At 48.1% G+C, this 57,671-nt stretch carries 50 protein-coding genes and 1 tRNA gene (2 of these 51 cut by a window edge); 17 read left to right on the top strand and 34 right to left on the bottom strand.

From position 1 onward, the window contains the following. Window positions 1-1,178: the 5' portion of a signal recognition particle-docking protein FtsY gene (gene ftsY / locus QCB45_RS06265; RefSeq protein ID WP_279419991.1), read on the bottom strand. Its footprint begins 19 nt before the window's first position; only the first 1,178 of its 1,197 coding nucleotides appear in the window; it begins with the start codon at window positions 1,176-1,178; the stop codon falls past the left edge of the window. Between the two features lie 194 nt (window positions 1,179-1,372). Between ftsY and QCB45_RS06260 the strand changes: the two genes are divergently transcribed. Continuing rightward, a complete protein-coding gene (locus tag QCB45_RS06260) occupies window positions 1,373-2,731 on the top strand; it encodes a pitrilysin family protein (protein WP_279419990.1) in 1,359 nt (452 codons plus the stop codon). Next, the gene (locus QCB45_RS06255; RefSeq protein ID WP_279419989.1) at window positions 2,732-4,039 is read left to right on the top strand and encodes a pitrilysin family protein; all 1,308 of its coding nucleotides are present in this window, start codon (window positions 2,732-2,734) and stop codon (window positions 4,037-4,039) included. A 30-nt stretch (window positions 4,040-4,069) separates the two neighbouring features. On the opposite strand, the gene QCB45_RS06250 is transcribed toward QCB45_RS06255, so the two are convergent. The 5 genes from QCB45_RS06250 to QCB45_RS06230 all read right to left on the bottom strand — a co-directional run bounded on the left by QCB45_RS06250 (window position 4,070) and on the right by QCB45_RS06230 (window position 9,003). Continuing rightward, complete coding sequence (locus tag QCB45_RS06250; protein ID WP_279419988.1) at window positions 4,070-5,113, bottom strand: glycosyltransferase family 1 protein; 1,044 nt, start codon at window positions 5,111-5,113, stop codon at window positions 4,070-4,072. A 118-nt stretch (window positions 5,114-5,231) separates the two neighbouring features. Continuing rightward, window positions 5,232-6,626 (bottom strand): sodium/proline symporter, encoded by a 1,395-nt coding sequence (locus QCB45_RS06245; RefSeq protein ID WP_279419987.1) that lies wholly within the window; start codon window positions 6,624-6,626, stop codon window positions 5,232-5,234. A gap of 155 nt (window positions 6,627-6,781) precedes the next feature. Then, a complete protein-coding gene (locus tag QCB45_RS06240) occupies window positions 6,782-7,402 on the bottom strand; it encodes a LysE family translocator (protein ID WP_279419986.1) in 621 nt (206 codons plus the stop codon). A 24-nt stretch (window positions 7,403-7,426) separates the two neighbouring features. Further along, window positions 7,427-8,377: a M23 family metallopeptidase gene (locus QCB45_RS06235; RefSeq protein WP_279419985.1), complete on the bottom strand. Its 951-nt coding sequence runs from the start codon at window positions 8,375-8,377 to the stop codon at window positions 7,427-7,429. Window positions 8,378-8,583: 206 nt separating this feature from the next. After that, entirely contained in the window at window positions 8,584-9,003 is a 420-nt protein-coding gene (locus tag QCB45_RS06230) for a DUF4260 domain-containing protein (RefSeq protein ID WP_279419984.1), read from the bottom strand. A gap of 259 nt (window positions 9,004-9,262) precedes the next feature. Here QCB45_RS06230 and QCB45_RS06225 point away from each other — a divergent pair, with 259 nt between their 5' ends. Beyond that, entirely contained in the window at window positions 9,263-10,012 is a 750-nt protein-coding gene (locus QCB45_RS06225) for a DUF4395 domain-containing protein (protein WP_279419983.1), read from the top strand. Window positions 10,013-10,245: 233 nt separating this feature from the next. Here the strand turns inward: QCB45_RS06225 and QCB45_RS06220 are convergent. Continuing rightward, window positions 10,246-10,320 (bottom strand) — tRNA-Arg (locus tag QCB45_RS06220). Window positions 10,321-10,567: 247 nt separating this feature from the next. After that, a complete protein-coding gene (locus QCB45_RS06215; RefSeq protein WP_279419982.1) occupies window positions 10,568-12,820 on the bottom strand; it encodes a methyl-accepting chemotaxis protein in 2,253 nt (750 codons plus the stop codon). 400 nt (window positions 12,821-13,220) lie between these two features. Here QCB45_RS06215 and QCB45_RS06210 point away from each other — a divergent pair, with 400 nt between their 5' ends. Next, entirely contained in the window at window positions 13,221-14,264 is a 1,044-nt protein-coding gene (locus tag QCB45_RS06210) for an NADP(H)-dependent aldo-keto reductase (RefSeq protein WP_279419981.1), read from the top strand. A gap of 47 nt (window positions 14,265-14,311) precedes the next feature. On the opposite strand, the gene QCB45_RS06205 is transcribed toward QCB45_RS06210, so the two are convergent. From QCB45_RS06205 to QCB45_RS06180, 6 genes are all read right to left on the bottom strand, one after another. Beyond that, window positions 14,312-14,875: a hypothetical protein gene (locus QCB45_RS06205; protein WP_279419980.1), complete on the bottom strand. Its 564-nt coding sequence runs from the start codon at window positions 14,873-14,875 to the stop codon at window positions 14,312-14,314. Between the two features lie 105 nt (window positions 14,876-14,980). After that, a complete protein-coding gene (locus tag QCB45_RS06200; protein ID WP_279419979.1) occupies window positions 14,981-15,976 on the bottom strand; it encodes a sensor domain-containing diguanylate cyclase in 996 nt (331 codons plus the stop codon). A 149-nt stretch (window positions 15,977-16,125) separates the two neighbouring features. Next, the gene (gene mnmH, locus QCB45_RS06195; protein WP_279419978.1) at window positions 16,126-17,238 is read right to left on the bottom strand and encodes a tRNA 2-selenouridine(34) synthase MnmH; all 1,113 of its coding nucleotides are present in this window, start codon (window positions 17,236-17,238) and stop codon (window positions 16,126-16,128) included. Then, window positions 17,238-18,299, bottom strand: coding sequence for a selenide, water dikinase SelD (gene selD, locus QCB45_RS06190; protein WP_279419977.1), 1,062 nt, complete (start codon window positions 18,297-18,299; stop codon window positions 17,238-17,240). Before selD ends, mnmH begins: the two co-directional genes overlap by 1 nt. A 55-nt stretch (window positions 18,300-18,354) precedes the next feature. Further along, window positions 18,355-19,272, bottom strand: coding sequence for a 23S rRNA pseudouridine(2604) synthase RluF (rluF, locus tag QCB45_RS06185; RefSeq protein ID WP_279419976.1), 918 nt, complete (start codon window positions 19,270-19,272; stop codon window positions 18,355-18,357). Between the two features lie 111 nt (window positions 19,273-19,383). Further along, the gene (locus QCB45_RS06180; RefSeq protein ID WP_279419975.1) at window positions 19,384-20,712 is read right to left on the bottom strand and encodes a leucine-rich repeat-containing protein kinase family protein; all 1,329 of its coding nucleotides are present in this window, start codon (window positions 20,710-20,712) and stop codon (window positions 19,384-19,386) included. A gap of 270 nt (window positions 20,713-20,982) precedes the next feature. Between QCB45_RS06180 and QCB45_RS06175 the strand changes: the two genes are divergently transcribed. Beyond that, a complete protein-coding gene (locus QCB45_RS06175; RefSeq protein WP_279419974.1) occupies window positions 20,983-21,819 on the top strand; it encodes a S1-like domain-containing RNA-binding protein in 837 nt (278 codons plus the stop codon). Window positions 21,820-21,843: 24 nt separating this feature from the next. Next, window positions 21,844-22,491, top strand: coding sequence for a 16S rRNA (guanine(966)-N(2))-methyltransferase RsmD (gene rsmD / locus QCB45_RS06170; protein ID WP_279419973.1), 648 nt, complete (start codon window positions 21,844-21,846; stop codon window positions 22,489-22,491). On the opposite strand, the gene QCB45_RS06165 is transcribed toward rsmD, so the two are convergent. Beyond that, window positions 22,488-22,721 (bottom strand): DUF2789 domain-containing protein, encoded by a 234-nt coding sequence (locus tag QCB45_RS06165; RefSeq protein ID WP_279419972.1) that lies wholly within the window; start codon window positions 22,719-22,721, stop codon window positions 22,488-22,490. The two genes, rsmD and QCB45_RS06165, sit on opposite strands and share 4 nt — an antisense overlap. Window positions 22,722-22,909: 188 nt before the next feature. Between QCB45_RS06165 and coaD the strand changes: the two genes are divergently transcribed. Continuing rightward, window positions 22,910-23,386 carry a pantetheine-phosphate adenylyltransferase gene (gene coaD, locus QCB45_RS06160; protein ID WP_279419971.1) on the top strand — a complete coding sequence of 159 codons (477 nt, stop codon included), beginning with the start codon at window positions 22,910-22,912 and terminating at the stop codon, window positions 23,384-23,386. Window positions 23,387-23,469: 83 nt separating this feature from the next. Here coaD and QCB45_RS06155 read toward each other — a convergent pair whose 3' ends face one another. Together QCB45_RS06155 and QCB45_RS06150 are read right to left on the bottom strand one after the other, a co-directional pair. Then, window positions 23,470-23,928 carry a hypothetical protein gene (locus tag QCB45_RS06155; protein ID WP_279419970.1) on the bottom strand — a complete coding sequence of 153 codons (459 nt, stop codon included), beginning with the start codon at window positions 23,926-23,928 and terminating at the stop codon, window positions 23,470-23,472. Between the two features lie 76 nt (window positions 23,929-24,004). Continuing rightward, a complete protein-coding gene (locus QCB45_RS06150) occupies window positions 24,005-24,988 on the bottom strand; it encodes an HPP family protein (protein ID WP_279419969.1) in 984 nt (327 codons plus the stop codon). Between the two features lie 169 nt (window positions 24,989-25,157). On the opposite strand from QCB45_RS06150, the gene QCB45_RS06145 reads away from it, so the two are divergent. From QCB45_RS06145 to modC, 4 genes are all read left to right on the top strand, one after another. Continuing rightward, a complete protein-coding gene (locus tag QCB45_RS06145; protein ID WP_279419968.1) occupies window positions 25,158-25,940 on the top strand; it encodes a TOBE domain-containing protein in 783 nt (260 codons plus the stop codon). An 82-nt stretch (window positions 25,941-26,022) separates the two neighbouring features. Beyond that, a complete protein-coding gene (modA, locus tag QCB45_RS06140; RefSeq protein WP_279419967.1) occupies window positions 26,023-26,784 on the top strand; it encodes a molybdate ABC transporter substrate-binding protein in 762 nt (253 codons plus the stop codon). Window positions 26,785-26,843: 59 nt separating this feature from the next. Continuing rightward, a complete protein-coding gene (gene modB, locus QCB45_RS06135; protein WP_279419966.1) occupies window positions 26,844-27,539 on the top strand; it encodes a molybdate ABC transporter permease subunit in 696 nt (231 codons plus the stop codon). 1 nt (window position 27,540) lies between these two features. Continuing rightward, complete coding sequence (gene modC / locus QCB45_RS06130; RefSeq protein ID WP_279419965.1) at window positions 27,541-28,629, top strand: molybdenum ABC transporter ATP-binding protein; 1,089 nt, start codon at window positions 27,541-27,543, stop codon at window positions 28,627-28,629. A gap of 53 nt (window positions 28,630-28,682) precedes the next feature. Here the strand turns inward: modC and mutM are convergent, their stop codons facing one another. Further along, window positions 28,683-29,534 (bottom strand): bifunctional DNA-formamidopyrimidine glycosylase/DNA-(apurinic or apyrimidinic site) lyase, encoded by an 852-nt coding sequence (gene mutM / locus QCB45_RS06125; RefSeq protein WP_279419964.1) that lies wholly within the window; start codon window positions 29,532-29,534, stop codon window positions 28,683-28,685. Window positions 29,535-29,676: 142 nt separating this feature from the next. On the opposite strand from mutM, the gene QCB45_RS06120 reads away from it, so the two are divergent. Beyond that, window positions 29,677-29,877 carry a hypothetical protein gene (locus QCB45_RS06120; protein WP_279419963.1) on the top strand — a complete coding sequence of 67 codons (201 nt, stop codon included), beginning with the start codon at window positions 29,677-29,679 and terminating at the stop codon, window positions 29,875-29,877. A gap of 145 nt (window positions 29,878-30,022) precedes the next feature. Further along, window positions 30,023-32,704 (top strand): diguanylate cyclase, encoded by a 2,682-nt coding sequence (locus QCB45_RS06115; RefSeq protein WP_279419962.1) that lies wholly within the window; start codon window positions 30,023-30,025, stop codon window positions 32,702-32,704. A gap of 95 nt (window positions 32,705-32,799) precedes the next feature. On the opposite strand, the gene QCB45_RS06110 is transcribed toward QCB45_RS06115, so the two are convergent. The 14 genes from QCB45_RS06110 to radC all read right to left on the bottom strand — a co-directional run bounded on the left by QCB45_RS06110 (window position 32,800) and on the right by radC (window position 49,294). Then, the gene (locus QCB45_RS06110; protein WP_279419961.1) at window positions 32,800-34,335 is read right to left on the bottom strand and encodes a dynamin family protein; all 1,536 of its coding nucleotides are present in this window, start codon (window positions 34,333-34,335) and stop codon (window positions 32,800-32,802) included. After that, a complete protein-coding gene (locus tag QCB45_RS06105) occupies window positions 34,332-34,976 on the bottom strand; it encodes a hypothetical protein (protein WP_279419960.1) in 645 nt (214 codons plus the stop codon). The genes QCB45_RS06110 and QCB45_RS06105 overlap by 4 nt, the downstream gene beginning before the upstream one ends. 17 nt (window positions 34,977-34,993) lie before the next feature. Further along, window positions 34,994-35,866, bottom strand: coding sequence for a hypothetical protein (locus QCB45_RS06100; RefSeq protein WP_279419959.1), 873 nt, complete (start codon window positions 35,864-35,866; stop codon window positions 34,994-34,996). 2 nt (window positions 35,867-35,868) lie between these two features. Then, on the bottom strand, window positions 35,869-36,528 hold the full coding sequence (locus QCB45_RS06095; protein WP_279419958.1) for an AAA family ATPase: 660 nt from the start codon (window positions 36,526-36,528) through the stop codon (window positions 35,869-35,871). 127 nt (window positions 36,529-36,655) lie between these two features. Continuing rightward, window positions 36,656-37,222 carry a hypothetical protein gene (locus tag QCB45_RS06090; protein WP_279419957.1) on the bottom strand — a complete coding sequence of 189 codons (567 nt, stop codon included), beginning with the start codon at window positions 37,220-37,222 and terminating at the stop codon, window positions 36,656-36,658. A 212-nt stretch (window positions 37,223-37,434) separates the two neighbouring features. Beyond that, window positions 37,435-37,980, bottom strand: coding sequence for a hypothetical protein (locus QCB45_RS06085; RefSeq protein WP_279419956.1), 546 nt, complete (start codon window positions 37,978-37,980; stop codon window positions 37,435-37,437). Beyond that, complete coding sequence (locus QCB45_RS06080) at window positions 37,973-41,449, bottom strand: efflux RND transporter permease subunit (protein ID WP_279419955.1); 3,477 nt, start codon at window positions 41,447-41,449, stop codon at window positions 37,973-37,975. Before QCB45_RS06080 ends, QCB45_RS06085 begins: the two co-directional genes overlap by 8 nt. Window positions 41,450-41,462: 13 nt before the next feature. After that, window positions 41,463-42,647 carry an efflux RND transporter periplasmic adaptor subunit gene (locus QCB45_RS06075; protein WP_279419954.1) on the bottom strand — a complete coding sequence of 395 codons (1,185 nt, stop codon included), beginning with the start codon at window positions 42,645-42,647 and terminating at the stop codon, window positions 41,463-41,465. Between the two features lie 455 nt (window positions 42,648-43,102). Then, on the bottom strand, window positions 43,103-43,255 hold the full coding sequence (gene rpmG, locus QCB45_RS06070; protein WP_279419953.1) for a 50S ribosomal protein L33: 153 nt from the start codon (window positions 43,253-43,255) through the stop codon (window positions 43,103-43,105). Between the two features lie 10 nt (window positions 43,256-43,265). Beyond that, on the bottom strand, window positions 43,266-43,502 hold the full coding sequence (rpmB, locus tag QCB45_RS06065) for a 50S ribosomal protein L28 (RefSeq protein ID WP_279419952.1): 237 nt from the start codon (window positions 43,500-43,502) through the stop codon (window positions 43,266-43,268). A 211-nt stretch (window positions 43,503-43,713) separates the two neighbouring features. Continuing rightward, window positions 43,714-45,414 (bottom strand): hypothetical protein, encoded by a 1,701-nt coding sequence (locus tag QCB45_RS06060; RefSeq protein ID WP_279419951.1) that lies wholly within the window; start codon window positions 45,412-45,414, stop codon window positions 43,714-43,716. A gap of 181 nt (window positions 45,415-45,595) precedes the next feature. After that, window positions 45,596-47,446: an alkaline phosphatase PhoX gene (locus QCB45_RS06055; RefSeq protein WP_279419950.1), complete on the bottom strand. Its 1,851-nt coding sequence runs from the start codon at window positions 47,444-47,446 to the stop codon at window positions 45,596-45,598. 376 nt (window positions 47,447-47,822) lie between these two features. Next, on the bottom strand, window positions 47,823-48,599 hold the full coding sequence (locus tag QCB45_RS06050) for a DUF1461 domain-containing protein (protein ID WP_279419949.1): 777 nt from the start codon (window positions 48,597-48,599) through the stop codon (window positions 47,823-47,825). Between the two features lie 2 nt (window positions 48,600-48,601). Then, complete coding sequence (radC, locus tag QCB45_RS06045; RefSeq protein WP_279419948.1) at window positions 48,602-49,294, bottom strand: DNA repair protein RadC; 693 nt, start codon at window positions 49,292-49,294, stop codon at window positions 48,602-48,604. Between the two features lie 62 nt (window positions 49,295-49,356). On the opposite strand from radC, the gene QCB45_RS06040 reads away from it, so the two are divergent. Next, window positions 49,357-49,740, top strand: a complete 384-nt coding sequence (locus tag QCB45_RS06040) for an acyl-CoA thioesterase (protein ID WP_279419947.1) — start codon at window positions 49,357-49,359, stop codon at window positions 49,738-49,740. On the opposite strand, the gene QCB45_RS06035 is transcribed toward QCB45_RS06040, so the two are convergent. After that, complete coding sequence (locus QCB45_RS06035; RefSeq protein WP_279419946.1) at window positions 49,737-53,198, bottom strand: mechanosensitive ion channel domain-containing protein; 3,462 nt, start codon at window positions 53,196-53,198, stop codon at window positions 49,737-49,739. The two genes, QCB45_RS06040 and QCB45_RS06035, sit on opposite strands and share 4 nt — an antisense overlap. Before the next feature lie 308 nt (window positions 53,199-53,506). On the opposite strand from QCB45_RS06035, the gene QCB45_RS06030 reads away from it, so the two are divergent. Together QCB45_RS06030 and QCB45_RS06025 are read left to right on the top strand one after the other, a co-directional pair. After that, a complete protein-coding gene (locus QCB45_RS06030) occupies window positions 53,507-54,574 on the top strand; it encodes a c-type cytochrome (RefSeq protein ID WP_279419945.1) in 1,068 nt (355 codons plus the stop codon). Window positions 54,575-54,577: 3 nt separating this feature from the next. Then, the gene (locus tag QCB45_RS06025; RefSeq protein ID WP_279419944.1) at window positions 54,578-55,840 is read left to right on the top strand and encodes an FAD-dependent oxidoreductase; all 1,263 of its coding nucleotides are present in this window, start codon (window positions 54,578-54,580) and stop codon (window positions 55,838-55,840) included. Between the two features lie 20 nt (window positions 55,841-55,860). Here QCB45_RS06025 and QCB45_RS06020 read toward each other — a convergent pair whose 3' ends face one another. Then, complete coding sequence (locus QCB45_RS06020) at window positions 55,861-56,361, bottom strand: LuxR C-terminal-related transcriptional regulator (protein WP_279419943.1); 501 nt, start codon at window positions 56,359-56,361, stop codon at window positions 55,861-55,863. A 125-nt stretch (window positions 56,362-56,486) separates the two neighbouring features. Between QCB45_RS06020 and coaBC the strand changes: the two genes are divergently transcribed. Continuing rightward, window positions 56,487-57,671 carry the 5' portion of a bifunctional phosphopantothenoylcysteine decarboxylase/phosphopantothenate--cysteine ligase CoaBC gene (gene coaBC / locus QCB45_RS06015; RefSeq protein WP_279419942.1) on the top strand. 30 nt of this gene lie beyond the right edge of the window, so only the first 1,185 of its 1,215 coding nucleotides appear in the window; it begins with the start codon at window positions 56,487-56,489; the stop codon falls past the right edge of the window.

The following is a 57,671-nucleotide window of genomic DNA, read 5'->3' as shown; positions in this document are numbered from 1 at the left end:
AACAAGGCTTCGGTGAATTCCTTGGCTTCAAACGGTCTCAGGTCATCAATTGATTCGCCGACTCCGATAAAGCGTACCGGGATGTTCGTCTGTTCCGCCAGAGCGAAGACGATTCCACCTTTGGCTGTCCCGTCCAGTTTGGTGACGGTGATACCGGAAACATCAACAGCCTGTTGGAATTGTTGAGCCTGGCTGAGGGCATTTTGTCCCGTCCCTGCATCGATGACCAGCATCACTTCATGAGGAGCGGATTCATCGACTTTACCGATGACGCGTTTCACTTTTTTAAGCTCCTCCATCAGGTTGGACTGTGTGTGAAGGCGTCCGGCAGTATCGGCAATCAAAACATCGATCTTTTTCGCTTTGGCTGACTGGATTGCGTCGAAAATAACGGCGGCGGAATCCGCTCCGGTTTTCTGTGCAATGACGGGTACTTGGTTTCGTTCTCCCCAGGTTTGCAGTTGCTCGACCGCAGCGGCACGGAAGGTATCGCCCGCTGCCAGCATGACCGATTTGCCTTCGTTCTGGAATTTCTTCGCCAACTTACCAATAGTTGTGGTTTTACCGACACCGTTGATACCGACCATCAGGATAACGTAAGGTCCTTCCTGTTTTGCCAGATGATTGTCTACATCTAGAGGCTGACTGATCGGTTCGATAATCTGCTGAAGTTGTGTCTTAAGCGCCGTGAACAGGGCTTCGGCATCGTTCAATTCTTTACGCGATACTTGATCCGTCAGGTTGCGAATGATGCGGTCGGTCGCATCCACGCCGACATCGGCTGTTAGAAGAATCATTTCCAGCTCGTCGAGCAAGTCTTCGTCGATTTCTTTGCGCCCAAGTAGAAGGCTGGCGATGTTGTCGGTGAAGCTACGGCGGGTTTTGCTCAAGCCGGATTTCAAGCGAGTGAAAAAGCCCGGTTTTTTGGCTGGTGCTGGTTCCGGTTTGGTTTCTGAAACTTCAGTCTCGGTGTTGCTTTCTTCTGCTGGAGTGTCTTCGTCTACACTGACGTCTAAGGACGCCTCATCCGGGGTAGCTTCCTCCGCTTTACTTTGGTCAACCGGCTTTTCGTTTTCCGGTAAAGCCGTTTCTTCCGGTGATTCAATTTGCTGTTCGACCGTACTTTCTTCTACTTCTGTTTCGGCCTGATCTTTTTTACGTCGCAAAAAGCTAAACATGCTGTTTTCCTATTAGGACAACCTGTCGCGATCCGTTTCTATCGGGTTGAAATACCGCATTGGAATAGTAGGTTGTTTTAAGAGTTTATTAATACTTGAATTGAGATATTGGGCTATTATAAATCAATCTCATGAGGGTTGTCGGCACATCCCGACTTTAAAAAGCAGATAGATAAAACATGACGGCGATAAAGATGAAAATGATCAAAAGATTGGGCTTGGCAGCGTTGCTGATTACGGTTTCGGCGCCCACTTGGGCCAAGCTTTCGGAATTTCAATTGGATAACGGTATGAAGGTGCTGGTCAAAGAAGACCATCGTGCCCCAGTCGTAGTTCAGCAGGTCTGGTATCGGGTCGGTTCCACCTATGAACAGGTGGGGAAAACCGGCTTGTCGCATATGTTGGAACACATGATGTTCAAAGGGACGAAAACCCTGAAGCCGGGAGAGTTTTCCAAAATTGTCTCTCAGTTAGGTGGACAAGAGAACGCTTTCACCACCGCAAACTATACCGCTTATTATCAAGTAGTCGGCAAACAAAATCTGGAAAAGGTAATGCAGATCGAGTCCGATCGCATGCGAAATCTGGTGATCGATGATGCCGAATTCAATAAAGAACGCGATGTCGTGACCGAGGAGCGCCGTTGGCGTTTGGAAGACAATCCTCGTTCCAAACTGAACGAGCAGTTCAACGCCACGGCGTTTTTGAACAGCCCGGCGCGCAATCCGGTCATTGGCTGGATGACGGATATCCGCAGTTATAAATCACAGGATTTGAGAGATTGGTATAAGAAATGGTATGCACCCAATAATGCGACCTTGGTGATTGTCGGCGATGTCCAGCCTCAGAAAGTACTTGAATTGGCGAAGAAATACTATGGTGGTTATCAACCTGAGGCCATGCCGGTTCTGAAGCCACAGACCGAAATCACCCAGGAAGGTGTGCGCCGTATTGAGTTAAAAGGAAACACTCAAGTGCCGTCCCTACAGATGGGATTCCATGTACCGAGCCTGGTGACGGCGAAAGACAAACGTGAAGTTTATGCTTTATCGGTTTTGAGCAGTATTCTGGATGGCGGTGAGAGTAGCCGTTTGCCGCAGTCACTGGTCCGAGATCAGCAGATCGCGGCAGGCGTCAGTGCCGGTTACAATGCTACAGACCGTTTGGAAACCCTGTTTGAGTTGAGCGGAACCCCTGTGAACGGTCAAGACATCAAAGAGGTCGAGAAAGCTTTGCTTACAGAAGTTGAAAAGCTCAAGAAGAAGCCGGTGAGTCGACAGGAACTAGACCGTGTGTTGGCGATGGATGAAGCGGATCATGTCTATTACCGCGATTCGATTCAGGCACAAGCTTCCATTCTGGGCTCTTTGGTCAGTGTCGGTTTGCCGCCGGATACTTTGGACAACTGGATTGAAAATATCCGTTCGGTCACGCCGGAAGAGATTCAAGCGGTCGCCAAGAAGTATTTGACCAACGATAATCTGACCGTTGCCGTTCTTTATCCGGACGGTAAAGACCATTCCAAGATCAAAGCCTACACAGGGAGACTGTAAATGAAGCGTTTCACGGTATTGCTGATCGTCTGTTTCGGCACTTTGTTACTTTCGGTTCAGGCTTCCGCTTCGGTGGAGATTAAGACTTGGCATACCTCCCAAGGCTCTAAAGTGATGTATGTTCACTCTCCCGAGCTACCGATGTTAGACATTGAGGTGGCGTTTGATGCGGGAAGTGCGCGGGATGGCGAAAAATGGGGACTGGCTTCGATGACCTCCGCATTGATTGGTACCCAGACCCCGAATCTGAGTGAAAAACAGATTTCTCGCAAGACCAATGAACTCGGTGCAAAAATCAATGGTGGAGTAGATCGCGATATGGCGAATTTTTCGTTGCGTACCCTGACGCGTGAATCCATTTTCAAACCGGCTTTGGAACTGTTTCGAGAATCGTTGACGCAATCGGTATTCAACCCGGAAATTTTCAATCGTGAACGCCAGCGTCTTTTGGTCGCCTTGAAACAGCAGCAGATGGATCCAAGTGAGATTGCGCGCAATGAATTTTGGAAGCAACTGTACGGCAACCACCCTTATGCCCATCCCGTTTCCGGCTCCATCGAAACGGTCAAGGCGTTGAAGCTGGAAGATTTGCAGGACTTCTATAAGCGCTACATCGTGGCGGCCAATGCGACGATTTCGATTGTCGGCGATGTCAGCCTTAAAGAGGCGAAAGAGATTTCCGAAAATCTGATGAAGTCGCTTCCGAAGGGGCAAAAGCCTGCAGCTCTACCAGAGCCGGAAAATTTGAAAACCGCACAGCGAAGTGTAATCAAATTTGATTCTTCACAAACCTATTTCCGTCAGGGACAGATCGGTGTTGAACGTGGCGATCCCGATTATTATGCACTGTTCTTAGGCAACCATCTTTTGGGTGGCAGCGGTTTCGGTTCGCTGTTGATGGAAGAGGTTCGTGAGAAGCGAGGTCTGGTTTATAGTGTTGGTAGCGGATTCGCCCCGATGCGGGTGGCCGGGCCTTGGCTGAGTTATTTGTCGACGAAAAACCAGAGTGCGAATGAAGCAGAAAAAGTGGTGGTAGATACATTGAAGGCTTTCATGAAATCGATTGACGACAAGCACTTTCAAGCCATCAAAGATAACCTGATCGGTGGCTTCCCGTTGCGTATAGACAGTAACGCCAAGATCGTCGGTTATATCTCCATGATCGGCTTTTACGATTTGCCGCTGGATTACCTTGACCAGTTTCCGAAAATCATCGAATCCTTAAGTAAGGAAGATGTATTAAAAGCCTGGAAAAAGCATATCCATCCGGACAAGATGGTGACCGTTATGGTGGGTAATCCCGCCTAAATCATCCATAAAGGTTTTCAACAGGCCTGTTCAGTTTGCCGGTTCTTTCCCCATGGTTGTTTCGGTGGCGGTAACGGGCGGTCTAATCGGAGCCAGGGCCTTTAAAAAGGTTTGTGCGCAAGCTTGCCAGCTAAAGTCTTGGGCATAAGCCCGGCACTGGTTCCGATCCAATTTCAATGCCGCTTCAATCGCGGTTTTCAAATCTTGATCCATAACTCCACACTGAGGAGTCAGTACGTCAACCGGTCCGGTCGTCGGGTAGGCCGCCACCGGCGTTCCCGCCGCTAAAGCTTCGAGCATGACGAGGCCGTAGGTGTCGGTTAGGGATGGAAAGACAAAAACATCGCCGCTGGCAAACAGTTCGGCCAGATCTTCTCCAGTGTGTTTGCCCAGAAAATGTACGTCCGGATAGTTTTGTTTGAAGGTTTCCAGTGCAGGTCCTCCGCCGACGACCACTTTGGAACCTTCCAACTCCAAATCCAGAAACGCAGGCAGGTTTTTCTCGACCGAGACTCGACCGACATACAAGTTAACCGGTTTCGGTAACTCAAGATCGCGTCGTCTTTTAGGGTGGAATAGCTCGACATCGACTCCCCGGTTCCACTTGAACAAATGTTTGAATCCCTTGTCTGTTAATTCATCAATAAGAGACTGAGTACTGACTAAAGTTCGTGTGGCGGGCGTATGGAAGAAACGAAGAAAACGGTATCCCCAACTGACCGGAATGATTGGAAACCGTTTGTTCACATATTCTGCAAACTTGGTATGGAATGAGGTGGTAAAAGGCCAGCCACGTTTTAGGCAGAACGACCTTGCCCGTAATCCAAGTGGACCCTCGGTGACAATATGGACCGCGTCCGGCGCAAAGTCTTCGATCTGCTGGCGGAAGCCATTAGCGTAAACCACCAGACGGATTTCCGCATAGCGGGGCATCGGAACAGTGGTGTACAAGCCGGGATGCAGAACCAGAACTTCATGACCGGCTTGTTCAAGCTCCCGGATGACTTGGGTCATGGTGGTAACTACGCCGTTGATTTGGGGTTTCCATGCATCGGTAACTATCAGTATTCTCATCTGTTACTCCATAAGTTTTTCTCTATTATGCCTGTAAGCACAACGACTTATGTTTCACTATTTTGACAGTTTCATTGAACTGAAAGTTGGCCGTGCGTTCACGCCCGTATCAAAAGAATTAGCTTTGACTGAATCGTGAGCCGATTGTCGCTACAACCAAACCGCTCAAAATTCCGAAGGTGATGGTGTAGACGTCCGGAAAGAGTTGGAAGTGCGAAAACAGGACAAAACCGAGCAATCCACCCAAAATGGTGGCGATCGACCAGGCCTGGTCAATTTTCTGTTTGAAAGCCAACCAGAGAATCAATGGACCGAAAGCCGATCCCAAAAGTCCCCAGGCATCCAGTACCAAACTGAAAACTGTCTGGTTGTTGGAAAGAGCAATCAGAACCGCAATCAATAGCACACTGAAAGTCGAGAGTTTGGTCAGGAAGAGGCTTTGGCTTGGGTTAGTCGTCAGATCACGCGTCAGGGAAGCGGAGCAAGATAGAATCAGGGAGTCGACAGTCGACATGGTGGCTGCGAACAGAGCCGCTAGAACCAGTCCGGTGAAGATTTCCGGCATGAGTTGTGTCGCCAGCGTCGGCAACGCCATTTCGGCATCGAAGTTTTCCGTTGAAGGAATCAACAGACGGCTGATCAGGCCAACGGTAATCGTTAAACCGTAGAACACGATGAACCAGGCGTAATAGTAGCGCTGCATTTGGCCGGCCGTGTATTTCGGGTTCAAGGTCATGAAGCGGATGACGATATGCGGTTGGCCTATGACGCCCATTCCGCCGAATATCCAGCCGAAGACGAACAGCGCTGCGGATAAACCGGTCATTCCTTCGGGGAACCAGTTCATGTAGTGATCGGAAACCTGGTTAAGTTGCTGGTCGAATGAGTCGAGTCCGCCGATGGCGGATAGACCGAAAACAGTCATGATGATCATACCGCTCAGCATGACGATGGATTGCGCCATGTCGGTCCAGATTGATGCTCGGATCCCCCCCACCAGACTGTAGACGAAAATGATGAAGGCCGCCAGCAGGATACCGGTTTCTTCCGGCCAGTCCAGTAAAGCCTGAGTTGCTTTGGTACCAGCCTTGAGTTGTGCCGCCGCGTAGACGATCAGGAAAACGATGGTCAGCAGGCCGATCAGTTGTCTTAAGCGGTGGGCAGAAGGCGCGGCAATCCAGTGCGAAATTAAACCACCAAAAGAGTGAACTTCGGGAATCTGGGCACTTTTTTGGATAGCGCTGACCGAACTGCGCTGGGCGAACCAGTCTCCGGCGATCCAGCCGATCATGAGCCAGATAGAAGACAGTCCCATCGCATAGGTTGCTCCGATCATGCCAATGAACATGAAGCCGCTGTTGTTGGTCGCGACTGCGGAAAGCCCGACCAGTGCAGGGTGTACGCTTTTACCTGCCACCAGATAGTCTGCGGTGGTTTTTTTAGAGAAGAAATAGCTTGTAATGCCAATGAGAAAGAACAGTGCGAGAAAAAAAAGAAAGGTGGTTAAAATCATGAAAACACGAGTCCATTTGTTTTTTTGTTAGTGTCAACGCCTCTTATAAATAAAACGCCAATCGAAGTAGTGAAGTAGTTATTGAGAACCACTTAAACAAATCGAGCGGCGAAATTCAAATCTATACCAGTATTGTGGGAATTAAGTTTTTTGCCTTAGGTGTGAATGAGATTGGCTGCGAGGGCGACAAAAACCAGCCCTGTGATTTGATGGAGTGTCTTCTGAATTTTGGGTGACTGTACGAGTTTGGCTCTCAGTTTGTCTGCTATTAGGGCGATTGAGGCAAACAGGATGAAAGTGACGAACATCGTGATTAAACCGAGAATGAAGACCTGTAGGCCTACGGAGCCGTGTTCAGGCAAGGTGAACTGAGGTAAAAAAGCCAGAAAGAAGATCGAAACTTTGGGGTTGGAGAGATTCATCAGGATACCTCGCCGGTAGAGTTGGTAAGGTGTGAGTGTTTTGGGTGGCGGGTTCTCCAAAGATGTGTTTGATGCACGAAACGCCATCCAGGCAAGATAGAGTAGATAGGCTGCCCCGAGTATTTTCAATACGTTGAAAGCGACAATGGAGGTTTTCAGGATTGCGGCTACACCTAAAGCGACCAAACTGGTGTGTACGATCAACCCGCTGCATAAGCCGGCCGTCAGATAAATTCCCGCTTTTCGTCCGTGAAAGGCTGATTGTGCCAGCACATACAGGTTGTCCGGTCCGGGTGACAGGCCGATCAGGACGGTGGCAACGATAAACGTGGAAAGCAGTTCGAATGGAATCATTGTGAGGGATTGAGGTCAAAGCCGTCAGGGGGTGATGCGATCGTTACGAACCAGATAATCGCCGTCGAATCGGATTTCCAGAGGTTGGCCTCCAAACATCGGCTGTTCCGGCATACGTTTTTGAGCGCTGATCAACAGGCAGGGCTCAATCGTTTTTCCGGAGTTTCCGACTCGACCCAAAGGCGCACCTTCTTCCACTTTATTGCCGGGGGCGACCATGACACTGTCGTATTGCAGGTGGGCAAGCAGGATTTCAGTCCCGTCGCAGTTCAATAAAACATGGTTTCCAAGCGGTTCGTTCTTATCCGCTTCCTCTGTCAGAACCTTGTGGTCGGGCTGGTTGTTTTCAGTGTGAACAACCGTGCCGCTGCAAGGAGCAAAGACCTGATCCCCATAAATGTTATAGAGTTGCGGTTCGTCCGGTTGCGTGCCTCGAGCCCGGAATCCGAAAGAGTTGATTTTCACAATGTCGACGCCGTAACTCATGCCTTGCCAGGCTGCAAGAGAGGGAATCGGTTTCAGGTTTCTCAAATTCGGATTCAGAACCGAATTGCTTCCCGCGTTCACGGCGTAGTAATTACCCTGAGATAGGGGAAAGGACACATCGGCAAATTCCTGGGCTTTGGAATAGCGCCCGGATAGTAAGTAGCTGTTTGCAGCGATGATGATCATTATGACGGACAGTTGCCCCAGAAGTGATAGGGTTGAGGGTAGTGTCCAGGGAGTAAACCAGGTTCTGCCTTCCGTATGGGCAAGAGAGCGGGCAGAGAGAATGACGGCTATCACGAGAAGTACATAACTCAAATACCAGGGTACGATGACCCATGTCATGCCGATGTGGATTGTCAGCAGGTAGCCGATGACCACAATTGTCTTGAACAACCATTTAAAGCGGGTTCGGTTATGGGACAAAGCCAGCCATAAAAGAAGCGTCAGAGGCAGAAGCACCTGGAACAGCAGCACTTGAGTCAGCATCAAGGACACTCCTTTGGTTGTCAGGAACTATTAATCCGGTAGAGGGGGAATCGTTCGTTTTCCGGAAAGTTCCAAGCCGTTATGAATAGGTTGAACTCAATCATATCGCATTTTAGAAGTGAGAGAAATATCCTGCAAGGATATCGTAAAGCCAGTCACGTTTTTGCATGAGGCCAGCTTAGACACGTTATTAAGTGAGATGGATTTTAGCCGGATTCGCGATCTGAGTTTTCTGCGGAGAGCGCTTGACCTTCTTTGCCGATCAAACCAAGATGAGTGTGAGAGAAGCCGGTCGCGTATTTGAGTCCATATCCCAACATTCTGTCAAAACCGATGTGGGCGCTCCAAATCAAACCGCCGGCGATCAGTTCCGGGAATTGCATCAACAGGCCCGAAACCAGGCAAGCAAAGGCTGCAATGTAAGTGTGCGTAATGTTATAAACGATAGCGCCTGTGACCGGACCTGCCAGGTACCCCAAAAATGCAATGTCAGGTAAGAAAAAGAGAATTAAAAACAGCGTCCAGTCATATTGAAAATACTCGTATGCGAGAAGGCAGGTGATGAGAACGGCCAAGCCTTCGATTTTGATAAGCGTTCGGACTTGGCCTGTTACGAATCCGTTCATATGTGATCCCTTTTTGAAATGGCCAGGTTAGCCAATGATCGTGATGTGGGGGGCTTATATAGATTAACCATCCTAGAAAATGCTTAGAGGTACGTCAACCGGGTTTTAAGAATGAGGTTGAGGAGGGTTTGATATTCAGTGATATGCCCATTAAAAAATGTGATTAAATTAGCACTTCCTAATATACTGTAATCTTTGCTACACTTTGTGACCGTGTTAATAAGTTTTTGATGTAAAACGCTAAAAGCAAGGTTGCCTTATGTTAGATGTAATCAAAAATCTATGGTTTCGAGATCCCAAAGAAGAAACCGTCTATATCAACGATGTCGCTGTGCGTATCCGTGCAGGAATCCTGTTAGCTATTCCGATTTTCATGAGTTTTACTTTGTACGATGCGATCTTCGTTTCCAACTGGATCGTCGACGGTAATACCGCTGTGGACAGTGGTGATATGGACTGGGATTACCACATTATCTACCATGTCGATGCGATTCGACGCACCTTCGACTACTCCTTTCAAACTTGGGTGTTATTGTATGGTTTGTTTGAATTGCTGTCGGGGCTGTTCGTGACGACTTCAAGACTTTCTCCAATCATCCTGATTTCAAGCTTTTTGGCGAGAAATCAGAAGCCGGTATGGAAGCCTCTTGTACCGAAGCGTTTTGCTTGGGTATTGGGGTCGACCTTTATCGCAGTTTGTCTGGTTTTCTTTAATCCGGAAATCTTTGCAAACTGGGTGAATACAGTGGCAGGTTCACAGGTTCTGCCGACTACCGAAAACTACATGTCTCCGTACATTCCATTGGTTTTAGTATGGATCTGTTTGGGCTTTATGTGGTTGGAAGCGGTTCTAGGTTTCTGCGTCGGCTGTAAGATTCACTCTCTGTTGGTCTGGATGGGCATTTTGAAAGAAGAGTGCGAAGCCTGTAATAATATTGACTGGGAAGAGATTGCCAGAAAGAACAAAGAACGTCTGGCGCAGAAAGAGGCAGAAGAAAAGACCTCTTAACACCCTTTAAAATTGTTTCATTGGATTTGAACAGGCCTGGTCAGAATTATTGGTTTTGACCGGGCCTGTTTGTTTCCGGGTTTTGGAAAGTGTGTGCAGTCAGTCCTTTTGATAAGGATCGGTTCGGGCAAGGTCTGAAGGAATTCAGGTTAACGGTATCTCGTTATCGTTCTGGGTGCTGTAATGAATTGTCGGGAGCTGGGGTTTATAAAATCGACAGGCCTGTTGGAAAATGGCGCAGCCACCAGGACTCGAACCTGGAACGGCCCCTTAGGAGGGGGCTGTTATATCCCTTTAACTATAGCCGCGTGGCGGATATTTTAGCAACTTTGATAACGTTTTTTTAGAACTCTATGTGAAATGCACGGCTTTTTAAAAAGAGGTGAAATCGCTTTTGGGATATTAGAAATCTCGTCAAGTTTTTAATGTCTTGAGAATCAGAGGTGCTATGTGCTTTGAGAGATTGGATGATTATCCGGCAGGAAGGAAACCCCGTGAAGCAGATTGTGTTGTTCACGGGGGGGAGGGTTCAGATTAGGTGATCTGGTTTAAAAACTAGAACTCACTCCAATCGTCGCCATCGTTTTCCTTTCTAGTTTCGACCGGCTGCGGCTTGATGGCGTGCACTGTCGCCGCTTGTTGCGTTCCCTGTTTGGGGGCGGCTTTCGGTGCAGTCGAAGCACTTGTGTTGTGAGCAAGCACCGGAGCCGGTTTCGGTGCTGCAGCTGGTGCCGCTAATCTACGAGAGTTGGAAACCTTGAAGAATGCCATCTCCTTCGAAAGTTCCTGAGCCTGTTCGGCCATGCTTTCGCTCGCCGCCGATGTCTGTTCGACCAAAGCTGCGTTTTGTTGAGTCGCACCGTCGATGTCGTTGATTGCCATATGAACCTGGTTAACACCGTTCGCTTGCTCTGTAGACGACTGGGCAATCTGTCCGATCATCTCGTTAACTTGAACGATGGCTTCTTTGATTTCTCCCAGTACCTCGCCGGATTGCACGGCCAGTTCCGAACCTTGGCTAACACGTTCGTTACTTTCGTTAATCAGCTGTTTGATGTCTTTAGCGGCATCGGCTGATTTTTGTGCGAGTCCTCGGACTTCTCCGGCAACCACGGCAAAGCCTCTGCCGTGCTCGCCCGCTCTCGCTGCTTCAACCGCTGCGTTAAGGGCCAACAAGTTGGTCTGGAACGCGATGCTGTCGATCAAAGTCACGATGTCGTTGATTCTCTGGCTTGAGCGTTCAATGGATTGCATGGCTTCGATGGTTTTTTCCATAACGGAAGTACCCATTTCGGTTTTATCCTGCATCTGTTTAGAAAGGATCGCCGCTTCGCTTGAGTTCTGAGTGTTGTTCTGAACGGTTGAATTCATCTCTTCCATGGTTGCGGAAGTTTCTTCAACGGCTGCCGCTTGTTCCTGAACACGCTGGCTAAGATCCAAGGCACCTTTTGAAACTTCTTCCGATGCCGTCAGTACTATATTCGCGGCATTTGAGGCTTGTGTAACGATGCGCTCCAGATTGTTGATCGAATCGTTCAGGCTGGTCTGAATCGTTTGCAGCTCGCCCGAATAGTGGCCGTTCATATTTGTGGTCAGATCGCCACTGCGCAGTGCGGATAGAACCGTTTTAATCTCTTCCATCGCATCACTCAGCGCGGTGACCGAGTTGTTGATGCTTTGCTTGAGGACGTCGAAGCTTCCGTTTGCTTCCACTTCCACTCGTTGAGAGTAATCGCCTTCCGCAACCGCCTGCATGACTTGGTTGATTTCACGGATGACTTGATCGGTGCGGCCAAATGCCTGCTCGACCAGATTTCTGAAGCTTTCGGCAACCTCTTCATCCATTTTGGCGTCCAGACGCCCGTCTTCCAAGGCCTGCATGATGTTTCCAAGTTCGTCCATCATGAAGGATACACTGTTTGCAGAAGCGTTAACCCCTTCTTTCAGCGACAGCAATTCACCGACAAATTCACCTTCCATACGTTCGGTGAAAATGCCTCTTCCGATCGCATCGACGGTCTTGTTCGCTTCGCTCAGCGCCTTGCCTGTCTGTTCCAATAGGTCATTGAATGCACTCGAAACCTGGCCGACTTCATCCATTCTTTCAATCGGAACGCGCTTTTCGAAGTCGCCGTTTTGAACAACGTGATCGGTGACACTGACCAGGTTATCCAAAGGTCGTAGAATCGCTCGTAAGGTCAGTAGTGACAGAACGATCGAAATAGCCAAGACCAGAATGGAGAAAATGATAGCAAGAGTGAACGATGCCTTATAGGTCGTATCGTTTTTTGCATTCAGTTCGGCCGCGACACGCAATTGCAGGTCAATTAATTTGGAGATCTGATCTGAGACCGGATCAATGTATTTATACAGTTGGTCGATACTGAATTGACGTACCGCTTGCGTATCCTGGTTTTTGATGGCAGTAATCAGGGTTACCAGACTTTCATCGGCTTTGTCCATGAGTTGGCTGGTTTGTTGCGCCAGTTTGGCTTCTTCCGGTGTCAGGGTTGTGGCCATGTATTTGCCCCAAAGTTCTTTGACTCTGGTTTGAGCATTGCTTATGTTTGTACTGGCCTGTTCAAAATTGAGTTGTCCATTACGTAACTTATGGTTGGTGTCTACGATGTTGACCGCATACATGTCGGCAATTTCTTTCAAGTCTTTCAATGGGACGATCCGGTCGACGTAAAGCGTCGTGAAGTCTTGATTGTTCTTGTTCATGACAAACAGGCCGGATGATATAGAAACGACGATGAATGCAATCAACACTCCGATCATCATTATGATTCTGGCTTTAATGGACATGGGGTACCTCGGGGTTTAAATATTGATGTTTTTAATATTTGTTTTTTAAGTTAAGTTTACAAAAGTTGTTAATCTTGTTTGAAATCTTCCATTTCGGTTTCAATTTGAGCCGTTAGTTGATTGGAATGATTAACCATCTAAATTGACTCTTTAATAAACCGGTATAAAAACAAAGGTCATTTTCAGTTTCGGCAATGTTACCTGACATTGTTGCCAGTATCAATAAAAATTCCTTACTTTATATGTTTTTTTACGTACTTTTTAAATTATGCTTCTTGTCATCAAGTGTGGTTTGAGGTAATAAAATCAGTCTGAAATCGATTGGGGATTGCGGATAGGGGGCATGAGCGACATAATTGAGGCTTTCTATTCATTATAAGACTATTCGGGGAGCAGTCTGATGATTTATAACAGTTTGGGACATTCCGATATTCAAGTTAGCCGTATCTGTCTGGGAACGATGACTTGGGGGGAGCAGAACACACAGGAAGAAGCGTTCGAGCAGATGGATTATGCGCTCGAGCAGGGGGTAAACTTCTGGGATACTGCTGAGCTGTATTCTGTTCCACCCAGAGCGGAAACCTATGGCCGAACGGAGGAAATCATCGGGAACTGGTTCGCCAAGCATGGTCGGCGTTCAGAGGTGGTTTTGGCTTCGAAAATCGCCGGCCCGGGACAGTTTGTCGAGCATATCCGTGGAGGCCAGGGACGTTTCAACAGTGAGCAGATTCATCAGGCACTGGACGCGTCGTTGAAACGTCTTCAGACGGATTATCTTGATCTTTATCAGTTGCACTGGCCGGAGCGTCAGACCAATTATTTCGGGCAACTGGGATTTGTTCCGCCAGATGAAGAAGAGAGCCTGACACCGTTCGAAGAAACGTTGGAAACGTTGACCGAACTGGTCAAAGCAGGAAAAATCCGTCACATCGGTTTGTCGAACGAAACGCCTTGGGCGACCATGAAGATGCTTCAAGTTGCCGAAGCGAAAGGGTTGGAGAAAATCGTAACGGTGCAAAACCCCTACAGCTTATTGAACCGTAGTTATGAAGTGGGTATGGCGGAAATCGCTTATCGTGAAGGTGTTGGCTTGCTGGCTTATTCTCCGCTCGGCTTCGGTGTTTTGTCCGGGAAATACTTGAAAGGGCAGATGCCTGCCGGATCCCGTCTCGATCTGTTTCCGCATTACGACCGTTATTCGAACGACAATGCGGTAAAAGCCACTGAACTGTATGCGGCCTTGGCCAAAGGTAACGGAGTCTCTCCCGCACAGCTGGCGTTGGCATTCGTTAACAGCCGTCCGTTTGTTAGCGCTAACATCATCGGTGCAACCAGTATGGCGCAGCTGAAAGAAAATATTTCGTCTATTGATGTGACGTTGGATGAAGAGACGTTGCATCAAATCGAAAGGATTCATGCACAATACACGATTCCTTCTCCTTGATTGAACAGGCCTGTCGGGTTTTATACCGTGACAGGCCAAGCTTCGAGTCAGGCAGAAATCTTTTTCTGATCGGTCTGTTTCGGTTGATCCAGTGCGCCAAGACGGGCCAGTCGGTATTCGCCGCTCTCTGTATCGAGTTGGTAGATATTGAAATTGGTGTCGATATCAAACCCTTCGAGACGTTTGGCGTAGTTGGTGGAAATACTGCCTTCCGGTGAATGAACACGGTGAAACACATAAGGCTCCCAACCTAGAATGGCGGCTCCGTCATGGATTTTCTTGCCGTTGTGGTAGATGGCATCGGCGGTCACCTCGAACTGCTCAACCTTGCCGTGTTTAGTTGAATAGAGTTCGACGATGCGTTTCCCTTGATGAACCACCAACTTGTCTTCCTGATCGGTATGCATGTACCAGTACCAAGTCTCGTCCCCGGCAATCAATGGGCTTTTTCCACCGGGTTCATGGATGACCAGATCTACGCCGGATAGACCGTCGATAACACCGTCAATGCTGAAAAAATGAACTTTGGGGGTGGATCGGAGCGTTTTTAAAGGGATGATGAAACAGAGATGATCGATGTAGGTGCTTCGTATTCCGGCCTCGTAAGACATATCGCATCCTTTGCAATTTATTGGGCTTGTAACTAATAAACTAAATCAAATATCTGCCGGACGCAACCGTTGCCTTAAGGTTATAAGACCAGAGCCGAATCCAGTCTATTCCAGCAAGCGGACGGCAAAGCGATCCTTTCCGTTTTCTTTTGCTTCGTAGAGCATGTCATCGGCACTTTCGATCCACTCTTCCGGTGTGCGTTCCGGTTTGCCCGGATGGGTGACGGCGCAACCGATGCTGACGGTGACGTGGTCGGCTGCGGCCGAAAATTCGTGTGGGATCTGCAAGTCACGAACCGCTTGTAAAACCTCTTCAGCCATTTGCTCGACGAATTCGACATTTGTCGGAGCTAGAACGATCACGAATTCTTCTCCGCCGTAACGCGCCACATAGTCGGTTTTACGTTTGACGGTTTCCTGAATTCGTTGCGCCAGTTTCTGCAGGACTTCATCGCCCTCGCCATGACCGTAGTTGTCGTTGTAGGCCTTGAAATTGTCGATGTCCAGAAACAGCAGGCCGATAGACGACTGTGTGCGGCTTGAGAAATCCCAGACATTTTCTATGATGCTGTCGAGTTTTCTGCGGTTATATAGTCCGGTCAGCGGATCGGTATAGGAAAGTTGTTCGAGCTTTTCATTCTTCAGCGCGAGTTCCTGGGTCTTTTCTTTGACTAGTCGTTCCAGTTTTCGAGTTTCGGTAATGTCCTTAATGACTGCACGCAACGCTTTCTGCCCGTTGAATTCGATTCGGGTTAGAGTGACCCTGGAAAGGAAATCGTGTCCATCGGTTCTCTGGTGCATCCATTCGAAACTGTGTTCACCGGTCTCGAAGGCAATTGCAATCATTTGGTTGGCTTTATCGAATGAGTCCTGTCCGTCCGGTTGGATGGGAGGTGATACTCGTGCGGGATGGAATTTTTCGAGCTGTGACTTTTTAGTGTAACCCATCAGGCTGTAGTAGGCTTGGTTGTAGTCCAGATAGGTGCCGTCGGAATCGATGATGATGATTGCCGATTCACATGTGTTGAACAAGTATCGGTAGTCGGCTAACTGTTGTTTTAAGCGTTGATTCTCATGAATCAGTGCCTGCAAATCGTCCATCAGAATACACTTTATGCTCGAAGTTATAGTTCAATGCTAGCAGACAATTTAACGAAAGACTACGTTTATTACCTACGGGGTAAAATCGTAATAATTTCACTCTGACCGATGTTGGATTTCGGACAGGCCTGCTCGGAATCCAACGGAAATCAGTTGGTTTGAAGGAATTCTACTACTTCGTCCATGGTGCCCGTAAAACAGATTGGTTGTGAATTCTTTTGAATTTGGTAGTCGTACATCGGGTCGTAATACTCGCTCAACAGGGTTTTAATCCAAAGTTGGTGATTTTCTGTTTCCCCTGATGCCATTTGGCGTTCCATGGCGTATTGGAACTGTTCCAGTACCCGTTGGTGGCGTTCGCCGCCAAGGCGTTTTCGGATTCGATCAAACGCGGCCTGCATGAATTCCACCCAGTCTTCGAGCAGAGGATATTCCTGTTGCGCTTCGACCACATATTCCTGATGGGTGATTTGGACACGTTCTTCAAGCGGCGTGTCGACGATGATCCGGTTTCCTGATTTCAACGCATCGAAGAGTGGTTTAGGCATAGAGACCGAGCCGATATTACGCGCTTCGTCTTCGATGACAAGTTGGTGTTCGGCGTTTTCCATAAAGCGGATCAGAGCCATCGCCAGCTGATTCTCGAAATTGATCTGAGTCGGCTGAGGTGTGGCGTGGCGACCGAAAGCAGAGCCTCGGTGGTGTGCCAGTCCTTCCAGATCGACAGCTTGCTCAAGGCGTTGAATCACCAAAGTTTTGCCTGAACCGGTGCGTCCGGCCAGTACCAAGGGCTGAATGTTTCTTTGTTGCATTAAGGCAGGAAATTCATCCATGTAATCGATCAGGTAACGGCGAAACGCTTTGTAACCGCCTTTTAAACGAACGATGTCACGACCGCTGTCGGCCAGCCATTGTTGAGAAATTTTGGAACGCATTCCTCCGCGGAAACAGTAGAGCAACGAGTCGGGATGCTGATCCATGAATTCCGACCAGGCCTCTATTCGTGGTTCCCTGACTGATTCACTGACCAGTTGATGTCCCAGTTTCACGGCCGCGGCATTGCCGTGCTGCTTGTAACACAGTCCAACCTTTTGACGCTCTTCGTCGTTCATCAACGGAAGGTTGGTCGCCGATGCAAATGCGCCCTGGTTGAATTCCACCGGTGCCCGCACATCGATAAGCGGTGTCTGCTTCAACACGATCGAGCGGAAGTCGTCGGTTTGCGGCAGACTTTCGGAAAATTCGGTCAGTTTAACAGCCATTACACCACCTCGACACAGTGACTCTGGGATGTGGTTTCTACGGTTTTACCGATCGGTTCAAGTTCCAGTCCGAATTGGGCCGCGACTTCTTTGAAACGTTCCACGGCCTCCGGACGGACTGCGGCCAATAACCCCCCGGAAGTCTGTGGGTCGCACAAGATCATTTTCTGGGTTTCGGTAATGGTCGGCGCAACCTTGTGGCCGTAACTTTCAAAATTGCGGCCGGTTCCGCCAGGCGTACAGCCTTGCGCCAAATAGTCGAGCACGTTCGGCAGGATTGGAACCTTATCGAATTCGATGCGTGCGGCGATGTCGCTGCCTTCGCAGATTTCGATCAAGTGCCCGAGAACACCGAAACCGGTGACGTCGGTCAAGGCGGTGACGCCCGGAATTTTGGCGAATTCACTGCCGGCCTTGTTCAGAGTGGTCATGGCCTCAATCGCCATATCCAGATGTTGAGACTGAATCTTTTTCTGTTTTTGAGCCGTAGTCAAAATACCGATGCCGATTGGCTTGCTGAGGAACAGTTCGCATCCGGTTTCGGCGGAGGCGTTGCGTTTCAGGTGTTGGTTGTCGACCACACCGGTGACCGCCAGACCGAAAATCGGTTCGGGGGCGTCAATCGAGTGACCGCCTGCCAGTGGAATACCGGCCTCTTCACAGGTGGCGCGGCCACCTTCGATGACTTGTTGGCCGATTTCAGGAGGTAGTTTGTCGATAGGCCAACCGAAAATCGCAATCGCCATTAACGGTCTGCCGCCCATCGCATAGATGTCGCTGATGGCGTTGGTGGCGGCAATGCGCCCGAAAGTGTACGGGTCGTCGACAATCGGCATGAAGAAGTCGGTTGTGCTCAATACTGAAGTCCCGTTGCCCAAGTCGTAGGCAGCGGCATCGTCTTTTGTGCTGTTTCCGACCAGTAATTGCGGGTGGGGGGCGATGTCCATTTGGGTCTTCAGGATACTGTCGAGCACCTTCGGGGAAATTTTGCATCCGCACCCGGCACCGTGGCTGTATTCCGTCAGTTTGATGGTGGTGTTGGCGGTTTGATTGTCGAGCATTTTCGTTCCTTGTCTGAGTCTGTCCGCCGGCTAATGATTGCGGACAGAGCCTGTTTTATCTGGTTTTGTTCGTTTTGTTAGGTTTGCGCGGCGTACGTAATGTCCGTCCACTTCTTTTTGAAGCGGTTTTTCGCACGTCAGTTTTCGGAGAGCGACGTTTTCTTTCTGTATCGTCGTTTCTGCCGAATGTCGTTTTTGCATTCGTTTTCTTAACCGTTTTTTGGGTTTCGTCGGGTGCAGCGGTCTTGCTGGAACCGGCCACAGCACGGTTGATCTCGTCCATTTCATCAGCTGTCAGGTTGCGCCATTGCCCGGGCTTGAGGTTGCCTAGCTCTACCGACATAATTCGTGTGCGCTTGAGTTTGGTGACTTCGTAACCCAGATATTCGCACATCCGGCGGATTTGTCGGTTCAGTCCTTGGGTGAGGATGATTTTGAAGACAAATCGGCTGACGATACTGACTTTACATGGCTTGGTAACGGTGCCGAGAATCGGCACGCCTCTCGACATGCGCTCTATGAAACGATCGCTCAACGGTTTGTCGACGGTGACGACGTACTCCTTGTCATGGGCGTTTTCGGCTCGCAGAATCTTGTTGACGATGTCGCCGTCGCTGGTCAGGAAAATCAGTCCTTCCGACGGCTTGTCGAGACGGCCGATCGGAAAGATTCGCTCCGGGTGACCGATGGCATCAATGATGTTGCCTTTAACCTGGCGTTCGGTTGTGCAGGTAATTCCGATTGGCTTGTTGTAGGCGATGTAGATGCGGTCGGATTTGTTTTGCGCGCTGGCTTTGACCTCTTTTCCGTCCACCTGAACGACGTCACCCGGTTGGACTTTTGTGCCCAGTTCCGGCAGTTTTCCGTTGATCCGGACACGGTTTTGCTCAATCAACTTATCGGCTTCACGGCGTGAACAAAAGCCGGATTCGCTGATGAATTTATTGAGTCGTTTTTCACTGCTGCTGGTCACAAAGGCGTCCGTTATTTCAATTCTGGGCAAACGGGTATTATAAATCCCCAAGCGAATCGAAACATCGGATTCTGTTGCAAAAGTGTTTGTTTTTAACGATTTGCGGTTTTTTTAGGGGGTTGACGGCAGCTGTAAAGCTTGCAAGAGGTCGGCAAAATCGTTTGAAGCGAAAGCGTCTTCTTGTGTGCAAGTTTCTTTTAATTGCTTCAAGCGCGTAAACAACTCCGGGTCATCACTTTGGTTGCTGCACAGGTTCAGCAAATCATCCAGTAAATGGCCATAAGCGCGCCACTCAATCTGTTTTAATTTTGCTTGTTGTTCGGCTGGAAGCGGAGCGAAACTCGAACTTGCGCCAAAATCTCCGAATAAGACATTGGCCTGTTTGTCGATCAGTATATTGTGGGCGTAGACATCGCCATGAGTGATTTTATGGCGATGCAAGTGGTTCAAAGTGTCGGCCATACTGATGGCTATTCGGTGGATTTGTGACAAAGTGAGCTGAAAACCTTCCGCAAAGGTGTCGCGCGTGCACGTTTCTAAGCTAGGTGGTCCGCCAAGATTGAAAAAGTGGTCGGGAATCAGTTCCATGATCAATCCCGACTGTTCATCTTCAGCGATGTGCGCCATGACTTTTACCAGATTTGGGTGCTCGCTGATACTCAAACTGGCGTGCAGCTCTTCATTTGGGTAACCGTCACTGGTGACGTCTCCTTTGAATAATTTGACGGCCACCTGTGACGCGGATAGTGCCGGATTCAAATTGTCTTTGAGCAATTCCGCCCGGTGAATGACGCCAGAGGCACCTTCACCCAATTGTTCGGAAAGCTGAATGTCTTTTAGATTGATTTTAGGCGTTGTGCAACTCTCTCCGGAAGCGTTGCTGCAAAACGGATTCCCGGCAAAGGCAAGCCATGCAAGTTTAGGCAGTTCCAGTAACCAGTCCGGCAGGTTTGAAAGTTGGTTGGCTGAAATTCGCATCAACTGTAGGCTTTGGCACTGACTCAGTGACTCCGGCAGTGCTTGAAGCTGATTGCCGGCCAACATCAGTTTTTGCAGTCGATGCAAGTTGCCGATCGAGTTAGGTAGATGCGTTAGTTGGTTGTCTGTCAAAATCAACCAGCGAGTGTCGTTGGGTACCGCATTTTCCGGAAAATGTTTTACACGATTGGATTTGAAACTGATCAGGTCCAGTTTCGGGCAGCTGGCCAATGATTGAGGAACCGATTCAAAGAGGTTGTTGTTTAAAAATAGTGACTTCAACTGATGCAGACGGTTTAAATCTTCGGGAAGTGTCGTAAGCTGGTTGTTCGATAGATCGAGTATTTGCAAACTGTCGGCTAATGAAAAAATTTCTTCAGGGAATTCGGTCAGGTTTTCGGATAGTTTTAAGCGGGTTACTGGTCCTAATTCGCCAGATTTGAGTTGAGCCAAGGTGTGCAAAATTCGTTTCTCTTGTTAAGCGTTATTTACACACAATGATAATACATTATTCATGGTGGGCATAATTTGTGGATCGTATAAAGCGCCGGAATGGCGGCGATGGTTTCAAATGGCGTTCTTAGATTCCCGCTATTGCAGACGCAAAACCCAGTATGATATGCCTTCTTCGGCGGTTTGCATGTCTGATCGCGGCAATTGTAAAATAGACAGGCCTGTTCAGAACGTTTTTCGAGCTTTTGGACAGGTTTCACTTCAATAAGGCACACGGTAATGGCAAAACAGGCGAATATTGGACAGGTAAACCGACTCAAGGTCGTTAAAGAGGTTGAGTTCGGGTTGTATTTGGACGCGGGACAGTTGGGCGAGGTCCTTTTGCCGAACCGTTACGTACCGAATGGCGCCAAGGTCGGCGACGAGCTTGAGGTGTTTATCTATCAGGATTCTCAGGACCGTCTGGTGGCGACAACCGATAAGCCGATGGCTTCGGTGGGTGAAGTGGCATTCTTGAGGGTTAAACAGGTTAACCGTACAGGCGCTTTTCTTAACTGGGGAATGCCTAAGGATTTGATGGTGCCTTATGCGGAACAGCGTGTGCCGATGGAAGAAGGACGTTCTTACTGTGTTTATCTGTATGTCGATCAGAGCGGACGGATCGCGGCGTCAAGCAAACTGAGCCTGTTCCTGAAAGAGACTAATACCGACTTCAAAAGCGGTCAGGAAGTGAGTCTGTTGGTGGCGAGTCGCAGCAACATGGGGTATACCGCGGTCATCGACGGCACCCATCTCGGGCTGATTCACAATTCCGACATTTTGCAGCCGCTGAGAATGGGGCAGAAGCTGAAAGGCTACATCAAAGGAATCCGCCCGGACCTTAAGATCAATTTGACTTTGCAGAAGCAAGGCCGAGAAGGTCGGGAAGAACTGGCCGATCAAATTCTGGCGCATTTGGAAGAAAATGGCGGCCGTTCGGATTTGGTTGATAAAAGCTCGCCGGAAGCCATTTTTAAACAGTACCGTGTCAGCAAGGCCAAGTACAAGAAGGCGTTGGGGCAATTATACAAGGTCAGAAAAATCGCCATCGAAGAAGACCATATCGAATTGCTGTAACGTCGGGGCTTGGAATAACGCAAGATGGCTAAGAAACCTTCAAAAAGAACCTCTCATAACAGTCAATCCCGTTCTGCGGTAAAAGCCGGCAGGCCTGTTCGTTCCGAAATGGGTGAAGTGCGGATCATCGGCGGCGATTGGCGTGGCCGGAAGCTGCCGGTGTTGACGGCGGAAGGCCTGCGACCCACGTCCGACCGGGTGCGAGAGACCCTGTTCAACTGGTTGCAGTTTGAGGTGCCGGGGGCGAGTTGCCTTGACGTCTTTGCCGGGTCCGGCGCATTGGGGTTTGAAGCTTTGTCACGTGGCGCCAAGCAGGTGACGTTTCTGGAGTTGGCGGCATCGAACGCCAAACAGTTGAAAACCAATCTGGCCACATTGAAGGCCGATCAAGCCGAAGTCGTTCAGACCGACAGTTTGCTGTGGTTGTCCCAAACAACCGGGCAGGCATTTGAGGTGATTTTTCTGGATCCGCCGTTTCATCAAGGGTTGATGCAGCCCGCTGTGGATTTACTGTTCAAGAACGGCTACGCCGACGATAGCAGTTGGCTGTATATCGAACAGGAAAAACAGCTGGATTGGCCGCAGCTTCCCGAGGGGTGGGTGTGTCATCGTGAGAAAACCACCTCTCAGGTACGTTTCGGCCTTTGGTATAAGGAAGAACAGGAAGATTAATTCCGTAGCATGGCATCCAGCTGGTCGACCACCTCGGCCCAGTCGGCGTCGTCATCGATCGCTTCAGTCAAAAAAGCCGACTGCGACGGCGTCCAAAACGGAGCGTCCGGAAGATGGGTGGTGTCGGCCATGGTTTTGTGGGTGTTGATGAAGGCGTCGATTTCAGCATCCGAGCTGGGCAGTCCGAGTTGTTCGAATAACGAATTGAGGCTATGAACAGGTGCTTCCATGATGTGTCTCCTAAATCGTTCAAAAGGGATTGAAACTATTGAAACGCTTTCAAGATTGAAGTTTTATCATAACCTTTTGCAAAGCAATCGCAATCCCAATTTAATCCAGTTATCATAGGCGGCAAGTATTCGTTTGATGGGTGTCATCCGTTTAACGAACCTTTTGAATCGTAACAGAAAAGAGACTTATGAGCATTACAGCGGTTTACCCCGGCACTTTCGACCCTATTACCTGTGGTCATTATGATTTGATTGAGCGCGCGGCGCGTTTCTACGACCGCTTGGTGATTGCGGTCGCCGATAACCGAAACAAACAGTCTCTGTTCACGCTGGAAGAACGGGTGGAGTTAGCGAAATCCGTCACGGCAGGTCTGCCGAATGTTGAAGTAGTCGGTTTCAGCGGTTTACTGGTCGATTTCGTTCAAGAGATTGGCGGTAATGTGTTGCTGCGTGGATTGCGCGCGGTGTCCGATTTCGAATACGAGTTCCAGCTCGCTTCGATGAACCGAAAGCTGGCACCGGATGTGGAAACCATGTTTATGACGCCGGCCGAACAGTATGCGTTCATTTCCTCTTCACTTGTGCGCGAGATTTCGGCATTGGGTGGAGATGTTTCCGAGTTCGTTCATCCTGTGGTGGCGGAAGCCTTGAAACGTAAACAGTAGCCGCCGCCTGGTCTTATAATAAAAAACCACCGTGATGGTGGTTTTTTTATGTCTATTACTTGAGTAGATAAACGTCTCCGCACTTAAGAACGGTTCGATGTTTCCAGATGAAATGGAATCTGAATCTGTTTACCTTCCGGCAGGTGGATGATCAGCGTGATCTGCCATTGCATTTTCTGAGTGGTGCAGAACGCCAGCATTGAGGTGCCGACGAAATAATCCGGTTTGGTGGATGTCAGAGTCACACGGTTATAGCCCATGTACATATTCACGCCGGAAATATCCAATTCCACTTTTTGCGCTGCCAGATTGTTTAAACTGACTTCAATGCCTAATGGTTTGGCGATCGGAATCGGGTGCGGACTGATTTTCAGAGTGACGGAAGCGTCGTCCATTTGCGCTGTGCAGACCTCATGATGCAGGTCGCATTTTTCGACCAGCGGCCACTGGGTGACATTCTCAGGTGGCGACTGTTCGCAGCCGGAGAGATCGAAAACAATCAGCAGGCCTGTCAGGATGAATGTCAGGGTTCGTTTGGTCATGCTCAAATCATACTGCCTTTTAAAAAGCCTCACAATATATTCTTAAAGTTCCGGACTTCATAAAAAGCTGGACGGGTTATTCAGATGGAATGCGTTGCCAGTGACCGTTTTCTTCGGTTACCTGGTATTTTGCCCATCCTGCGAATTCGCTTCGTGTCATGCAGTCGCTGCGTTTGTTTTCCTGTCCGGCGACCTGTTTGAAGATCACAAAGTCCTTGGTCGGGTCTTCGCTGGTGGATTCGTCGATAATCTGTCGAACACTCCAATCTTTACCGAGTTGCCCATTGCTGTAAAAACCGCCCAGACGGATGTCACCGGTTTGCAGTGTTGCTTTAGTGGCATTAAGGTTGGCTAGGTCGAAAATTCGTCTCAGGTCGTGTTCGTTGACGTCCACGAAGGAATCGACCTGCTTCAGCGCTTGAAGGAAATCCTCATGGGAGAAGATCTCATGCTCGGCTTGCGGTAAAGGTACCTGCTGTTGTCTCTGTTGCAGGAAAGCAGGGTAGCGACGCCAGTAGAACAGGGCGTTGAAAGTCAGGGCCACGCCAAGAATCGCGATGGCGTCTAGCATGACGGGCGTAAATACAAAGCCATACCCCAACGCATGGATGGATTCGCCGCCAATGACGGCGCTGAGTGCAGTGGCGCCGCCCGGAGGGTGCATGCAGTTGAGATAGTACATGGCCGCAATGCTCAACCCCACCGCACTGCTGGCGGCGATGAGCGGATCCGAAATCCATAAAGCGCAACTGACTCCGATTAGAGCGGAGAAAAAATGTCCGCCCAGAACAGACCAGGGTTGGGAAAGAGGGCCGTGCGGAACCGCAAATAGCAAGACCGCCGTGGCGCCCATTGAAGCGATGATTGCCCAACTATCGGGTAGGTCGAGAAACGTTTGGGTGATGGTCAGGATGACGAATAAGGCGACAAATCCACCTAACGCGGAAATGATTTTTTCGCTATGACTGACCGGGCTACGGTTGATTCCCAGAAACTGTTTGGCGGTATGAATGAATTTCATGGTCTGAGTCGTCTGATGGTGTTTAGGAAAAAGTATCACGTTCCGCACCTTTAAACAAATACAAAGCGTAGGGATAATTTCAAAGGTAAATTAGGCAGGCCTGTTGGGTATCTGGAATTTCTTGACTTGTCTGGTATCAAGGCTATAATTCAGACCGTTATGTATTTAAGGTAATAAAGCTTTGAACCCGTCCCAGCCAGAACAATTAGTGCAGTCCTTTTTGATGGGCAGCAAGCAGACACGCTCCGGTCAACGACGTTTGTTGCTGTTGAGTAAAGTCGCTTCGTTGGGTTCATTGTCTGCAGCGGCCAAGGCGTGCGGTATGAGTTATAAAGGGGCTTGGCAGGCAATCGAAGCGATGAACCTGGCGGCGGGTGAGGAGTTGGTTCGAGCGCAGAAAGGCGGTTCCGGTGGGGGCGGCATGGTGCTGACCGAAGCGGGTGAAGCATTGGTGAGCGCCTACTTGCTGTTCAACGAACAGATGCAACATTGGATGCGGGAGCTGGAGTCGCTCTCCCCCGGTGTTTTGAGCCAACTGGAGATTATGAGGAAGATTTCGATGAAAACAAGCGCACGCAACCTGTTCCACGGCAGTGTGACTTCGATTACCAAAGGAGCGGTTAACAGTGAAGTGGTCTTGTCGATTGGCGGCGACATCGAAGTGGTGGCGCAGATCACACCGGAAAGCGTCGAGCGTTTGGGCCTGGAGATCGGTTCCGACGCCTATGCCTTGGTCAAGGCGAGTTGGGTGATTTTGACCGAAGAATTGGATGGCGGCCTTAAGACCAGTGCGCGTAATCAGTTCTGCGGTCGAATCAGTGCGATTGAAAAGGGCGCGGTGAACAGCGATGTGACGATCGAGCTGCCTGAAGGTCAGCAGGTATCGGCAATCGTGACCAACCAGAGTTTGGAAAGCATGAAGCTTGAATTGGACGGCCGTTGTTGCGCCTTGTTCAAAGCCAGTCATGTGCTGCTGGCGGTGGCGGACTGAATCGGATTCCCTTCGGGGGAAAATTTTTTGCGTATCGATATGTACTTAAGTTCATATTTGATTTGATAGAGAGGAAATGGGTATGAAACGTTTGTTTGGAATTTTGATGTTTTCAACAGGCCTGTTGGTTTCTTCACAGGTGTTTGCGGAAACCGCCAATATTGCGGTGGCGGCGAATTTCACTAAGACCATCGAAGCCGTGGGCAAGGTGTTTGAGAAGGAGACCGGTCATCACGTGAAATTCTCGTTCGGCCCGACCGGAAAATTGTATGCACAGATTCGCAACGGTGCGCCGTTCGATGCGTTTTTCGGTGCGGATGAACGTCGTCCCAAGAAAACCATTGAGGACGGTAACGGAGTGGCGGACAGTTATTTCGTTTATGCGCAGGGTCAAATCGTTCTATACAGCGCAAAGTTTCCTGTTAAAGATCAGCCGTTGGACGTTTTGAAAGCGGCCGAATTCAATCATCTTGCAGTCGCTAATCCCAAGACGGCACCTTATGGCGAGCGCGCGGTTTCCTATCTGAAGAGCAAAGGATTGTATGACGGCGTAAAGTCCAAAATCGTCAACGGTGAAAGCATTGCCCATGCGTTTCAGTATGTGGTGACGCGTAATGCGGAGATCGGTTTTGTGGCTATGTCTCAGGTCGTTGATCCACAAAGCCCGGTGTATGGAAAGGGGCAATACTGGGTTGTACCGCAAACGGATTACAAACCCATCAATCAAGGCGCGTTGATCACCAAACGCGGCAAGGACAATGAAGCGGTCAAGGCCTTTATGAAATTCATTAAAACGCCGAAAGCGATTGAGATCATCAAGCAATTTGGTTACAACGTCAGTTAAAATGCCCGCGTCGAAATTGAAATAAATGCTTTAGATAGAATTCAACTTTAGGAAAACAAATGTTGGAAATTTTCGGAACCGAAATCAACTTGGGCCCCATTTGGCTGACTTTGGAAGTCGCAGCCATCACTACACTGGTTCTTCTGGTTGTCGGTACACCTTTGGCGTGGTGGATGGCGCAGATGCGTTCCTCCAACAAAGTTTTTCTGGAAGCGTTGGTGGCTTTGCCGCTGGTGTTGCCTCCGACGGTACTCGGTTTTTATCTGCTGATTATTTTCAATCCAACCGGGCCGGTCACCGAGTTTCTACGCTTTTTCGGATTTGAAGGGCAACTGACCTTCAGTAAAACCGGGCTGGTTATCGGGTCGGTGATTTATTCGCTGCCGTTTGCGGTTCAGCCTTTGATGCACGCTTTTGAAGCCATTCCACAACGCTTGTTGGATGCGGCGGCTACGCTGCGTGCAGGTGTCTTGGACCGTTTCTTTTCCGTTGTTTTGCCGTTGTCCCAAAGAGGCTTTCTGGTGGCGGCGACTCTGACCTTCGCGCATACTGTCGGTGAGTTCGGTGTGGTGTTGATGGTGGGTGGCAACATTCCGGGTGAGACCCGAATGGTGTCGATCGACATTTTCGATCACGTGGAAAGTCTGGAATACGATCAGGCGCATATTTTATCGGCGATGATGTTGGTTTTCGCTCTTGTGGTGTTGATGTTAGTTTACGGTCTGAACCGCCGTTTTGGTGTGAAGGTGGGGTAGGATGCAAAACAAACCGATGATGCATGGTTACCTGAAATTGAAATTGGGCGAGTTTGAACTCGACAGTGGTGATTTTAGTCTGGATCTGGACGGTGTGACCGTGTTATTCGGGCGATCAGGTAGTGGTAAAAGCACGTTGTTGCGTGCTATGAGCGGGCTGGATAAACGCACTCAAGGCATTCTTGTTGTGAACGGTAAAATTTGGCAGGAAGGCTCTCGCCGGATGGCGCCGCAAGCACGCAATATCGGCTTTGTGTTTCAGGATGCGGCGCTGTTTCCGCATATGACGGTACGCCAGAATCTGAATTACGGCATGAAGCGATTGCCCAAAGGTGTCGCGGAGTTGTCGGATGCCGAGTTTAACGAAATCGTCAGTCGTGTCGGTATTGCCGATAAACTGGATCGTGCGGTTACCTATCTGTCGGGCGGTGAACGTCAGCGTGTGGCGATTGCCCGGGCGCTGTTGAGTCGACCTGATATTCTCTGTATGGACGAACCTTTGTCTGCGTTGGATTGGCGTTCTAAATCCGAGTTGTTGGCGTTGATTGAAGACGTGGTGGCGGCTTACAAGATTCCGTTGTTGTACATCACACACTCGCCGGCGGAAGTGGAGCGCTTGGCGGATCGAGTCGTGTTCATGCATGACGGAAAGATTGAAACAGTCGAAACTCTGCAGGAGGCGTTGGCTCGGCCGGATTCGCCGCTCTTCGCCGAAGAGGGAGTGGTATCGGTTCTGGAAGGTCTGTCGATGCCGATGGAAGCGGGTCTGCATCCGGTTGTCATGGGGGAAGATCGACTATGGCTATCGGATCTGTCGGAATTGACTCAAAAGGCGGTGCGGGTGAGGGTTTTGGCTCGAGATGTCAGTATTGCGCTTTCCGACCCTAAGGATTTGAGCATCATTAACCACTTCAAAACCACCATCTGCGAATTGATTCCAAAAGGCGAACACCGAACCTTGGTGCGATTGTTGATGGCGGACGGTCAAAAGCTGTTTGCCGAAGTCACGAATCATTCGGCCGAGCGTTTGCATTTACGTGTCGGGAAAACGGTCTTTGCATTGATCAAATCGGTGGCCGTGACCGAATAGACACGCTCAATCTCCGCTTTCTTAATCATTTTTTTGAACAGGCCTGTTCGGTTCTAAGCTTTTTTCGTTCGACTGCGTTTCAACGGCTGGCATTTCGGACAGACGTAGCTGGCGCGCTGATTGAGTACCAATCGTTCAATTGGCGTGCCGCAAACCGGACAGGCCTGCTTGTCACGGCCGTAGACGTTCAGTTTCTGTACAAAATACCCCGGTTTTCCGTCCGCATTCAAAAAGTCTTTCAAGGTGGTTCCGCCCTGCTCAATGGCAGCCGCCAGCACCTTCTTAATGTTATTTGCAAGGGTTTCACATTGAGTTTTAGTCAGTTGCTGTGCGGGTGTCAGCGGATGGATCTTCGATAAGAACAAGGCCTCGTTAGCGTAGATGTTGCCCGCACCGACCACAACATGACTGTTCATGATAAAACTCTTCACGGCGACCTTTCGGTTGCGGGACAGCTTATAGAGATAGGCTCCGTTGAAATCGTCCGACAGCGGTTCGGGGCCAAGGTCGGCCAACCGTTCGTGGGATTCTAAATCACCTTTAGACGCGTCGTGCCAGAGTACGGCGCCGAATCTGCGAGGATCGTTCAAGCGTAATAGGTAACCGTTATCGAATTCGATGTCGACATGGTCATGTTTTTGAGCGGGAGTGCCGACTGGAAGAACCCTAAGGTTGCCGGACATGCCCAAATGAACCAAAAGAGTGCCTTTTGCTGTTTTTAGAAGCAGGTATTTGCCGCGACGGGCGACTTCCTGAATCGACAGGCCTGTCAGTTTTTCAGGTAGGTCCGAATCGATCGGCCAACGCAGATTCGGGTTGCGAATCACGACCTTAGTGATGGTTTGGCGATCTATTTTAGGTTCGATGCCTCTGCGGGTGGTTTCAACTTCGGGTAATTCTGGCATGAATGTTTCTAGCTTGGTATTGTGTCTATTGGTTTAAGCGCTTTATTGTAATGAAAATTTCATTGGGCCAAGTTAAAAAATACGTCTAATGGCATTTCGGTTTAGTGAGGAACTTGAACGAGCGAGCTAGAAAGGAAATGCGATGAAAACCTCTCAATATGACCTGGAGTACGATGGTGATTTTTTCCTGATTAGTAAGCAAGGCGAGATTCTGGCGAGCTTTAAATCGGTAGAAGAAGCATTTGAGGCTTTGAGAAGCCTTCAGGAAAACCATCCCCCTAATGCGGAGCAGCGAATTCCTCCTGCAATGCGTTTTATGCGGCAACATCCTGATTTAGTCTAAGGCGACAAGTGTGGGTAAGTCGCGGATACCATGTAATCGTTGATACATTAAAAATTTTGAATCCTTGCAGTAAAAAAATTACGTTCCCTTATTTACCGCTTTATTGTATGGTTTCTCTATATTGAATATTGGCTTTAAATTCATAATGAATAATACCCGTCGTGCGTTTTTGTTTCCCTTCTTGACCTGGTTACTGCTGACTTTGTCAGTGCTTGTTCCGAAAACGGTCTATGCCGAAGAACCCCATTCCCCATTGACGCCGGTCAGCCTGCAAATCAACTGGAATCATCAGTATCAGTTTGCGGGTTATTATGCAGCGATTTATAAAGGCTATTACAAGGAAGCCGGGATGGATGTCACGATTAAAGGGTGGCGTCCGGGTATCAATGTGGTTGAAGAGGTAGTCTCCGGGCGATCGGATTTTGCGGTTGGTTATGGAACCTTGGTGGTGGATTTCGCCAAGGGCGCCCCGATTTCGTTGGTGATGGCTTCTTTTCAATTTTCCCCGATGGTGCTGTTGTCGCATTTTCCGGTTACAGATTTGTCCGAATTGTCGGGCAAGCGTGTGATGCATTACGGCAATCTGCAAATCAACAGTTTGTTGGACAAAGCCAAGACACTGGTATCTGAACCGATTGAAATCATGAAGTCGTCGGGTGACCTGAACGATTTCATCAAGCACAATGTTGACCTCTACGCGGCTTATTACACCAACGAACCTTATCGTCTCGAAAAACGGGGTATTCCGTACTATGTTCTGGATCCTAAGACCTACGGCGTACAGAGCTACGGGGATTTTTTAATTACTTCCCAGAGTAAAGCACAGCTTCAACCAAATTTGGTGGAGAAGTTTAAAGCCGCCACAATCAAAGGATGGAAATATGCCATTCATCATCAGGAAGAGGTGGTGGATTTCATCATGCAGAATTACCCGGTATTGAAATCCAGGGATTCGATGTTGGCCGAGGCGAAAGCAACGACTCGTTACGTTCAGTCGGGAGAGACGCCAATCGGTAAGGTCGAAGCCTCGAAATTGATGGCGACCGCTGCCGGTGCCAAAGAAGCCGGTTTGATCACTCAGGAGCAGTATGACCGGTTGAATATCGATCACTTTATATTCAACGCAAATCGATCCACGCTGACCCCTGAAGAGATTAAGTATCTGAGTAAACATCCGGTCATTAAACTCGCCAACGATACCAAATGGGAGCCATTTGAATTCATTGACAAGCATGGCGTTAACCGAGGGATTGCTGCGGAATACTTAAAACTGTTTGAAAAGAAGTTTGGTATGAAGTTTCAGCCGGTCATCGATAAGTCGTGGTCGGAAGTGGTCGAAATGGCTAAACGCGATGAACTGGATATGTATTCTTGTGCAGTCGCGACCAGCGAGCGTAAAGCTTATATGAATTTCACCAAGCCGTTCCTGTCGTTCCCTATGGTGTTGGCGGCTAAAGAAGGAATGAAATTTATTGACGATTATGCCCAGTTGAACGGGCGAACCGTTGCAGTGGTAAAAGGTTATTGGTCACAGGAATATCTAAAAAACCAGTATCCGGGCATACATTTGTTGCCGGTTTCTTCTGTTAAGGAAGGGCTGGATGCGGTGATCAACGGGAGGGCAATGGCCTACTCGGGGAACCTGGCTGCAATCAACTATGCAATCCGTAAATATGGATTGGAAGGCGTTCGCATTATCGGTCAATTTGACGAGCGATTCGAATTGGCGATGGGGGTTCAGAAAGACAACCCTATTCTATTCAGCATTATTCAGAAAGCACTTGATTCGGTGACGGACGAGGAGCGTCAGGAGATTTTCAATCACTGGATCAAGCTGGAAGTGGTCAATAAAATGGATACGCAGCAGTTGATGGAAATTGGAATTCCATTGTCTGTAATTTTTATGGCGTTATTGGTTCTGGTGTTGATTTATGCCTACCAGAAGACAAGACAAAAATCTTACATCCACGAGATTCATGAGCTTTCTTATGCGACCGAAATCGATCTGAAAACCAAGGAGATCATCTGGGCAAGTGATTCTTTTGCAGAGTTGTCAGGATATTCCAAGGATGAGTTGGTAGGGATGAGTTATTTGAGTTTGGCTGCTCATGCTATGAGTGACGCAGCCAAAGCCGCAATTTTTCAACAGGTGGAATCCGGTAAGCTTTGGAAGGGAGAAATGCAGGGTAGAACCCGTTCCGGAGATTCCTATTGGGTGGATTTGACGTTGACGCCTGTGAAGGACATTTTCGGAAAGGTGACTCGGGTTACCGCGACGCGGGTGAACATTACAGATAAGAAACGGATTGAGCAGCTTTCACTTTTGGATGAGTTGACCGGTTTGTATAACAGACGTTACTTCAATGAGACGCTTGAGCGAGAAGTCAAACGGGCACACCGGGAGCAGATGCCGTTGGCGTTAGCTATGCTGGATATCGACTTTTTCAAGAGCATCAATGACGCTTACGGTCATCAACATGGTGATGAGGTATTGAAACGGATTTCAGCGAAAATCAAGGCGTCATTTTCTCGGACGGACGATTGTGTTTTCCGTATCGGCGGCGAGGAGTTCATGGCGTTGGCTTATGTTGAAACCTTCGAACAGTTCGAAAAGCACCTTCATGAGTTATGTGCCCAAATCGAAAGCATGGAAATTGAAAATATGTCCTCTCCATTCCATAAGGTGACGATCTCGATTGGCGCCGTCTTTTTGGAAGTCCATGAATTGGTCGAGACTAAGACGATTATGAAACAGGTTGATATGTTGCTTTATGAAGCCAAGTCTAAAGGCAGGAATCAAGTCGTGGTCAGGAAACTGGTGAGTTAGACTGTTTTCTAAGTCAATATAGGATTAGTTCTGCTTGGTCTCTTCATTCGGAAACCCAATTTCTCTGGGTTCCCGAATGAAGTATTGCGTTTCAGTTAAGTTTTATTTTGCTCTGTCTTGTCGGATGCATCCGTCAACTTATCGAGTTCAATCAAGGATGAATCGTCTGTCTCGACGTTCTTTTCGTCATCCATCTTCGTATCCAAGCCCTTTTCCTGTACGGCATGCGGTTCTTTCGACACTTGTCCTGACGGGTTGGCAAATTGGTCGTTCAGACTCTGTATGGTCTGTTTGCTTGTTTGGATGATGTTTATCAGACGTTTTTGAGTACGTTTGCTCCAGCCGCGGACGTTTTTACTGAACATGCCTCGCCAGAAACGATTGTTGTGACGTAATGCATTGGCAATATCCGGTTGTTGTTTTTCGAGTTTACGGGTGTCAAATTGGCAGAGTTTATTGCGTAAATAATAGTGAATGCCAAATACCGCTGCAAGCAGGATTCCGCTTATCAAGGTACCGTGCATCCAGTCATTTGCCAGCCATTCATTGAAAGAGGTTAGTTTTGAATGGTTTGACCAGTAGAGCCAATCCAGTCCGCTAAGCAGCGCGCCCAGAATAACGATGTCTGCCACAATGACTTTTCGGCGCCAGCGTTTTATGGCTGTTTCGATTTGCGGGATTTTCTGCTCTCGTATTTCGTTTGCAAGCGTTTCCGCTTTGTGGGCGATACGGTAGGCTCGCTCTATACTGACTTTGTCCATCCGGTTCAGTATCTGTTCCAGATCTTGATCTTTTTTGCGTTTGAAACGTTCTTCCAGATTTGCATCGGCAATCGGTGGCGCTAGATTTTCATTGTAAATCGTATAAAAGTTGCCGCTAATTAATCCTTGTTGGGATAGGGCGCGTTGCCATGAACTGATGACCTCTTCCGGATTGTCTTCTTGCGCCGCCGTGTCGATCTGGTTCAGTATGTAGAGTATCTTGTCACTGTCTTTGCGATTGATATGGGTCTTGACCAAGTGTTGCAAAGTGTCTCGCATTGCACCCGGTTCAGGATGGCGGGCGTCAAAGAAGACGAGTACCAAGTCAGACATGTCGATGATGTGATCGGTCAGTTTTAAAGTCGAATCGCGTTGGGCGTCGGCATCGAACCCAGGCGAGTCGATGAGAATTTTTCCTTTCAATATCTCTTCAGGCACGGTTTTGAGCTGTAGATAATGATCGATTTTATTGCCTTCTCCTTGATCGACTTTCTCAATTTCCTCGGCGATGCCGAAAAATGGGAAGCGCGGGTCTGCGTTTAGGGCGAGACCTGGAAGGGTGTGGACTTCAGTGCCGTTACCGAAGCAGATGGCGGTAAACTTTTCGTCGACGGCTTGATTACCTGAAGTCTGGACGTTGCGCTGAGTATATTGGTTGATAAACGACGATTTACCTGCTGAAAATGTTCCTAGAACGGAAATAACCGGCCACCACGATATTTGTGATGCATAGGTCTCGTCTTTCGTTAATAATCCGGTTTTGTAACCAATAGCGTCGAGTTCTTTGTAGTTATTGATAGCGCTCAAGAGCAGAGGATTTTCTTCATTTAGATGTTGTTCCAGTTTTTTATATCTGTCTTGCGGTTTCATTTTGAATGTTCCTCATTTGTGCGGGCATTGCCGGCAGGGGGAAGAATGTAAGGGGCCGGTGCATATTGACGACGACTGTTCGACGGCATGGCTGACCATGGCACTAGGGAATTCATACTGTTCATCGGTGCCGAAATGTTGCCGTTCAGCTCCGATAGGTTCGCACTCATGTTGTTGGCAGAGTACCCCATGAAGTAAACCGATTCATGGATGCCGTGCAAGGTCTTATTCATGTCCATCAGATTGATATCAAGTTGGTTCATCGCTGTGTTTGCCTTGATAAATTGATCGTTCATGCTCTTCAGGTAGCCGTTTATGTTCGCCATATGCGCATCCATGGAGATCAAACGTGCCTCTATGCCATTCATCTTTTGGTTCATGGTATTGGTCATTGTGGCAACCGCCCGAGTCATAGTTATCATATTATCTGAAATTTGGCTCATATTACGAGAGACATTATTCATGTCTTTGGTTATGTTCAGAATCAAATAAAATCCATAGGCGGCTAAAAGTATGAAGGCGATCATCATAGGATAAAGCACGCGTTCCCATTTACGAATCCCATGCGTCATAGCCTTGGAAAGATCGGAAATATCCTTTTGGGTATCTATGTTTAAATCCAATTGGTTCGGTTGAGTCATGATTTTTCCTTAGACCTTTAATTTGCTGTATTACTGGGATTGGAACGGGGGAATATGGAATGAACAGGCGGTCTTGGTAACAGGTTCATGACGTTGTCCATTTGTGTTTGATTAAGGCGTTTACGAATCCAGTCCGTCGTTTGTGGAGAGAAAGTTGCCAGTCTGTTGGCCAAATAAGCGGCTCGTTGCGATTGATTGTTTGAGATCCATTCGTTTGCACTGGCTTTCCATAATTGAGCCGCTTTTTGAGGTTGGTTTAGCCTCCACATCAAGTTGCCGTATTCTCCAAGGACATTGGGATTTTGGCTGATGATGGCGAGAGCGTCGTAAATTTGTTCGGCTTGCGACAAGTTTGAATTGTAAAAAGCAAAGCGAGCTGCCTGCCAGGCCTGTTGAAATGAGTTGTATTGGATTAATGTTGATTCAATCACTTCTCGGTTGGAACGAGTGTTTGATTCGTTTTCTGAGGAGAGACCTATTTCGGTTTCTAGGCTGATATATTTATTTTCAGTTGCCATGCTAGATACGTTCGGCTTAATCTGTGATTGAGTGTCTTCTTTGGCAGACTCTGTTTTCGAAGCACTCGCAGCGATTTTGTCTTGTTCCGGTTGCACGTTCACATTTTCTGTCGTTTGGAGTGGTTCGACTAGAGTGGCATCGTTCAGACTGGAATCACTTTCTTCTTTAGTAGTATTGGATGTGTTCAACTCATTGTTACGGTCGGATTTGGCCGCATTATTCTCAATAGTTTTAGAGTCGGTTATCGGCAGTGGATTTTTCATTTCATTCGATTCAGGTGCTCGTGTCGAGTAGGCTAAAGAAAGGATGGCCGCCGCTGCCAGTACCAGTATGAAGAAACCATTGTTCAGTATTAATCTAAGTAATTGCATAGTCATCCTCTCGGAGTAGGTTGATTTAACGATTCGCCAAAGAGGGTTTTGGCCATGTGTAAAAATTCCCGGCTCGCTTTGTCGTCGGGTTCGAGTTCAAATACGGCTAATCCTTCGCTGAATGATCTTCGGTAGGCTGTACGGTTGTGTAGACGGAACGGGATACGTTCAATGGCATTAAGCCTATCCAGAGCGTCCTCCGTTTCTTTGGTTTCCGCGACAAAAGGGTGTGTGTCGGCACGGTTAAGTACAGCAACGAGTCTTGGAGGGTTGGAGCGTAGGTTTAAAATTAAATTCAAAAAACGTTGTGTTGACCAAATATCAGCCTGACTGGGAGCGACGGGAATCAGGATTTGATCTGCGAGTAAGATGGCTTGGGACAGGGCTTTTTGGTCGCTCATGCTCGCGTCGATCAGTAAATGCTGGTCAGTCGGACTGTCTTTGCGGGATAAATGGCTTAAATCATCTGCATCTTCAGCAGTGGCTAGTGCTGGTGCGTAGCCTTCTTCAATTCGTACTTGTAGTACATCGCTCATGGTTTTCTGCGGATCGCAGTCGAAAACCCGAACGGATTGATGATTTTGGGCGAGCCATACGGCTAAGTTGAATGATACGGTGCTTTTTCCCGTACCGCCTTTCATGTTTCCTATTACTGTGATCATGGTGTTTTCCAGTGTTAAAACGGCTTTGCTTAAATGGTGTTAAGCAAAGACGTCTGTAAGTTTGGAGTTAATGCGGTGTCTCCTCAATGCAACGTCGGTTGCATTGGAGGAGAGACCTTGCAGAGGTTTACTTGTTTTGTGGCGCCGCAGGTGCTTGTGGCGCTTGTTGTACCGGAGGCGCCGGTGGCATTGGGTATGGGTAGTAAGGCTGTGGTGCAGCCATCATCGGCTGTCCGCCTTGAGGAGCCATATTCCCTTGTGGTGCGGCTTGTTGTGGCATGTATTGTTGAGGTTGCGGCATGTAATAGTATGGTTGGCCTTGATATGGTTGCCCCCATCCGTAACTGCGGTTATAGCCGTTACCATAGCCTTGGTTGTATCCATTGCCGTAATAGCTTCCGTTCATATTTTGTTGGCGTTGGCCTTGACCTTGTGCGGAACCATCCATGTTGGTTTCAGCATTGAATCCCATGTTGAAGGAGCCTTTTCCGGACCCTTTACCGGAACCGTTCCCTTGCCCGTTTCCGTTACCGGATTGGTAACCGTTTCCATAGCCATTTCCGTAGCCATTACCCTGTCCTTGACCGTTGTTATAACCTCCGTTGTTCCATGGGCCATCGAACCAGTTTGCCGATGCGCTTTGAACGTTCAACATAACGGCTGAAAATAGGGTTACTAATGCAATCTTGTTCATTATCATTCTCCTTTGAATTTGATAATATGTGCAGTCGCTTTGAAAAAAGGCAGGGGTGCACTAAATCCCGTCTTTTTGAAGAGTTATCTGTAATCAACGGTCTTTTTGTAGTCTGATTACAGACCTGTTAAATGGCTTTTTTAAGCCGTTTTCAATGTCTTTTGCTTAAGTTTGAACGCCTGGGCAAAAGACTTTAAAACTCTGTTTTCCAATCAATTCCAAAATGGCATCGACATATTCGGCCAGCTGAACGACGGGCTCGGCATGTTGAAATTCGGATTAGGCATTTTGGGCATATTCATTTGAGGCATGTTCATGTTCGGCATGGACCAGTTCCCCATATCCCAGTTTCCGTTTCGCCAGTTATTCCATGGTGTGTTGTTCCACGGAGTGTTATTCCAAGCGCCGTTATATCTTGGGGTGTACATCGGATAATTTCCGTAAGCGCCTGGTTGCGCGTTATAATGCGGTGCATTGCCGTAAGCCGGAGCTGTTTCGTAAGGCATGTAATTTCCTTGAGGAGCAGGGTAGCGGCTATAACTCGGCGGCATACCATCGGCGTGGTTTCCTTGGATAGCAGGCGAGGACGGAGTGAAAGATTGAGGGTGTTGGTTTTCAATCCACTGCGGCGAATGTTGTCTGTCTTGATAGGCACTTTCAGGTTGAGGCCAAAACTGAGCCGAGGCAGCCTGTGATAATGAGACACCTCCAATCAACAGTAGAGCCTTTAGAGTGGTGGAATAGAAAGTCTTATTCATTGTCTAAATCCTTTAATTGAATACCGCGTTTACGGCGAGTATTGGTTTTAATGTTTTTTGTATTTGGGCTCACTTGATTTTCTGTCAGTGGTTTTTTCTGTTCATTTTCAGTGTCTTGGATCACAGAGGTGTTTGGCGCGATTTCCGTTTCTTTATCCTCGTGATTTGAAGACGGTTTAGAGTTGGGTTTAACCGTTTCGAATTGGCACCCGGTTTCTTCAGAGTTGTTGGAGCAGAAAGCGCGACGAGCACTGACACAACCAAGCGGGATGACCACCAGGGTTAGTAGCGTAGCGACAACAATTCCGAAGATCAGTGAGATTGCCATGCCTTGGAAAATCGGGTCGAATAGGATGACACTGGAACCGAGAACCAGTGCAGCGGCCGTAATGACGATCGGGCGTGTTCTGGCTTTACACGCATAGATGACGGCGTCAGTTACCGGTGTGCCGTGTTGGATTTCTTGTCTTGAGAAGTCCACCAGTAATATCGAATTACGGACGATGATGCCAGCAAGGGCGATAAATCCGATCATGGAAGTGGCTGTAAACTCCGCCCCCATAATCCAGTGTCCCGGAGCAATCCCGATTAGCGTCAAAGGAATCGGAGCCATAACAATCAATGGAATCAGGAAGTTTTTGAACTCCCAGACGACCAACATATAGATGATTAGGAGCGCGACTCCAAAAGCCAATCCCATATCTCGGAAGGTCTGATAGGTGACTGTCCATTCGCCAGCCCAGATCATTCCCGTCTCGGACGTACCGTCCGGTGTGATGACGAAATTCCCTTGCAAACCTTTCAAATCGGGGTCTTCATCAATGAGTTTCTGGATTTCAAGCATGCCGTAGATTGGGGCGCCTAAGCGCCCTTCGCCGGTACCGGTAACGTATTGAACCGGCTTGAGGTCTTTGTGATAAATCATGGTCTGCTGGCGTTCGATGACAAACCGGCCCAGTTCGTTCAACGGCACGAGTTGTCCTAGTTCACCTGTTACCGGAATTTGACCGATTCGGGCAAATTCAGCACGCATTGAAGGGGGCGCTTGAATGGTGATAAACGTCGGTTCACCACGTTTGAAGCCTTGCTTGACGTCTCCGAGTTTGAAGCCGCCCATAGCCATTTTTATGGTTTGGTTGATGGTGCTGACCGTGATGCCGGACTCCATGGCTTTCTGTTTGTCGATGACGAAACGCCAGCTATCATGAGGGGCGGTGATGAAATTATCGACATCAACTACCATCTCAGCTTTTTCAAACAGGTGAGTCAACTTTTCAACGGTTGTATTACGTGTTTCTGCATCCGGACCGTAGACTTCTGCAACAATGGATTGCATAACAGGTGGCCCAGGCGGCATTTCTACGACTTCGATTCGGGCTCCTTGAGTACGCGCGAGTTTATTTAAGGCTGAGCGAATCGATTCGGCGATTTCGTGGCTGCTACGGTCACGCTCGTCTTTATTCGCGAGATGGACTTGGATGTCCGCCTGCCATGTGTTTTGTCTTAGGTAGTAGTGGCGTACTAAGCCGTTGAAATCGAAAGGGGCCGCCGTCCCGACGTAACTTTCCATTGTGGTGACTTCCGGTACAAGCTCTTGCAAAGTTTTCACCAGTGTATGGGTCAGGTTTGCAGTGACTGGTAAATCGGTGCCTTCCGGGAAATTGACGACGACGCTGAAGTCCGGTTTGTTATCGTAAGGCAGCAGTTTGACTGGAACCATGGTGCTGTAAACCAGGTAGACTGCTAAAGCGAATGCGACGAAAATGCTGATCAGGAATCCCCAGCCTTTTGCTTTTTCAACCAGCAGGCTTTTTAGCAAGACGTTAAAGAATCGACCGAGTTTTTCGCTTTGTTCGTGTTCTTTTTGCTCGGAAGCCTTAAGTTGTTCCATTTTGGGCTTGATTCGTTGTGCCAGCCAAGGCGTGAAGGCAAAAGCCGCAAATAATGAAATGACCATAGCAACCGATCCCAATTGCGGGATGGGAGCCATATAAGGCCCCATCATGCCGCTGACGAAGGCCATAGGCATCAAGGCAGCGATAACGGCAAATGTCGCGATGATGGTCGGATTACCGACTTCGGAAACCGCATCGATGGTCACCTGGGTTTTTGTGTTACCGGAAATCAACCAGCGACGATAGATGTTTTCTAATACGACGACCGCATCGTCTACGAGAATTCCGATAGAAAAAATCAGGGCGAACAAGCTCACTCGGTCGATGGTGAGTCCCATTATCCAAGCCGCAAACACGGTTGATAGAATTACAATCGGTATGACGATGGAGACGACGGCAGCGGCACGCCATCCTAGAAAAAACCAAATCAATAGTGTGACGGAACCGGTGGCAATGAACAGTTTGAAAATCAGTTCATTCACTTTGTCGTTTGCAGATTCACCGTAGTTTCGCGTGATGTGGATATGCACATTGTCCGGAATTAAGGTTCCGCGTAGATTACTGACGGTTTCAATGGCATCACGTGCCACACTCACACCATTGGCACCGGGCTGTTTGGCTAGCGCGACCGTAACAGCATTGCTACCATCTGAGGATTGATGCCCAGATGTTTGACCTTGGCCTGTGTAAAATTGCACCAGATTTTCGGCTTCTTTCGGTTGTTCTTTCACAATGGCAACGTCTCTTAGGAATACCGGTGCTTTGTCTTTGACTCCGACAATCAGATTTGAAACGTCTTCGGCCGATTTTAAGTAGTTGCCTGTGTAGACTTTATAGTGTTGTTGCCATGCGTTTAAGCTACCTGCTACGGATTCACTATTGGCCGCGCGGATGGTTTGTCCGATTTGTGTAAGGGAGATGCCATAGCCAGCCAGTTTTTCAGGTTGGATTTCGACGCTGATTTCCGTTGGTTCTCCGCCTACGACAAAACCTTGCGCAGCTTGCGGGAGGCTACCGAGTTTCTGTAGTACGTCAAAGCCCAACAGTCTTAGCTGAGAACTGTCTAATTCGTCGGATGAAAGTGTGAAGGCAACGACGGGCACGTCATCCGCCCCTTTGGGTTTCACCATCGGTTGAGGTACGCCTTCAGGCATTAAATCCTGATTGGAACCGAGTTTGTTATATACGTCCACCAGAGCGGTTTCCATATCTTCACCCACTAAAAACTGGACGGTAACCATTGCTTGGCCGCGTTCGGATGCGGAATAGACATGATCAACGCCTTTGATCTCTTTCATCAGGCGTTCCAGAGGTTCGGAAACCAGAGCTTCAACTTGTTTATTGGAGGCGCCCGGGTACTCCAAGATGATGTCTACCATCGGTACGGAAATCTGTGGGTCTTCCTGTCTTGGTGTGAAGAGGATGCCGAGAATTCCGATTACAAGCCCTGCGATAATGAAAAGAGGGGTGATCGGTGAATCGATATAGGCACGAGCGGTCGAACCTGCCAAGTCGTGTTTTTTATTCGCTTTCATATCGATTTCAGGTGCTGAGTTTTCGTGTTCGGTTTGCATTCTGGTCACCTGATTACAATTCGTTTGCCGATTTCTTCGGATCAATTAATTTGTCCTTGTCTAAAATCCAGCCGGATACGATGTCCATCGGCGGATTAGTGATGACGGTTTCACCGGTCCTTACACCTGAAAGAACAATGTAGTATCCGTTTGTTGTCGCATCACCTGTGCGTATGACACGCATTTCGACTTTTTGCGTTTTAGGGTTGACTGTATAGATGCAAGGCAAGCTCCCCCGTTGCACGATTGATGATGACGGTACGGTTGGGAAGGCTTGTTGCTGCGAAGAGGAATTTAAGACCGAAACCTCTGCATACATGCCTGGTGCCGCAGGCGTGCCGACAGGCAGGTCGAATTTCACGGTCACGGTATGTTGTTGGTTGTTTGCTACAGGGAATATTTGTGCCACGCGGACTTGAATCGGTAGTTTGTTAGCCAGTCGGGCATGGAAAATATCGCCTTTGCGAATCCCAATCATCAAGTTGACCGGGACATTGACTTCAATGCTCAGGTGGTTGCTTTTGGCGAAAGTCATCATCGGCTGTCCTGGTTGAACCGTGTCGCCTGCTTCAACCATCTTTTTGACAATGACACCATCAAATGGAGCGATTGACTTGGTGTCTAGCAAGATCACATCGATTTCATCAATTTTCGATTTGATCTGCTGCATCATGGCTTCGGTTTCTTTGACGTGAGAGAGTGCGGAGGACATATTGGCTTGACGGTCGACCTGAGTGTTGCCGTAGCCCATTGAGTTGGACATGGGTTTGCTGAATACCTGATCCATTAGGCCGGGCAAAGCCATTCCCGGCATGCTCTGCGCTGTCTTAGGGCTCCATAACTCGCGGTTATATTGGTTGAGTGCGTTTTCATGTGCATAACTTGCCTGCTGCCATTGAGCCAGAGCCGCATTGCGTTGAGCGCGTAAAACATCGTCATCAATGGAAACCAGCAATGTACCCGATCTGAATGGATCGCCCTCAATTCCGGAGATATAGTTGACCTGTCCCGCTACCTGCGCATTGATCGAGACTTCTTTGAAAGGAATGATTGTTCCTCCTAAACTGACATATTGATCGTAGATCTGTTCAGGAATGATTTGAGTCTGAATGGGTGCGGCTTGTGTGCATGAAATGGGAGACGCCAGTAATAGTAGGGCTGAGCATAATTCCCGAAAGTAGCGATTAGGTCTTTTCATGATGGTCGTCTCTGTAAATAAGTCTAATTACTAATCTAGGTGCTTATTTGCGAAAAGATAACCAAGGATTTTTTTCTAACTCACAAAACTAATTTATATAAGTAAAAAGCAAGGGCGAGTTGATTTATAAGTCTTTGATTATATTAGTTTATTATTATTTAATGATATTGGGTAATGCTAATATTTGAATGTTTTATGCGGGATTTTTATGGGGGTATTTTTTGGGGCTACAATGTGTGTATTGCCTTAATAATCATATGGATAGTAAGGTTTTGGAGCTTGTTTTTGTGTAGTGACGCTGATAGTTGACTTAGGTAGAAAGAGGGGGTTGAGAGCCGGATTCAAGGCGTGTGGAGATCAGGCGAGTTTGGCTTTTGTGGTCGAACACAGGAATTTTAGGCATAAAAAAACCCGATCTTTTGAATCGGGTTTGATCAGCTAAACTTGGGTAAAGTTTATTTGATTTTTGCTTCTTTGAACAAGACGTGTTTACGAACGATTGGATCGTATTTCTTGATTTCAAATTTACCAGCCATGTTCTTCTTGTTTTTATCCGTAGTATAAAAATAAGCAGACTCTGTTGACTGTAGTTTAATCTTATCGCGCATGACAGTCTCCTTAGACTTTCTCACCACGTGAACGCATTTCCGCGATCACAGAGTCAATCCCGTTTTTGTCGATAATACGCATACCTGATGTAGATACACGAAGTTTTACAAAACGGCTCTCAGCTTCAGACCAAAAACGATGCGTTTGCAAGTTTGGCAGGAAGCGACGACGTGTTTTACGGTGAGAGTGGGAAACATTGTTACCGACCACAGGACGTTTTCCTGTTACTTGGCATACTCTAGACATTTCACAATCCCTCTAACAGAGGGAACTTTAAGCATCACTCAAGGAGTCCTAAAGTTCCCGTTTAAAATAAAAATATTCGAATATTTCTATATCTAGCGCTACATGAAGCACTAAAAATAAAGAAGCGGAATTATCCATGAATTCGCTTAGGATTGCAAGTCCCTATGTTGTTAATTTTTAGCGTTAATTCATGGATGTGTCATAAAATCCGTTACGGACGGAGTACGGGACTTTCCACTCCGGTGGTTTCACCGGCCGGAACAATATCCCAACTTGTCGTGATCGGCTTCACGTGGGCGTCACGGCCGTAGATATAGCTCTGTTCGTCAACGATGACTTTGTAGGCCTTGTTCAGCATCATAGCGCGTTCACGTGATGGCGACAGTAACACGCTGATGTCCTGGTGAATTTTGTCGGCCTCATCCTGTTTTAGAGAGCCGTCCTCTTTGAAGAATTTTGCGATGACCTCGTCGTTGTTACGGAACTCGTTAGCGGATTGGTTTTGAGTCAGGTACTGGGTGTATTCCCAGGTACCGTCTTTCCACTGAGGTTCCTTGAGCCCCTGAATGCCTTTTTGGTTCCAGTAGTACCAGCCCGCCTGAAAATTATCCGCTGAAAGTTTTCTCGGGAAGGCGAAGCTGCTGTCGGTGGTGACGCCCAATCCGGAATGGCATCCCATACAGTTAACGGATTCTTCATAGCTCTGCGGTCTTAATTCTCCGGTTTTATCTTCGATAAAGGCTTGATAGGCCCAACCTACCCCATTCAGCATGCCGGCTTCTGGGTTTCCAACTATACGGCGTAGGCGTTCAGGAAAGTCGTGGATTTCCTTGGTCTCCGACATGGACGCATTTCGAAGTTGAGAGTAGTTGTTCCAGTTGATTTTGACGCCGTATCGAAGTTCCTTGATACGTGCGGCCAGTTGGATCTGGTCCTTGTCGTCCATATCGATATAACGAACCGTATGCAAGAACTCGGTTCCGACCGGGTAGAGGCCGGCGGCCAACTGAGTCTGTTTGGCGTCAAGCAATTGTTTTGCTTTGCCGACGTAGGACATATTGATGCCGTTTCTTGGGTCCCATTTGAAAACAACTTGGGTTGCGATATTGAATTTCCCGTTATGATCCAGATCAACACCGTATACCTTTTCGTCGGTTGGTGGAATGGTGACATCTTTGTTCTGGATCAATGCTTCCACGATGGCCAGGTTCAGCTTGTAAACAGCGCGGTCGTACTGACCGGCTTCGTTCTGTCTGAAGCTTTCGTTCAAACGAATCAGGACGTCATCGGTACTGCCGTTGGTCGGCCAGAAAGTACCTAAGAAAGGTGTGTAGCCGAATGCGCGCCAACCTGTGTCTTTTCCGGAAGGATCGCGGTCAAAACCTTCCTGGTCGAAGTTGTAATAGCAATCCGGTTGGTAACCGTTCCATTTACCGTCTTTGTTCACGTCCCATGCTTCCGGAACCTGCTGTAGTTTTTTAGTTAGGCGAATATCGCCGTGTTCGTCGAAATAATTGGACTGGCGAACGTAACGCATGATTTCCTCATCGGAAATTTTCTCAACGGCTGCAGTACGGTCTTTGAACAGGTTGGTCCAAGGGTTTTTACGTGCCGTATCTCTGAAGTCGTATGACAGCTGCAGTTCCGAGTCGTCGATGAAATTTGGAGTTTTCGGGTTGGTATGGCAACTGAAACACGGATTATGGATGCGGTCGTTCTGGCCTCTGGTTTTGGTATAGCACTGTGAAGGTATGTAGGCGGCTTTGGTATTTTGAATGCGATTGTCGAGTAAGGAAATTTCGACTGTATCCGAACTTGGTTTGTCTGAAAAAGCGGTGAGCAATGAAAGCCCGACAAATAGAAGGATTACCACAAACAGTTTGAATTGGTGTTTCTTTAAAAGTTGAATCATTCTTAAACCCTGTAACAACTTGAATAATGGCTTGATTGAGATTGCCGTTTGCCACTTAAAGCGACTTAAGCAATCTCTTTCCGTAGAAAGAGGTTGGTTAAATAGCTTTAACAAAAAAGCCCTAACCGGGTTGGTTAGGGCTATCAATCAAAGAGTGAAGCTCTTTGAATATTTGAGCGGATTACTTCATTTTCGAGAAATCGAAAGGTCCGATGTAACCTGCTTCTGTTTTGGTTTCAACACCAGCTGGGCGTACATACGTACCGCTGACTTCACCGAATGGGTGCTGTACAGTCACTGATAGGTAGCCTTTACCATTGATGTTTTTGTGCCAGAATGGAGAAGTAGTTTCTGAACCGTAAGGACCAGTGAAAATACGCTCCATAGTGCCGTTCTTGATGTTGTAAGCCCAGATCATGTCATTTGGGTGATAACCAGTGTCTTCACCGATGACCAAGATGTCAGAACCTTCAAGGAAAGTTAAGTTATCAGGGTTAGCAATACCGTCTACATCACAAGAGTTACCTTCAAGAGCGGTACCTGTGTAGTCAGTAGGCGTTCCGGCAACCAAACCTTTCATGCTGTAAGCAACGTAGTCTGAACCGATCGTAGAGTTAGTCGCAACATCCAGAGCGTAAACCCCACCACACTTGTTGTAATCTAGCATGATGTCGTTGTTACCACCGATGTCATAAGTTGTGTTTGAAACACCTTTCTTCTGGTTGTTTTCCATACCGTAACGAACCTGTGACATAGCAACGTAAAGCTTGTTGTCACGAGCGTTGAAAGTGATACCTTCTTCTTTGTTGAACTCAACAGTAGCGCCTTTGATCGCAGCCATACGACGAGTTTCCAAACGTGCAGCGATGGCTTCATCGGCTGCATCTACATTTGTGTCACCGTTGATGTCTTTAAGTTTCAAACACTCGTTACCGTTAGCAGAGTTGATAGCTGTGAAGCCTGCTGTTGCACAAGAACCGTCTGCTTGAGGTGCTTCTGAATCGAAGATGTCAGTGAATGCTTTCTTAGCAGAAACGACAGATTTAATGTCAGCATCTGTTGCATGACCTAGATCGATCCAAGTCATGACTGCTTCACCAAGGCCGGTATTGGAAGTCTGGTGCCATTTAGCTGCATACAGCTTACCGGCGCTTAAGTCTTCTTTTGTATCAGCTACGTACATGAACAAGCCAACGTTGGTACCATCATCAGATAGGTAAACGGTTTTGTTGTCAGGCATGACGTAAGATAATTCGTGAGCGAAACGACCCATGCTGTAGTGCTTGGTGTAAGCAGGTGTACCGTCTGCATTGATCTTAACTTCAGGAGTCCAACCGTAGTAGTAAGGGTTGTTCATAGAAGCGTTACCGCCCCAGTACTTGTCAGTCACTTCGTTATAGTAAGAGTTCGCTGCAAAGTTGTTTGCATCCGGCTCATACTCTTCTGAACCTAGGTGAGAGTTCCAAGGTGTTGTCATACCTGCACAGTGAACCCATCCACCAAATTCGTCTTTTTGACTGATGAACTGTAAAGAGTCGGCTTTAACAGAAAGCTTTCCGTCAGTAGCTTGTTCAAGTTCGCTCATGTACATTGCACCTGGACCACATTCGAACTGAGAAACCATATAGACCTTACCGTTCTTTTGTAGGTAGGAAACGTGGTCTAGACCAGAACCTTTACCTGTGTCGGTACCGTTACATAGGTAAGCTGAATTGTCAGCTTCCAAGATGACGTTGTCCTGGTAGTCTTTTACAACACCGTATGTTTCGCCGTTGTTCACGTCACCGGTTTTCATCAATGTTGTGTAACCGATCGCTTGCGCTTCACCTGCGATAGTCACGGAATCGGTTGCGCGGATGCTGTTTTGTTCATCAGTGCTAACTGCAGGGGCGATTGCTTTGAATTCAACAACGGATGAATAGATTGCACCGTCTGTACCTGCTGTACCATCTTCACCGGCACAGCCGGCCAAGTTCAATGCTGTAGCGGCTAGAGCGACAGACATTGCCATATTTAAAGCTTTTAGTTTCATCTTAAGCGTTCCTTAATTTTGATTGACCAAGAGTAGAATTGGTAGGCAAATCATAAGGAAACTTTATTACAGGCAAATTTAATTCTATTGTCAGTTTGTTTACGCCAATTTGACAGGGTTTTTACATAGTTCCAGTACAAAAAATATGGGATATTTCAATTCAATAAATCCGTTGAATTTCGAGTGTGAATTTGGATTTTTTGTTTGATGTTCGAATGTCGTCTATTATTTTTTTTAAGGAGTCGAAAGCGTAAATAATTAACCCTTTGAGCAATCAGATGGAAAGTGAGGGTATTTTGAGTGCAAATTGTGTCTTTCATGTGTGTGGTTTTTTTGTGTGACAAATAGATTAAAAATTGCCCCGGAAAAGTACCGTTTAAATGGTTTTATGACGGTTAAATAATTTAATTAACAGGAAAAATATAATCAGGCCGACTAAGAGTAAGCTTGTGCTGATGTAAGCGAAGAGGTCAGGCGCTTTCATCATGGTGCTCATTAAAGAGTCTTGGTAATAAAAGAACCAATGGTGATTAGCCGGAAATACCCACATGTGCAATTGGTAAAAGACCTGTTTGGGGCCATACAGGACGAGTATGGCGGCCAGCAATAGAAGGCCGATACCGATATTGCCCCACGCCAGCTTGGCGGTCGGAAAGGAACGCTTCATCATTAAGAGATATGTGGTCAATGCTGCCCAAAGTAGCAGTAATCCCCAACCGAGCCGCTTAAGAAAATCAAGCAGTAAAGCCACGTCGGTAAGATGGTCGATTTCGGCTTTGTGTAACAGGGGAATCCGCACGGGAAGTGTCGGATGTGGATAGCTAAGTTCCTTTAAGCCTTCACCATGATTATGAATCGCGTTGACGATGCCGGCAAACAATTGTTTTCGGGTGTCGGCGTCGGTGTCTTCAAAGCCGTGCCGGAAACGGTTTTGGGGAGCGTAGTGGTCAATATGTTCGCCGATGCCTGCGTAATCGTACCAGACGCCATACAGAAAATCGGCCTTGGCCAGAATCATCCAACTGGCATAAAGTGCCAGTATGAAGGTCAGCCATACCCATAGGAAAGAGCGTAAATAGTGTAATGAATCATTCTTGTTGGAACTGAACAGGCCTGTTCGTTTTCGGAATAGGTTGCGTTGGTGGGATTGCATGGCTATAGGTCGTTCCGTTGCATTTGGTTATGTTGAGCAAGCGAATGCCATCGGCCGAAGTCACCCAGTATGATGTGGTCTAGGCATCGAACGTCGATCAAAGCCAATGCTTCGCTCAGGGTGCGGGTAAGATTCAAATCACTTTGGCTTGGCGCCGGATCACCCGATGGATGGTTGTGGGTGAGGATCACGGCGGCGGCATGATGATCTAAAACGGCCTTGAGTACTTCCCGTGGATGGACGCTGGCTTGAGTCAAACTTCCGGTAAACAACACCTCAAATGTAATCAATCGGTGTTGTTGATCGAGCAGCAATACGCCGAATTGTTCGCGTTGTTGAAATCCGATGGAGTGGATTAGGTAGTGGGCGACGGTTTCAGGGTCTGTAAAGGCATCGCCCTTTTTAAGTCCTGATTCAAAATGACGGCGTGCCATTTCCAACACGGCCTTGAGTTGGACAAACTTGGCTTGTCCCAGCCCTTTCGCTTCGCAGAATTCCTGTTCGCTGGAGTTAAGCAGGGCAGGCAAGCTGCCGAAATGATCGAGAAGATTCTGAGCCAACTCGACGGCACTCAGACCTTTTACGCCTACTCGTAGGAAAATCGCCAGCAGTTCGGCATCGGACAGAGAAGACGGACCGAAATGCAACAGTTTCTCTCTCGGGCGGTCATGTTCGTGCCAGTCGCGGATTGCCATAGAGCTTGCCACCGTTTTAGATTAAGATATTCGCATCTTAAAAGTGGCGGAGAGTCAGGTCAATGTTTAAATATCCAATGCGAGTCAGAGATTACGAGTGCGATGTTCAGCGAGTGGTCAATAATAGTGTTTATCAGAACTATCTGGAACACGCCCGACACGAGTTTCTGTTATCGAAAGGCGTCGATTTTTCGGCCTTGGCGGAAATGGAAGTCAACTTGATGGTTACCCGTGTCGAGATGGATTTCAAGCGGCCGCTAAAACCAAAAGACGATTTTTACGTGACGGTGGAAGTGGAAAAAGTCTCTCGCATCCAGTATGCGTTTGTGCAGAAAATCCACCATGAAAATGATGAATTGATGGTCTCAGCACGTACTATCGGCGTTGCCGTCAATGCCAAGGGGCGTCCGATGGCATCGCCGGAGTTGGATGATCTGCTGGTTTAACTTTCCGTAGCCGGAATTTCCTTTTCCGGCCCTTTTAGGTCTTCCCGTGTTTTGCTCAAGCGAATCTCCAACGGCTTAGACGTGTCTAGATGTACATCCCGTTGTGGGAAGGCGATGACTATGCCTGCTTGGTTCAGTTTGTCGTTAATCATGCTATGAAGCTCGGAGCGTATTTTCAGGAAGTTGTCCAGATCATCGACGAACACACGTAATGACAATTGCAATGCATTGTCGCCAAAACTGTCGAAAATTACGGATGGTTCCGGTTCTTCCAAAACAGACGGGTGTTCGGCCGCTGCTTGTTTGATGAGTTTAAGTGCTTCCGGCACATCGCTTCCGTAGGCGATACCGACATCGATTTTTACGCGTATGATCTGATCGGATAGAGACCAGTTAATGAACTGTCCTGTGATAATCTGCTTGTTAGGTATCACCAGTTCTTGACGATCCCAATTGATGATGGTGGTTGCACGGATGCGGATCTTCGATACCTTTCCGGAAACGCCGTCGACGGTGACGATGTCACCGACTCTCATGGGTTGTTCGAACAATAGAATAATTCCGCTGATGAAGTTGGCGACAATTTCCTGCAAGCCGAACCCGAGCCCAACCGACAAGGCGGCAACCAGCCACTGAATGTTAGACCATTCAATCCCCAAAGCGCGGAAGATCATGACCACACCGATGATGGCGATGACGTACTGAATCAGCGATGTCGTCGCGTAGCGTGCGGCACTACTGATTGGTAAATGTTTCAGTAGCGTGAATTCCAGCAGGCCTGGTAGGTCTTTGGAAAGTAACAGGGTCACTGCACCCAGAGCGATTCCCAGGGTGAGATCGCCCAGGGTAAGCGGAACTTGCTGTACCACTCCGTCCACGACTTGTGACTTGGTCAGTGACAAGGTGCTGTCATTGATCAGGTTCAGGGCCAGTAGGACATCACTCCAAAGCAGCCAGATTCCAAACAGGAAGGCCACCAGATATCCCAGATTCAAGGCCTGACGTGCTTGGTTGCTGAGTTTGTCGTAATCGAAGTCGACGTCTTCGTTGACCGGCTGTTCAACAGGAGGCGCCTCTGCTTCTTCACCGCTCTGTTCCACATGCTGAACCTGGTATTTTTGCAGGCGTTCCGCGTAGCGCATTTTTCGTTCTGACAAGTACAGGCTGCGAAGCAGCAATTCGCGAAGGATGTAGACTATCAGTATCCATGCCAGAGTCCAGTTGATCCTTTCCGCGATGACCAGCGAGGAGTAGTAGTAACCTGAAAGGGAGACCCAGATCAGGAATACCGGAATCGCAAGCAGTAACGGGAACCAGATGAAGTGGAGTTGTTGCCATTTACGGATTTTGGTGCGTTTGGCGAAACTGGTCATGATCTGGCTTCGTGACGACCACAGACGGTAAATTAATATTGCGAACGCCACCATTAATACGATGAAGGCAAGGCGGCCTACCATTTGTTGATCGGTTGCGGTGTCTGCATAGGTATTGATGTCGATGATCAAGGCGAGCAATGCACCGACAGGCGTGGCCCAATTCAGTTCCTTGTTCAAGGCGTCTCTAACGCTTTTGTGCCAACGGAAATGGCGTTCCGCGATGCCGTCGGGACGGCAGATCTGCTGAAGGCTTCTCAAGGCAAAAACCAGTATCCCTGCATCAATTAGCCCTTTGGCGATGCCTTGCGTGTAAGGGGCTGGTGAATCAGCCAAATCCAGTAACAAGCCGCTTCCCAGAAGGCTGAGCGGAATTAGCAGGCTGAGCCCGAAGGTGTAGACCAGGGCTTGCAAGGTGTAGAGGAACGAATCGGTTCTAACTGAAATGACTTGTGCCGAGGTTCTACTCAAACCACGTATGAAGTGTTTTCGTGCCAATATCAATAGTCCAATGATCAAAAGCCATACGGCGAACCATTGTTTTTCTTTGGCAAAGACATCAGCGATGTCTTTTATCAAGGCTTGGTAGTTTTCGAAAGAAAGAAACCAATTTGCGCTTTCGGTAAAGGCCTGCCAGGAAAGCAAGCTGCTCATGCCGATGTTTGGCAACCATAGAAGATGATCGTTGAGGAATCGGGTGTAAGCTTGAACTTCATCCTTTTGTTGCGTGTAGACCGAGTTGAGTTCGGACATTTTGCTGATGAAGTCCGGATAGAGGTTTTGCAACTCTTTTGCCGCTTGAATGTAGTGCTCATAGAGTAGGTTGGCCTGTTCCTCCAGTTGTTTGTTTTCTTCGGGAGAGCGTTTTTTGTCGTCTGACTCCTCCAACAGTTTTGACAGGTTAGAATGAATCTTGTTTTCCGCTTCACGAATTTGATCACTCAACAGTAGTTGACCGAGTACCGCTTTGTTCAGTTGATCCTTTATCTTCAGCGCAAGTTTTGAACTGACATCGATTGACGAAATGGTTTCCAGTCTTTTGTGAAGAACCTGGGCAACGATTTCTCGTGAACCTTCCAATTCCACAATCTGTTTATCACGGGCAAAGTGCGCTTTCAGCGAGTTAATGGCTTCCGTGGTGACGGCGATTTTTTGGTTGACCATTTTTTCCTGGCGGATCAATTCGGTCTTGTCGTGTTGGATATGGATGATTTTCGCCTGTAACGGGAAGAGTGGACTGTTCGGGTCGACTTGATCCTGAATGGCCTTTTTTAACGCTTGTTCAGCTTTGCTGACTTTGACGCTTTGTAGCTGGGACTGTAGCGCATCTACCGTTTGAGACAGCCACTTTTTCTTGGCGGACCAGTAATCCCGTTCGGTTTGGGCCAGCTCGGTTAGGGTGCCTAAATGATCCAGTTTGTAATTGAGTAATTTGAGATTGGCTTCCAACATCTGTTGGCGAGATTTAAGGGCGACAGTCTGTACCTGGGATTTTATGTCGGCTGTTGTGCCGGAAGGTGTGGATTTCAGGTTTTCCTGTATTTGGGCAAGGTTTTTTTCGATTTCACTTTTTTGGCTAATGCCGTCGGTAGCCAAAGGCAGATATTGCCCCAATTCCTGATCCCAATTCAGATAGTTGTTACTGGCCTGCTGTAATGAGAGATCCGCTTCATTTAAAGCGTCGTTCAACTGTTGATTGTTTAAGGTTGCGGTTTGTGGTTGTTCACCGCTTTTAATTTGTTCATCCAACTTTTTTTGCAGGTTTTTCAGCTCTGTAATTCGAGGTTTAGCCTTTTCGACTTGCTGCTGCAATAATTTGAGGTTTTGCCGATATTTTTGCGACTCGACCAACCAGTTGTTGGCTTTGTCGATTTGCAGAGATAGGTTTTTTTTGTCGTCCTCATTGATTTGATCGGCAAGGTTTAGTTCTTGATCCAACTGTTCCAGGTCACCGGCCGTTATTTGCGCGATGCTTTGTGTTGTAACAGGCTCCTGAGCGGCGGAAACCATTGATGGCATGTAAAGCAACCAGGCAGTAACCAGAAACAAAATCGATTTAAGTGCGCTCATGGCCTTCAAACTCATAAAAGGTTCCGATATTTGGCATTGGAAGTAGGGATATTAAGTAAAAGCGTACCTGAAACCGTGCCTGAAAGGTACAAAATTTATCCGCTTTTTGCTTTAAATCTAGGTGAGCGATGCCAAGAACGCACTTAACCAGCCGGTTTCGGGTGAATGTACGTGGGTGAAAGGGTCGTAAGGCATGTGTCTAACGGGACATATGCCCACTGGTGATAATGTACACCTTACATATAATAAGGTCATACTTTAGTCGGTCTGGAGAGCGGTATTTTCTCCGACCAGTTTCCAGTCACTTTGTTGAGGAGTGCGTCATGAGATACCATAAAATTCCCTTCTTATTGTCGGGGGTGTCAGCCGCTTTATTGCTGGCGTCTTGCGGAGGCGGTTCGTCTTCATCGACCTCTATTACCTCGTCTGATACGACAACCAGCAGCGCAGTGATCAGCGGTACGGTTCCCGGTACCAAAATTGAAGCGTTTTGCGCGGACGGCAGTTATTACACAGTGAATTCAACCGATGACGGAACGAGTCAGCACCCGTTTAGTTTAACGGTGCCTGCCGGTGTTGATTGTCATTTGGTGATGACAACGAACGAGAACGACCCGGTTAACCGAATCGTCACTCCGATTGAAATTGAATCCGGCACTGTGGCCAGTGGCGTAATTAATACGAGTGTCGAATTCGCGCTAGGATATGTGCCTCTGGCTCTGAATTTGAGTGATATCGTCGATAGTAACGGAGATGGCGTTACAGATACCCCTTTGAGGATTTCACCAGTTATCCCGGATGGCGTGGCGATACTGGAGTTGTCGTTAGATCCTTTGGATGATGATCGCGACGGCATTCCTAATATTTATGAAGATGACGACAACGACGGCGAATACAATCAGGAAGATTCGGATGACGACAACGACGGCATTCCGGATTCTGAAGAAGCCGATAATTCGGATTCGGACGGCGATGGTATTGATGACCTTTATGATCGCGATGACGACAACGATGGCTTAACCGACGATGTCGACAGTGACGATGACAATGATGGTACGCCGGATTCGGAAGATAGTGATCATGACGATGATAATGAAACAAGTTCGAGTTCTACGGTTTACACGCCGGTTAGCGCGTACACCGCTTCAGTAGGACGCTTGCTTGCATCTCAGTGCGCACAATGCCACGGAACCAATGGCCACTCGGTCAATAGTTGGGATAGCTTGGCGGGAGAGTCGGCTTCTGAATTGGTTGAAGAGATGCTTGAGATCAAGGCCGGAGAAGAAGCGCCTATTATGCAGGCTCAAGCCCATGGTTATAGTGACGCTGAAATTCGGGCTTTAGCCGAGTGGTTCGCTACCCAACCGGGCAGCGAGAGTGAGGAGGAATAAGTTATGAGTAACACTTTATCACGTAGAACTTTGTTGAAAGCGTTGGGGATCGGTTCGGCGGCGGCTCTCATGCCGGGTGTTTTGAATGCGGCGACCTTACCTCACGTTGTCGTAGTCGGTGGTGGTTTCGCCGGTGCAACGGCTGCCAAGTATCTGAAAATGTGGGGGGGGACCAGTGTCGAGGTGACTCTGATTGAGGCCAATACCACTTATGTTTCTCCGATCCTGAGCAATCTGGTGTTAAATCATCAGAAAACCACTTCGGACTTGAGTTTCAATTACGTCACTCATAGTACGGTCTATGGAATCAATATCGTGCATGACACTTTAAATACCGTAGATAAAACCAATCAGACCGTGACACTGCATAGTGGAACCGTTCTGAATTACGACCGTTTGATTCTGGCTGGCGGAATGGATTTTGTTGATATTCCAGGGTTGGATTTCGAAAAGGTTCCTCATGCATGGAAAGCGGGCGCGCAGACCAATTTGCTTAAGGACCAGATCGATGCCATGGTGGATGGGGATCATTTCGTGATGACCGTTCCGGCTTCACCATACCGTTGTCCTCCGGGGCCTTATGAGAGAGCGTGTGTGGTCGCCGATTATTTGAAAAATACGAAAGGTTTTGCGAATTGTCAGGTGACGGTTTTGGATGCTAACGCCGCTATTACGGTTGAAGCGGATACATTCGGAGCGAAATTTACGGAATATGGTGTGAATTACCGTCCGAACATTTCGATTGCGAGCGTCGATTCGGATGCCCGCAGCATCACGTTCACTGAAAACGGCGGGGGCGCGCAGACGTTAAGTGCGAATGTACTGAATGTGATACCTAATCAGAAAGCTGCCAAGATTGTTTTTGACGCCGGTTTGAATTCGGGTAACTGGGCACCCGTGAACCCGTTGAGTTACGAATCGACGTTGGCTCAGAATATTCATGTTATTGGCGATTCTCAAGCAACCGGTCAACCTAAATCCGGTCATATGGGGAATTCTCAGGCGAAAATTTGTGCGGATGCGGTGTTACGTTCTTTGAACAATGTCGCTTTAAACACGGCACCTAAAACCAACACGGCCTGCTATAGCCCAGTTTCGTCAACCCATGCTTCTTGGCTGACCGCCGTCTATGAATACAATTCAGAAACTGGAAAGATGCAGTTGGTTGCCGATGCAGGTTATCCGGCCGCTGGTGCGCCGAGTACTGAAAATTATTCGCAGATGTTTAACTGGTCGGGCAACCTGTTTGCCGATACCTTCTCCTAAGGCACGATAAAGAGAGGCGCTTAATAAACCAGAAGTTCCTCGAAAAAATAAGCCACTAACTCATGCCGGCCTGATAAGCCGGCTTTTTTGTATAGATTGGATGCTTGTTGGCGAACGGTTTTTTCGCGGGTTTCACGTACCGTGGATATTTCATCCAGTGTGAGTCCTTTCAATAATAACAATCCGACCTCTTTTTCGCTTTTGGTTAGACTCCATTCATCAAACTGGTTTTGGATGATTTTCGAAAACTCTCCCATGAGTTTTTGGGCTTGCTGTTGCGATTCACTGAGTTGTTTTTCCGTGTTGGAGAGAGTTTCATGCATGGTTTTGATCTTTCGCGATTGCTGGATATTCCAGTACAGCATCAGGGTAAACCCACCAAGCGCCAACAGTCCGAGCAGGATTTCAACGTAGGTGTGGGTGTTCATGTGCCCCATGCCCTGCCAGTCGAGCAGAACGTCCAGAAAAGAGACGATAAAAATCAAACTGTAAGTGACCAGACTAAACTTTAAAGGATTCATTAGATACCTCTTTCCTTGGGTTAAATGGTACGTTTTCATCCATGAAAACCGGTGTTTAAAATCCGTCAAATGGGTAGAAAAACCGTTATCATAGAGCAAGTTTAACGAATGAATATGAAACCAATATGAAAATCTTACTTGGGGTGACCGGCGGAATCGCCGCGTACAAGTCGCTTGAATTGACCCGGCTTTTCATTAAGGCGGGGTATGAGGTGCAGGTGGTTATGACCGCCGGTGCGCAGGAATTCATTCAGCCACTGTCTTTTCAGGCGCTTTCCGGCAACCCGGTTCGAGACAGCCTGTTCGACGCGAATCAGGAAGCGGGGATGGGGCATATCGAATTGGCTCGTTGGGCCGATCAGATAGTCATCGCACCTGCCAGTGCCGAAACACTTGCGAAGCTTCGAATGGGCCGTGCCGACGACTTGTTGACCACCTTATGCTTGGCGACCGATCGACCGATTATGATTGCCCCGGCGATGAATCGGTTAATGTGGGCCAACGAAGCGACTCAGGAAAATGTATCTGTTCTGAAGCAGCGAGGTTTTACGTTGTTGCAACCTGCTTCCGGTGAACAGGCCTGCGGAGAAGTTGGCGAAGGTCGGATGCCGGAACCTCAAGCGATTTTCGAAGCGGTTGAAAGCTTTCAGAAACAGAAAAAAGAAACCGAACAGGCCTGTTCGGAATTGAAACGTTTCTGGAAAGGGAAAACATTGTTGATTACCGCAGGACCTACTTACGAAGACATCGATCCGGTGCGTTTCATCGGTAATCGCAGCTCAGGTAAGATGGGGTTTGCTATCGCTCAAGTGGCCGCCGAAGCCGGTGCGAAAGTGATTTTGGTTTCAGGGCCGGTCGGATTAGCCACGCCGGATAGGGTTCAGCGAATTGATGTGCGTTCTGCCCGCCAGATGTTCGAGGTTGTTCAAAGTCATTATGGCGTGGTGGATTGTTTTATCGGTGCGGCGGCGGTTGCCGATTTCAGGCCGGCCGAAGTTCAGGAACAGAAAATTAAAAAGCAGGCCGATACCGAACAAATGAACCTTGAATTGGTTAAAAATCCGGACATCATCGCTTGGGTTGCTCAGCAAGAAAATAAACCGTTTGTGGTTGGGTTTGCAGCGGAGACTGAAAATGTTTTGGATTATGCCCGAACCAAATTGAACAGCAAACGTCTCGATATGATTTGCGCCAACCGCGTTGGTGAAAATCAGGGCTTTGAAAGTGATGAAAATTCGTTGACCGTCATCACCCATTCACAACAACAGACCTTTCCGAATTCATCCAAATATCAGCAAGCAGTTTCCTTG

It is taken from the genome of Thiomicrorhabdus sp. ZW0627 (genome assembly GCF_029767005.1).
Classification (GTDB): Bacteria; Pseudomonadota; Gammaproteobacteria; order Thiomicrospirales; family Thiomicrospiraceae; genus Thiomicrorhabdus.
The sequence above is the reverse complement of the archived record's forward strand: the minus strand, read 5'-3'. Positions and strand labels throughout refer to the sequence as shown.

What these genes read in the sequence shown, in the direction of transcription:
- QCB45_RS06055 (WP_279419950.1), bottom strand. Translation starts at nt 47,446, where the DNA reads ATGAAACTAAAAGCTTTAAATATGGCAATGTCTGTCGCTCTAGCCGCT.
- QCB45_RS06035 (WP_279419946.1), bottom strand. Translation starts at nt 53,198, where the DNA reads ATGAGTTTGAAGGCCATGAGCGCACTTAAATCGATTTTGTTTCTGGTT.
- QCB45_RS06260 (WP_279419990.1), top strand. Translation starts at nt 1,373, where the DNA reads ATGAAAATGATCAAAAGATTGGGCTTGGCAGCGTTGCTGATTACGGTT.
- QCB45_RS06030 (WP_279419945.1), top strand. Translation starts at nt 53,507, where the DNA reads ATGAGATACCATAAAATTCCCTTCTTATTGTCGGGGGTGTCAGCCGCT.
- mutM (WP_279419964.1), bottom strand. Translation starts at nt 29,534, where the DNA reads ATGCCAGAATTACCCGAAGTTGAAACCACCCGCAGAGGCATCGAACCT.
- QCB45_RS06100 (WP_279419959.1), bottom strand. Translation starts at nt 35,866, where the DNA reads ATGCAATTACTTAGATTAATACTGAACAATGGTTTCTTCATACTGGTA.
- selD (WP_279419977.1), bottom strand. Translation starts at nt 18,299, where the DNA reads ATGCTCGACAATCAAACCGCCAACACCACCATCAAACTGACGGAATAC.
- QCB45_RS06090 (WP_279419957.1), bottom strand. Translation starts at nt 37,222, where the DNA reads ATGAACAAGATTGCATTAGTAACCCTATTTTCAGCCGTTATGTTGAAC.
- QCB45_RS06165 (WP_279419972.1), bottom strand. Translation starts at nt 22,721, where the DNA reads ATGGAAGCACCTGTTCATAGCCTCAATTCGTTATTCGAACAACTCGGA.
- QCB45_RS06085 (WP_279419956.1), bottom strand. Translation starts at nt 37,980, where the DNA reads ATGAATAAGACTTTCTATTCCACCACTCTAAAGGCTCTACTGTTGATT.
- QCB45_RS06225 (WP_279419983.1), top strand. Translation starts at nt 9,263, where the DNA reads ATGTTAGATGTAATCAAAAATCTATGGTTTCGAGATCCCAAAGAAGAA.
- rsmD (WP_279419973.1), top strand. Translation starts at nt 21,844, where the DNA reads ATGGCTAAGAAACCTTCAAAAAGAACCTCTCATAACAGTCAATCCCGT.
- QCB45_RS06080 (WP_279419955.1), bottom strand. Translation starts at nt 41,449, where the DNA reads ATGCAAACCGAACACGAAAACTCAGCACCTGAAATCGATATGAAAGCG.
- QCB45_RS06175 (WP_279419974.1), top strand. Translation starts at nt 20,983, where the DNA reads ATGGCAAAACAGGCGAATATTGGACAGGTAAACCGACTCAAGGTCGTT.
- QCB45_RS06105 (WP_279419960.1), bottom strand. Translation starts at nt 34,976, where the DNA reads ATGACTCAACCGAACCAATTGGATTTAAACATAGATACCCAAAAGGAT.
- QCB45_RS06230 (WP_279419984.1), bottom strand. Translation starts at nt 9,003, where the DNA reads ATGAACGGATTCGTAACAGGCCAAGTCCGAACGCTTATCAAAATCGAA.
- QCB45_RS06205 (WP_279419980.1), bottom strand. Translation starts at nt 14,875, where the DNA reads ATGTCTTACGAGGCCGGAATACGAAGCACCTACATCGATCATCTCTGT.
- QCB45_RS06050 (WP_279419949.1), bottom strand. Translation starts at nt 48,599, where the DNA reads ATGCAATCCCACCAACGCAACCTATTCCGAAAACGAACAGGCCTGTTC.
- rpmG (WP_279419953.1), bottom strand. Translation starts at nt 43,255, where the DNA reads ATGCGCGATAAGATTAAACTACAGTCAACAGAGTCTGCTTATTTTTAT.
- mnmH (WP_279419978.1), bottom strand. Translation starts at nt 17,238, where the DNA reads ATGGCTGTTAAACTGACCGAATTTTCCGAAAGTCTGCCGCAAACCGAC.
- QCB45_RS06120 (WP_279419963.1), top strand. Translation starts at nt 29,677, where the DNA reads ATGAAAACCTCTCAATATGACCTGGAGTACGATGGTGATTTTTTCCTG.
- rpmB (WP_279419952.1), bottom strand. Translation starts at nt 43,502, where the DNA reads ATGTCTAGAGTATGCCAAGTAACAGGAAAACGTCCTGTGGTCGGTAAC.
- QCB45_RS06155 (WP_279419970.1), bottom strand. Translation starts at nt 23,928, where the DNA reads ATGACCAAACGAACCCTGACATTCATCCTGACAGGCCTGCTGATTGTT.
- QCB45_RS06250 (WP_279419988.1), bottom strand. Translation starts at nt 5,113, where the DNA reads ATGAGAATACTGATAGTTACCGATGCATGGAAACCCCAAATCAACGGC.
- QCB45_RS06115 (WP_279419962.1), top strand. Translation starts at nt 30,023, where the DNA reads ATGAATAATACCCGTCGTGCGTTTTTGTTTCCCTTCTTGACCTGGTTA.
- modA (WP_279419967.1), top strand. Translation starts at nt 26,023, where the DNA reads ATGAAACGTTTGTTTGGAATTTTGATGTTTTCAACAGGCCTGTTGGTT.
- QCB45_RS06025 (WP_279419944.1), top strand. Translation starts at nt 54,578, where the DNA reads ATGAGTAACACTTTATCACGTAGAACTTTGTTGAAAGCGTTGGGGATC.
- modC (WP_279419965.1), top strand. Translation starts at nt 27,541, where the DNA reads ATGCAAAACAAACCGATGATGCATGGTTACCTGAAATTGAAATTGGGC.
- QCB45_RS06040 (WP_279419947.1), top strand. Translation starts at nt 49,357, where the DNA reads ATGTTTAAATATCCAATGCGAGTCAGAGATTACGAGTGCGATGTTCAG.
- coaD (WP_279419971.1), top strand. Translation starts at nt 22,910, where the DNA reads ATGAGCATTACAGCGGTTTACCCCGGCACTTTCGACCCTATTACCTGT.
- QCB45_RS06235 (WP_279419985.1), bottom strand. Translation starts at nt 8,377, where the DNA reads ATGCTGACTCAAGTGCTGCTGTTCCAGGTGCTTCTGCCTCTGACGCTT.
- modB (WP_279419966.1), top strand. Translation starts at nt 26,844, where the DNA reads ATGTTGGAAATTTTCGGAACCGAAATCAACTTGGGCCCCATTTGGCTG.
- QCB45_RS06075 (WP_279419954.1), bottom strand. Translation starts at nt 42,647, where the DNA reads ATGAAAAGACCTAATCGCTACTTTCGGGAATTATGCTCAGCCCTACTA.
- QCB45_RS06200 (WP_279419979.1), bottom strand. Translation starts at nt 15,976, where the DNA reads ATGGACGATTTGCAGGCACTGATTCATGAGAATCAACGCTTAAAACAA.
- QCB45_RS06215 (WP_279419982.1), bottom strand. Translation starts at nt 12,820, where the DNA reads ATGTCCATTAAAGCCAGAATCATAATGATGATCGGAGTGTTGATTGCA.
- QCB45_RS06210 (WP_279419981.1), top strand. Translation starts at nt 13,221, where the DNA reads ATGATTTATAACAGTTTGGGACATTCCGATATTCAAGTTAGCCGTATC.
- QCB45_RS06255 (WP_279419989.1), top strand. Translation starts at nt 2,732, where the DNA reads ATGAAGCGTTTCACGGTATTGCTGATCGTCTGTTTCGGCACTTTGTTA.
- QCB45_RS06110 (WP_279419961.1), bottom strand. Translation starts at nt 34,335, where the DNA reads ATGAAACCGCAAGACAGATATAAAAAACTGGAACAACATCTAAATGAA.
- QCB45_RS06020 (WP_279419943.1), bottom strand. Translation starts at nt 56,361, where the DNA reads ATGAATCCTTTAAAGTTTAGTCTGGTCACTTACAGTTTGATTTTTATC.
- QCB45_RS06240 (WP_279419986.1), bottom strand. Translation starts at nt 7,402, where the DNA reads ATGATTCCATTCGAACTGCTTTCCACGTTTATCGTTGCCACCGTCCTG.
- QCB45_RS06095 (WP_279419958.1), bottom strand. Translation starts at nt 36,528, where the DNA reads ATGATCACAGTAATAGGAAACATGAAAGGCGGTACGGGAAAAAGCACC.
- QCB45_RS06245 (WP_279419987.1), bottom strand. Translation starts at nt 6,626, where the DNA reads ATGATTTTAACCACCTTTCTTTTTTTTCTCGCACTGTTCTTTCTCATT.
- radC (WP_279419948.1), bottom strand. Translation starts at nt 49,294, where the DNA reads ATGGCAATCCGCGACTGGCACGAACATGACCGCCCGAGAGAGAAACTG.
- QCB45_RS06060 (WP_279419951.1), bottom strand. Translation starts at nt 45,414, where the DNA reads ATGATTCAACTTTTAAAGAAACACCAATTCAAACTGTTTGTGGTAATC.